Genomic DNA, 57671 nt, shown 5'->3' on the forward strand with positions numbered 1-57671 from the left:
ACCGTCACCCGCCTCATGGTCGACACCTGCTGCACCGCCCTGGAGAAGGCCGACCTCGTCTGACCAGCGGCTGCCGTCCGGCACCCACCGCTCCCGCACACCGAGGGCGCCCGTCACCACGACGGGCGCCCTCGGCGCGTACGGCCTCACCGCGCGCGCACGGCCTCGTAGAGGAAGCAGCCGTACTCCACGGCCCGTACGTGCACCAGCGCGACCCGCGGGTCGGCGAAGCGGGTGGCGAGCACGGCCTCGGCGGCGCCGGCCGCGGCCTCCTCCGCGCTGAGCAGCACCAGGCGGCCGCCCAGGATGCGGCCGTTGCCGTCGTACGAGCGCAGGACCCGGTGTTCGCCGTGGAGGCCGAGAGCCTGGGCGTGCCCGGTGCCCGCGGGCGGCCCGGGGCAGTCCGCGGCACGGGCGTGGACGAAGACCGGGCCGGTCTCGTCGTACGGGCCGGGCCGCGCGCCGGTCGCGGCCGCCCAGCGGCGCAACGGGGCGTACGCGACCAGGGCGACGCGTTCACCGGGAGCGCTGCGGCGCAGGCAGCAGCGCAGCGGGGCGCCGCCCTCGCCGTCCACCGCGGGCTCGGGCGTCAGCCCCGCGTCGTCGGTGCGGCGCAGCCGCTCCAGGACGGCCGGGTCGATGGCGCGAACGGAGAAGAAGGGGGAGCTGTACGTCGGGTGCACCGTGTATGCCGTGGTCATGCCCCCAGCCTCGCCGCGACGGGCCGCCCGGTCCGGCGGGATACGGACACCGTGTTCGGCCGTCCGCCCGCAACCCGATCCCACGCACCGTCAGATCGCTTGCGGGGAAAGGGGTTTCCCTGTCGCGCGGGGTTCGCCCGGAGCACGCGGGGGTGACCAACCGGGGGTTCACTCGTTCAACGGAACGTGACTTCTCAACAAGCGACCGCCTCCCGGACCCGGCGCGGCACTCCCGTGATCGTGGACGTCGAGGAGGCCGAGGCCGCGCTCGTCGAGAACTACCCGCACCTGGTCCGGCTGGCGTATCTGATCCTGCCCGCGGGGCTCGGCAGGCACCGCCGGGTCATGACCGCGCACTCCCTGGTGCAGCGCACCCTGCCGAGATCCGCGAGCGAGCCCGACCCCGCGTCCCTGAGCGTCCCGGGGCCGCGCGGCCCGGTGGACCGGTCCTACGCGCTGATGCGGCAGGAAGTGCTCTGCGCCGCGCTGGCCTTCGAGCAGGAGGAGGGTGCGCGCGGCTGGCTGCGGAAGACGGCGACGGGCGTCCTGCCGCCGCACGTCTGGGGCCTGCGGCTGCACCCGAAGGCCGGCGGGACGGACGAGGCGGCGCTGGACCGGGCGCTGGCCGGGCTCGACGCCCCGGCGCGGGCGGCGTACGCGCTCCTGGAGCTGGAGAACCTGCGCCGCTCCGACGGCCGCGAGGTGCGCAAGCTGCTCGCCGCCGCCGACGCGCCCGACCCCCGCGGCGCGCTCAAGTCCGCGGAGGCGGTCCCGTACGGACTGCTCGGCGCGGGCGGGTTCGACCCCTGCACGGTGCAGGCCCGGCCGACGGATCTGCTGCGCAGGCGCCAGCACGGCCGGGCCGCGCTGATCGCGGCCGCCGCGGTGGCCGTCACGGCGGCCCTGGTCGCCGTGCTGGGCGGCGGGCCCGAGCCGTACTCCGCGGGCGGCCCCCCGAACGCGTACGGCGCGAGTCTCCTGGACCCGGCGCGGCTGGTCCGGGTCGACGGCGCCGTGTGGAAGCGCGCCTCCCGGGTGGACTTCACCGTCTGGCCCGCCCGCGGCGGCCGGGTCAAGGACGCGAAGCTGCTGGGCCGGGCGCTCGAGGTGTGGGCGCACCCCGGCGAGCGGGTCGCGGTCTCGGCCACCAAGGGCACCACCGAGGGCCTGCCCGCGCAGCCCCCGCAACTGCTGTACGCGGGCGACGTGGACGCCGCGCGCGTGGTGCTGATGTACGACGGCCTGCGGCTCGTGCGCTACGCGGAGCCCCGCGACGGCAAGGGCCAGGCGGCCCTGGACTTCACGCGGGTGGACGGCGCCGACGTCTCGACGGCCGCCGTCGTGGTGGGCCGGATCGACGGCAACACGCGTTTCCTGGCCGCCCCTTGGGTGACCGGGACGGCGTCCCGCGACCTGCTCGGGCCGGACCGGCCCGCGCAGAAGCTGCGCCTGGCGGCGGACGGGGTGACCGACCCCGTGCGGATGCCGGGCGCGGAGAGCGACAGCGCCTCGGCCGGTGCGAAGGGGCCGTGCGGCACCGCGTGGCCGGCCCTGGAGTTCCGGGCGGCGGACGGCGTGGGCCCGGGCAAGCCGATCCTCCTCACCGACCTGGGCGACCTCGTACCGGTGCACCTGACGTACCAGCCGGCCGGCAGCGCCGTCCCGGGCGAGGCCGCCGGCAAGGACGCCCTGGCGAGCTGGGCGCGCACGGTCTGCCATCTCGGCGCGATGCGGGGGCTGGGCGTGCGCACGGTCAACGCCTGGCAGTACGCCGAGCAGCCGCTGCCCGAGAACAACGGCCGGGCCGCCTGGGTGTGCACCCGCGCCGACACCTGGACGGGCACGGACGGGCGGACCCTCGCGCTGTTCCTGCCGCCGGTCACCGAGCCGACCAGCCCGGGCGCGCCGGTGGGCCAGAGCACGAAGGACACCGGGGCGTGCGGCCGGTCGGTGCCGCAGGTGCTGGCCGGGGTGCTGTGGAAGTCCACGGCCGGGCACTGGTACCTGCTGGCGGCGGGCAGCCCCGACGTGGAGCGGATCACCGCCACCGGCGGCGTGACCGGTTCCGCCGACGGCCCCGCGATGGCGGTGCGTGCCGAGCAGGGCGCCCGGGCGGAGCTGTCCGCGGTGCTCGACTCGGGCACCAGGATCAGCACGCTGCGCTGAACCGTCCGGGCCGCCCGGCCGGTGGCCGTCCACGCCACCGGCCGGGCGGCCCGGCCCCGTCCCGGGTCCGCGGACAGGTCGGCGGACGGGTCGGCGACAATGGCGGCATGGACCCTCTCGGCTTCCGGCTCGCGGAGCACTCCGACGCCGCCCTGCTCGTACGTCTCAGGGACGGCGCCGCGCGCTGGATGCAGGAGCGGGGCATCGACCAGTGGAAGCCCGGCGAGATGGGCGAGGACCACTTCCGGGCCCGCATGGCCGAGGGCGAGGTGTGGCTCGCCGAGGACCGCGGCCGGGTCGTCGGCGGCTGGGAACTGTGGTGGGCGGACGAGCCCGCCTGGGGCGTGCGGCCGCCGGACGCCGGCTATGTGCACCGGCTGATGGTGGACCGCGGGACGGCCCCGCGCGGCGCCGGCGCGGCGATGCTGGCCGAGGCGGAACGCCGTATCGCCGCGGAGGGACGCCGCTGGGCCCGGCTGGACTGCGTGGCCGGCAACCCGCGGCTGCGCGGCTGGTACGAGGCGGCCGGCTACACCGTCGTCGGGGAGCAGCCCCGCAAGCAGGGCGGCAGGGGCAGCCCGTACGCGGTGACGCTGCTGGAGAAGGCGCTCTAGCACAGCGGAGCGGCCCGCCCCCGGAGGTCCGGGGGCGGGCCGCTCCACCGCTGGGCGTGACAGGGCTCGCGGATCAGGGCTGTGCGCGACGGGCCCGGTCGTACGCCGCGTCGGCCGCACGCCGGATCTCCTCGCGGTCCCGCAGGACCGCCTCCATCTCCTCGTCCACGCCGGGGCCCGGGCCGGACCCGCGCCGCGTCAGCCGGTCGTGGAGGTAGCGGCAGGCCGCGTCCTCGCTGTCGAAGCGCCGGTGCGGGTCGTAAACGCCGCGTTCCCAGTTGCCGACCACCCAGGCGTCGTCCTCCTGCCGGAGGTAGGAGAAGTCCGGGGGCCGCACGTCGAACTCGTGGAAGCCGGGGATCTCGTACAGGCCGCCGGGCACCCCCTCGGAGGCGAGCGCCTCGCACAGCTCACGCCGGTCCATGGGCGCGGTCCCGTCAGTTCAGCCGGACGAGATCGCCGTTGGCGATGTGGTTGGCCACGCTGTCGCCGTTGTCCAGCACGTACTGGAGCCCGTTGCCCGGCTGGCCGTAGAAGGGCGCGACGAGCCCCGCGCGGACCTCGAAGCGATGCACGACCTTGTACAGGTGGTAGTTGAAGGGGTAGCCCGCGTCGAAGGTGTTGAGGTTCGACGGCGCGATGGAGCGCTGCGCGTACGGCGAGCCGGCCGGCGCGAGGAACCTGCCGCCCTCGCCGCCGAAGCGGTCGATCTTCTGTCCGACGCTGAGGTTGAGGGTCGTGGTGGGGGCGTCCGGGAGGAAACCGTCGTCGACCGGGAACCGGTACCTGCCCGCCGCGGAGTCGTACCAGGTCGACAGGAATCCGTTGGCGTTCTGGCCGTCGAGGCGGCGGTAGCCGGTCAGCATCGCGCCGATCAGGCCCTTGCGGGGCAGGACGCGCGGGCCGAGCCGCGGATCGCCGCAGAAGAACGTCGGGACGGTGAAGGTGGCACCGACGCAGATGCGGGGGGTGTGCGGGCCTGCGGTGAAAGGCCGGCCGGGACCCACCAGAGGGGCCGCCGCCGGAGCCGCGGCAGGGCGCACGGAAGGCGCCGGACGGACGGAGGGGGCCGGGGCGTGCGAGCCCGGGCCCCGGTCGTCGGCCTGCGAGGGCGCGACCGTGCCGACAAGGGTGCTGACAACCAGGACGAGCAGAGCAGGAAGAGTGGTGAGCGATATTCGCTGGCGCCGCTTCAAGGGTCCTCCATGGGACGACGGGAACCGGGCATTCGGGAGCCTCGGTCACCCTGGGTCACCGAGGCCGCGCGAATACGTACCCCGCCCCGCCCCGCCCGCCGGACCGGCGCGCCGTGAATTCATCCGGATGGGCCCGCACTTCGCCCGTACGCAGCACCGCCCGGCCGGGGCACCCCCTCGGGGGAGCTCCGGCCGGGCGGTGACGGAGTGTCGCGTTACCGGTGGACGTACACCGCGACGGTCCGCGCCGGGACCGTGAAGGTGCCCGAGGCGCGGTCGTAGGCGGAGTGCCTGACCACCGGGTCGGAGCCCGCGGCCTGGACCGGGTGGAGGGCCCAGCCCGTGCCGGCGAGGGCGGTGACGCGCTGCTCCTGGGCCTGCGGGGTGGCGTTGAGGACCACGACCAGGTCGCCGAGCCTCATGGTGATGACGCCCGGGGTCTCGTCCTTGCCGGACAGCGGGAAGGAGAGCCGGTCCCGCACCTGCGCGGCCGTGCTGAGCCCGAAGTCGGGCTCGGTGGAGCGGATGCGCAGCAGGTCCTGGTACGCGGCCGAGGCCGAAGTGATCTGCTCGCAGCCGGCCTTGAGGGTGTCCGCGGCCAGCAGCGGCCTGGCGTAGGGCCACTTGGACTCGTTGTCGGCCTTCGGGGGCAGGCCGCGTCCGAAGCCGTTGCCGGCCCGGCAGTCCCAGTGGACGGCGTTGAACCAGTCACCGGAGTCGTAGGAGTTGCGGTCCAGGGACTTGGAGCGCAGCAGGTCGGAGCCGGCCTGGTAGAGGGCCGGGCCCTGGGAGAGGGCGGGGACGGCCTCGGCGAGCACCTGCATGCGGGCCCGGTCGGCGGGCGAGGTGTCCTTCGGCAGCTTGAAGGCGAGCGCGTCGAAGAGGGCCTCGTTGTCGTGGGCGTCCACGTAGGCGAGCGCGTCGCCGGGGGCGTCCGCGTAACCGGCGGGCGAGCCGTTGTAGTCGACCTCGGCGCCGGTGACCTCCTTGCCGCCGCTGTCGGTGAAGGAGAAGGACTTCAGGTTGCCGGTCAGGCCGACTTTGATGAGGTCCTGGTAGTGCAGCAGACGGGCCTTCTGCTCGGCCTGCGTGCCGTTGGCGGCGGAGCCGTTGGGGTCGGTGAACAGGCCCGAGGCGAAGCCCTGGACGCCGGGGTCGGCGTCGAAGGGGCCGCCGCCGCGGACCGCGTCGCGGGCCCGGTCGGAGAAGGTGGCGACGCCGGTGCCGGCCATGTTCTTCTGGGTGGCCTGCACAAAGCGGGCGTCGTCGGCGACCTCGCCGAAGTTCCAGCCCTCGCCGTAGAGGATGATCTTCCTTCCGTCGACGCCGTCCTTGGCGGGGGTCAGCGCGTCCAGCGCCTTGCGGACGGCGAGGATGTTGGCCTTGGGGTGGTGGCCCATGAGGTCGAAGCGGAAGCCGTCGACCTTGTACTCCCTGGCCCAGGTGACGATCGAGTCCACCACGAGCTTGCCCATCATCGCGTTCTCGGGCGCGGTGTTGGAGCAGCAGGTGGAGTTCGCGACGGTGCCGTCGTCCAGGAGACGCTGGTAGTAGCCGGGCACGATCCGGTCGAGGACGGACGTGTCGTCCTGGCCGCTCGCGGCGGTGTGGTTGTAGACCACGTCCATGACGACGCGCAGGCCGGAGGTGTTGAGGCTCTGCACCATCCTCCGGAACTCCACCGTGCGCCGGGTGCCGTCCGGGTCGGTGGCGTACGAGCCCTCGGGGACGGTGTAGTGGAAGGGGTCGTAGCCCCAGTTGTAGGCGTCCTCGGCGGCGACGGCCGCCACGCACTCCTGCTGCTTCTCGGAGTCGGCCGGGTAGGCGGCGAGGTCGCAGTCGACCGTGGACCGGTCGGCGTCCTTCTCGGCCACGGTGGCGAAGTCGAAGGCGGGCAGGAGGTGGACGTAGGAGACACCCGCCTTCGCCAGCGCCCGCAGGTGTGCCATGCCGGCGGAGCCGGTGTCGGTAAAGGCGGTGTACTTGCCCCGGTCCGCGGCGGGGACGGAGGTGTCCTCGGCGGAGAAGTCCCGGATGTGGAGCTCCTGGATCTGGGCGTTGTTCAGGCCGACCGCCTCGGGCTTGGCCAGGTGCGACCAGCCGCTGGGGGCGAGCGCCTTGTCGTCGAGGTCGACGACGAGGCTCTGCTCGGAGTCGGCGGTCAGGGCCACGGAGTAGGGGTCGGTGACGGTGTTGGTGACGACCTTCTGGACGCTGGGCGCCCAGACCTTCACGGCGTACCGGTACGGCTTGCCGGTCCAGTTCCGCTCACCGGTCACGCTCCACACGCCGGTGGAGGCGTCGCGCCGCATCGGGACGGTGCGCCCGTCCAGGTCCAGGGCGACGGACTGGGCGGTGGGGGCCCACACCGACAGCGTGGGCCTGCCGCGGTCGAAGACCGGGCCGAGCGCGGCCCTGGTCGCCTTCGCCGCGTACAGGTCGTCCAGGACGCCCTGGATCTGGACGCCGGTGGCGGACAGCAGCGCTCCATTGGCAAGGTGCTGGGTGGCGACGACCTGGCCGGTGAGGGCCGCGCGGACGCGGTCGCGGTCGCGCGGGTCGATCGTGAAGGCCGCGTAGTCCTTCAGGTGCGGGAAGCGGGCCTTCTGGGCGTCGGTCAGGCCGCCCGGGACGCGGTGGAGGCGCAGCCAGTGGCCCTCACCCGTCAGCACGCCGTCCTTGACGGCGAGGCCGCCGTCCGGGGCGTAGACCAGCTGCTGGCTGGCGGCGCCGTCGCCGGTCTTCCAGGCGACGGTGTCCGCGTCGATCCACTGCGCCTTGGCCGTGGAGAGGTCGAGGTCGGCGGAGGAACCGGACGTGGTCGGCAGCAGGTACTTCTCGGTGCCGTTCAGGAGCCACACCTCGTGTCCGTAGGTGGCGAGGTCGAGCGACTGGTCGGCGGGCAGGTCCTTGGTGTCGCCCTTGTGCAGGATGTAACTCAGCGACGTGGCGCCCGCGGCGAGCGGCACCTCGAAGACGGCGCCGAAGGCGTCGGTCCGCACCGGCTGCAACGGGGCGGTCCAGTCGGTGGGGTTGGCGGCGCCGGTCCAGGTGTGCAGGCCCCAGCCGCTGTAGTCTCCATCGGCCCGGTGGTAGTGGAGGACCGCTTTCGAACGGTCTTGTCCCGGCTCGGTGCCGGAGGGGGCCTGGGTGGCGACGGCCTCCTTGCCCTGCTCGACCCAGATCTCGCCGGTCCTGGTGACGTCGATGAAGCGGTCGGAGCCGACGTCCTTGGTGCCGTCCTTGTCGATGACGAGGTAACCGACGCTGGAGGCACCCGGCTTGAGCTTCACATAGGCGAAGGCGCCGTAGGCGTCGCGGCCGATGAAGTCGTGCCCCGCGGGCCACGTGGTGCCCTCGCCTTCGGCGATGTCGCCCCAGGCGTACAGCCGCCAGTCGGTGTAGTCGTTGTCGGTGCGCTTGTAGTGGACGATCGCGTAGTCGCGGCTGCTCGCCACCGGGGGCTGCGGCGGGACCGGGGTGCCGCTGGTGGACTCGGCGGTGGCGCTCGCGGTGCGGCCGGCGGAATCGATCACGACCGCCTTGTACCGCAGCGCGGTCCCGGGCGTCACGTCGTCACCGACCGTCTGGGTGACCTTGTACGGCGCGTGGTCCGCGGAGCCGAGCACCTTCCAGGGCCCGTTGCCGGTCTGCGCGGCGAAGACGACCCGGTTCAGCTGCCCGCCCTGGACGCCGGCCGACAGTTCGACGGTGCCGGTGGCGCCCGCCGCGGGGGCTTCGAGGGTGAGGGACGGCCTGGTGGCGGGGGCGCCGAGCGGCTTCGCCGCCTTCCAGACCACGGCGGACAGGGCCGGGACGGTGACGGCGATCCTGGTGTCTGCCCCGCTGCGCACCGAGCCCTCGGTACCGTAGAGCGCGGTGAAGGCGGTGTTCGCGGAGCCGGTGGGCACCTCCGCGGTCCGCTCCCCCGTCGCGTTGTTGACGGCGACGACGTACTCGGTGCGGGTCCTGGGGTCCGTGCGCGAGAAGGCGTAGATCCCGGCGCCGTCGGCGGCGTAGCGCTCGGTCTGGACGCCGTCGGCGAGGGCCGGATCGGTTCTGCGCAGCGCGGCGAGCCTCGCGATCGCCCGGTAGAGCGGGGCGCCGGTGTCGTAGGCGTCGCTCGCGTGGGTGCGGTCGGTGCCGAGTTCGTCGTCGTCGAGGTAGTCGGCGACCTTCGAGGCGAACATCGTCTGGCGGGCGTCCTTGTCGCCGCCGGCGCCGGTGAAGCCCTGTTCGTCACCGTAGTAGACGACGGGGTTGCCGCGCGTGAGGAACATCAGCTCGTTGGCGAGCCGGTCGCGGCGCAGGAGTTCGGCGTCGCCGGCCTGCGGGTTGTCCTGCTCCAGGAATGTGCCGATGCGGCCCATGTCGTGGTTGCCGAGGAAGGTGACCTGCTCGTACGCGTTGGCCTTGTCGGTCGTGTAGCGGTAGTCGTCGCCGAGGACCGAGGCGAGCCTGCCCGCGGAGCCGCCCTGGGAGGCGTACTGGCGGACGGCGTCCTGGAAGGGGAAGTCGAGCGTGGAGTCCAGGCGCCCCTGCGTGACGTACGGGGAGGTGATGGCGGTGTCGGCGGAGTAGACCTCGCCGAACATGAAGAAGTCCTTGCGGCCGTGCCGGGCGGCGTACGCGTCGAGGGCGGTGGCCCACTGGGTCCAGAACGGCAGGTCGACGTGCTTGACGGTGTCGATGCGGAAGCCGTCGACGGCGAAGTCGCGGACCCACTTCTCGTAGATCTCCTCCATGCCCTTCACGACCTCGGGGCGCTCGGTCCACAGGTCGTCCAGGCCGGAGAAGTCGCCCTGGTCGGCGCTCTCGCCGGCGAAGGTGGAGTCGCCCCGGTTGTGGTACATCGCCGGGTCGTTGAGCCAGGCCGGGACCTTGGCGTCCGAGGTGACGACGGGGGTCCGGGGGAAGGAGTCGCGGTCGACGGCGGGGAAGCCCTTGCCGCCCTTCGCGTAGTCGGCGTCGTCGAAGGGCACGCCGTCCTTCGTCAGGTAGGGGAACGCGCCCTTGGAGAGGTAGCCGTAGGACTTCTCGTCGTAGTCGACGACGTCGGCGGTGTGGTTGGTGATGACGTCGAAGAAGACCTTCATGCCCTTGGCGTGGGCCTTGGAGATCAGCGTCTTGAGGTCGGCGTTGGTGCCGAAGTGGGGGTCGACCTGGGTGAAGTCGGTGATCCAGTAGCCGTGGTAGCCGGCCGAGGCCTGGTCCCCCGTGCCCTGCACGGGCCGGTTCTTGAAGATCGGCGCCATCCATATCGCGGTGGTGCCGAGGCCCTTGATGTAGTCGAGGCGCCGGGTCAGGCCCTTGAGGTCGCCGCCCTGGTAGAAGCCCTTGTCGGTGGGGTCGTAGCCGGTGCTGAGCCGGGTGCCGGTCAGGCCGCCCCTGTCGTTGGAGGGGTCGCCATTGGCGAAACGATCCGGCAGGACGAAGTAGAACTGCTCGCGCGTCAGGTCGTGACGGGCGGGCTGTACGGCGAGCACGGCATCGGACGGCGGGGCGGGCGGGGCGGCCGCCGACGCGGCGGGGGCCGAGGCGGGAACGGCGAGGGCGGCGGCGAGGGCCGCCACCGCGACGGCTGCGGCTCCGCGTCTGCGCGCGCGGGGACGCGCGGCGGACGCGGGCAGCCCGGTGGGCTGGGCCACGGGGGTTCTCCTTGCGGAATCCGTGTGCGGACGGTTGTACCTCTGGGAGCCCACGCGCCATGAGCCGTGGCCCGGCGGCAGTGCCGGACCGTGAGCGGGACCGTACCTCTTGCGCGGGTCTTACAGCAAGATGTCGCAAGGATTTCCAACCGGGTCGCGCCCTGCCCCTGCGACCCGCCCGACCCCTTCTCGCCACACGAGTTCTGACGAACCGTCACCGAACACTATGAACGCAAACGCGATGTCCCTGGACCGCCGGCCCGCGGTCGCCGAGCATCGGTGCGCCGCGCGACGAGGCGCGGGAAGACCGAAGGGAGACGACGAGATGCTCGGGCTTTTCTCTCGCCGCACACGCTCCGCGGTGCCGCCGGCCGGGGGCCGGTCCGCGGGACGCCGCGTCGCCGCGGTGGCCGGCGGCCTCGCCGCGATCCTCGCCGCCGGCACGGCCGGACCCCTCCCGGCCGCCGCGACGGACGGCCCCGCCCCCGCGCAGTGCCCGGCGAACCTGGCGGCGGAGGCCACCTGCTACCGGGGCCAGGACGCGAGCGGCGCCTTCTACGCGATGGCCGTCCCGCACGACTGGAACGGCTCGCTGGTCGTGCACGCCCACGGCGGCCCCGACCTCGGCGACACCTCCGACCCCGAGCGCAGCACCGGGGACCTGGAGCGCTGGTCGGTGATGGTCAAGGAGGGCTACGCCTGGGCGGGTTCGTCGTACCGCCGCGGCGGCTACGGCACGCGGATGGCCGCCGCGGACACCGAGAACGTGCGCCGGCTGTTCGTGAAGCGCTTCGGCACCCCGCGCCGGACCTTCGTCCACGGCCAGTCCTGGGGCGGCGACGTGGCGGCCAAGGTCGCCGAGATCTACGGCACCGGCAGGCACGCGCCCTACGACGGCGTCCTGCTCACCAGCGGTGTCCTCGGCGGCGGTTCGCGCGGCTACGACTACCGGGTGGACCTGCGCGTGGTCTACCAGTACTACTGCCGGAACCACCCGCGTCCCACGGAGCCCCAGTACCCCCTGTGGACGGGGCTGCGCGCGGACTCGACGATGACGGCCACGGGTCTGCGCTCCAGGCTCCAGGAGTGCACCGGTTACGCGTCGCCGCCGCAGGAGCGCACGCCGCTCCAGCAGCGGAACCTGGACGACATCCTCGCGGTGACGCGCGTCCCCGAGCGGACGCTGGAGTCGCACCTGCGCTTCGCGACCTTCACCTTCCGCGACATCGTCGTCAACCGGCTGGGCGGCCGCAATCCGTTCGACAACACGACCGTGCGGTACCGCGGTTCGCACGACGACGCCGCCCTCAACGCGGGCGTGGAGCGCTTCGCCGCGGACCCGTCGGCCAAGCGGGACCTGTCCTTCGACAGCGACATCACCGGCGCCGTCTCCCTGCCCGTGCTCACGATGCACGCCATCGACGACCCCACGGCGTTCGTCGAGCACGAGGCGGCCTACCGGGCGTCGCTGGAGGGCGCGGCCCGCTCCCGCGGCGACCGGGGGCGGGTCCGTCTCGTGCAGACCTTCACCCGGGAGTCCGAGCACAGCGAACTGAGCTCCGCGGAGTACGCCGCCGCCCTCGACGCCCTCGCCGGCTGGGTGCGCACCGGCCGCACGCCCACACCGGCGTCGGTCGCGGCCTCCTGCCCGGCGTACGACGCCGGCTACGGCACCGGCTGCTTCTTCGCCCCGGACTGGTTCCCGCGCCCGTACGCCACCCGCGTCTACCCGCGGCCGGGCGGTACGCACTGGCCGGCGCTGTCCGCGGCACGGGAGCGGGTGCTCAGCCGGCTGCCGGGCGTGGGCATCGCGCCCTGAGCGGCGCGCCCCGGGCGGCGCCGCCCGCCTCCCACCTGCAGAATCTTGCAGAAAGTTTCTGCAGGGGCCTTCCGTCCCGCCGGGAAGCGCTGTTACGTTCCTCATCGTCCCGGTCCGGCCGGCCGGGGGTCCGCGCCTGACGGCGGCCCCACGCGCCCGGCCGGCCGGACCGGGGACGTACGGACAAAGGCCGTTCCTGACGCCGGGCCCGGCGTCAGGAGCGGCGGCCGCCGCCGGGCGCCTGGCCCGTGGAGCCGCGCACGACGAGCTCCGTCTGGAAGACGAACTCCGAACGCTGCACCGGATTGCCGCCGATCTCCTCCAGCAGCGCGTTCACGGCGGCCGCCCCCATCGCCTCGACCGGCTGCCGGACCGTGGTCAGCGGCGGGTCGGTGAAGGCGATCAGCGGCGAGTCGTCGTAGCCGACGACCGAGACGTCCCCGGGGACCGTCAGCCCCCGCTCCCGCGCCGCCCGCACGGCCCCCAGCGCCATCAGGTCGCTGCCGCACACGATGCCCGTGCAGCCCCGGTCCAGCAGCGCGCCGGCGGCCGCGTGACCGCCCTCGACGGAGAAGAGCGTGTGCTGCACGCAGCCCGCCGCCTCCTCCTTGTCCAGGCCCAGGAAGTCGCCCAGCGCCTCCACGAAGCCGTCGACCTTGCGGTGCACCGGCACATACCGGTTGGGCCCGACGGCCAGCCCGATCCGCTGGTGGCCGAGGTCCACCAGGTGCTGCACGGCGATCCGCGCCGAGGCGCGCTCGTCCGGCGAGATGTACGGGCCCGCGATGGCCGGGTTGTAACCGTTGACGAGCACATAGGGCACGCCCTGGCCGAGGAGCCGGGCATAGCGCTCGGGGTCGGCGGTGACATCGGCGTGCAGGCCGGACAGGAAGACGATGCCGCGCACCCCGCGCTCCACGAGCGCCTCCACCAGTTCGTCCTCGGTGGAGCCGCCGGGGTGCTGGGTGCACAGCACCGCGGTGTAGCCGTAGCCGGTCAGGTTCTGCTCGATGACCTGGGCGAAGGCGGGAAAGATCGGGTTGTTGAGCTCGGGGGTGATCAGGCCGATCTGACCGGCGCTGCGCCGGCGCAGCCGCACCGGGCGCTCGTAACCGAGCACGTCGAGTGCGGCCAGCACCTTCTGCCGGGTGGCGGGGGCGACCCCCGCCTTCCCGTTCAGCACGCGGCTGGCGGTGGCCTCGCTGACCCCCGCCTGTGCCGCGATGTCGGCGAGGCGGGCCGTGGTGTTCACGATCCCCGAGCCTATGCGACCGCGGCGCACGTCAAACGGCCCACCAGACGGTCGTGTCGGACGGGAGGACGGCCCCGTCCGCCGTGACCTCGACGGGGGCGCTGCTCAGCAGCACCGTGCCCGGCGCCGGCAGGGTCACCGGGGCGCCCGTGGTGTTGACGGTGCAGACGAAGCCGGGGCGGCGGAAGACCAGCACGCCCCGCGGGGCGTCCTGCCAGTGCACCGACTCCCCCGCGCCGAGGCCCGGCAGTTCGCGGCGCAGCCGCAGGGCCGCGCGGTACAGCTCCAGCGTGGACGCCGGGTCCCCGGTCTGCGCCGCCACGCTCAGGCCGGCCCAGGAGGCGGGCTGCGGCAGCCAGCTGCCGCCGCTGCCGAAGCCGTACGAGCTGCCCTCCGCCGTCCACGGGATCGGCACCCGGCAGCCGTCGCGGAAGCCGTCCTGGCCGGCGGCGCGGAAGAACGCCGGGTCCTGGCGGACCTCGTCCGGCAGGTCGGTGACCTCGGGCAGGCCCAGCTCCTCGCCCTGGTAGACGTACGCGGAGCCGGGCAGCGCCAGCATCAGCAGGGAGGCGGCACGGGCGCGGCCCACGTCGTACGTCCGCTGGTCGGCGGAGAGCCGGGTGGCGTGGCGGACCACGTCGTGGTTGGACAGCACCCAGGTGGTGGGCGCGGCGACCGGGCGCATGGCGTCCAGCGAGCGGTCGATGACCTCGCGCAGCTCGGCGGCGTCCCACCGGGTGCCCAGGTACTGGAAGTTGAAGGCCTGGTGCAGTTCGTCGTGGCGGACGTAGTTGGCCGTGCGCTCCACGGTGGGCGTCCAGGCCTCGGCGACGGCGATGCGCTGCCCCTGGTACTCGTCGAGGATGCGCCGCCACGAGCGGTAGACCTCGTGCACGCCGTCCTGGTCGAAGAAGGGCAGGACATCGTTGCCAAGCAGCTTGAGCTGCTCGTGGGCGCCGATGTCGGGCAGGCCGTCGGCCTTCACCAGGCCGTGCGCGACGTCGATGCGGAAGCCGTCGACGCCCATGTCCAGCCAGAAGCGCAGGATCGAGCGGAACTCGTCCTGGACGGCCGGGTGCTCCCAGTTGAAGTCGGGCTGCTCGGGCGCGAACAGGTGCAGGAACCACTCGCCGTCGGCCGCGCGGGTCCAGGCCGGGCCGCCGAAGACCGACTCCCAGTCGTTGGGCGGCAGTTCGCCGTTCCCGCCCTTGCCGGCACGGAAGTGGTAGCGCTGCCGCAGCGGGGAGCCGGGGCCCTCGCGCAGCGCCTGCTTGAACCACTCGTGCTGGTCGGAGGAGTGGTTGGGGACCAGGTCGACGATGATCCGCAGGCCCAGCCGGTGGGCGTCGCGGATCAGCCCGTCGGCGTCGTGCAGGGTGCCGAACATCGGGTCGATGGCCCGGTAGTCGGCGACGTCGTAGCCGCCGTCGGCCTGCGGGGAGGCGTAGAAGGGGCTCAGCCAGACCGCGTCGACACCCAGGTCGCGCAGGTACGGAAGGCGCTCGCGGACGCCGGGGATGTCGCCCATGCCGTCGCCGTTCCCGTCGGCGAAACTCCGGGGGTAGACCTGGTAGATGACCGCGTCTCTCCACCAGTCCGTGGCGGCCACGGGCTGGTCGGAGGGGTGGGGGTGACGGGTGGAGTCCGCCAGGTACTGGGTCATGGTGATCCCTTGGAGGAGTGGAGGCGCGGTACGGCGAGGAAGGCGGGGCCGGGGTGCCCGGCCGGTCGGGCCGGGCACCCCGGGGCGTGCGGTCAGGACTTGGCGGCGCCGGCGGTGAGGCCGGTGACCAGGTGCTTCTGCACGAGGTAGAAGACGAAGCTGACGGGGATGGCGATGAGCACCGCGGTGGCGGCCATGTAGTTCCACTGCGCGTCGTGCTCGCTGACGAAGCTGCTCAGGCCCACGGCGAGGGTGTACTTGCCGTCGTCGAGCATGAAGGTGGTGGCGAAGGCGACCTCGCCCCAAGCGGTGAGGCAGGTGTAGAAGGCGGCCACCGCCAGGCCGGGCCGGGCCAGCGGCAGCACCAGCCGCCAGAAGGTGCCGAACGGGCTGAGCCCGTCGACGCGGCCGGCCTCGTCGATCTCGAAGGGGATCGTGTCGAAGTAGCCCTTGAGCATCCACGCGCAGTACGGCACGGCGGTGCTGCAGTAGACGAGGATCAGGCCGCCGTAGGTGTCGATCAGCCCCAGGTCCGAGAGGATCACGTACATCGGGACCATGAGCACGGCGACCGGGAACATCTGGGTGATCAGCAGCGCCCACATGAACTTCTTGTAGCCCGGGAAGCGCATGCGGGAGACCGCGTAGCCGGTGGTGGCCGCGATCAGTACGCCGATGAGGCAGGTGGCCCCCGCGACGATCAGGGTGTTGCCGAACCAGGTGAGGAAGCCCGTGTGCTGCAGGACGAAGGAGTAGTTGGAGAAGCCGGCCTTGTCCAGGATCCGGCCGGGGTGCAGGTAGTCGTCCTTGTCCGGGCCGAGGGAGAGGAAGACCAGCCAGCCGATCGGGAAGAGCGCGATCAGGCTGGCGCCGGACAGTACACCGTGCGACAGCACCGAGGCGGTCCGGCTGCGGCGGCCGCGGCGGTACCCGCCCGGGCGCCGCTTCCCCGGCGCGGCGCCCTGCGGCTCGCCGGAGGAATCGGGGCCGGGCCCCGGGATCGTGGTCTGGGTCGTGGTGCTCATGCTGATCCCCTCAGGCGGCGAGCTGGTCATGGCGGGCCAGCCAGCGGCGGTAGAAGGTGGTGAAGACGACCAGGATCGACAGCAGGAGCACGCCGTAGGCGGCGGACTGCGCGTAGTCGCGCGGCTGCTGGCCGAACCCGAGTTGGTAGGCCCAGGTCACGAGGATCTGCGCGTCCGGCGCGCCGCTGCCGAAGAGCAGGTAGATGATGGCGAACTGGTTGAACGTCCAGATAATGCCGAGCAGCACGACGGTGCTGCTGACCGAGCGCAGGCCGGGCAGGGTCACATTGCGGAAGCGCTGCCAGGCGTTCGCGCCGTCCATCTCGGCGGCCTCGTACAGCTCCGACGGAATCGACTGGAGACCGCCGAGGAGCGAGACCATCATGAAGGGCACGCCCACCCAGGTGTTGACCAGGATCGCGGCGATCTGCTGGAAGGTGCTGTCCTCCAGCCACTGCGGCTGCGGCAGGTGCAGGCCCCCCAGGACGGAGTTCACCACCCCGGAGTCGCCGAGCATGATCCGCCAGGAGAAGACGGTGACGAACGTCGGCACCGCCCAGGGCAGGATCAGCATCATCCGGTAGAAGGTGCGCCCGCGCAGCTTCTGGTTGAGCAGCAGCGCCAGGCCGAGGCCGAGGCCGTAGTGGAGGGCGACGCAGACCGCGGTCCAGATCACCGTCCAGATGAAGTGCGACCAGAAGCGGTCGTAGGAGGTCGGGCCCCAGAGGATGTCGGCGTAGTTGTGCAGGCCGATGAACTGGTAGGTGGCGTCGATGTGGTTGACGCCGATGGTGCGGGCCGAGTTCAGGCTGTTGGCGTCGGTGAGCGTGAGGTACATGCCCTGGACGAGCGGGTAGCCCACCAGGACGCCGAGCACGACGACCACCGGGGCGATCATCGCGTACGCGTACCAGTGCTTCTGGTAGGAGCGCTTGAGGCGCTCGATCGGACCGGGGCGCGATCCGCGCGTTTCGCGGGACTCGCGCACCGTGCCCGGGGCGGCGGCTGTCATCGTTGGGGCCTTCTCCACGGGGTGTCGTGCGGGGCTTCGTGCGGGGCGTCTTCCGGCGGAGGACAGCCGGTGGCCGCCGGCCCGCCCGGTTCGGGGGCGGGGCCGGCGGCCGCGGGGATCACTTGCTGTAGTCGGGCAGCAGCTTGGCCATCGCGACGGCCGCGTTGTCCAGGCCCTTGTCCAGCGGCTCCTTGCCGCCGGCGACCTTGGTCAGCTCGTCGCCGAGCGGACCCCACAACGAGCTGTACTCGGGCAGCTCGGGGCGCGGCTGGGCGGAGGACAGCACCGACTGGAAGCCCGCGACACCCGGGTCCGCGGTCACCTGCGCGGTGTAGGCGTCCGAGCGGGTCGGCAGCGTGGAGTTCTTCAGGGCGATGGTGGTCTGGCTCTTCGCCGAGGTCATGAAGTTCACGAACTTCAGCGCGGCTTCCTGGTGGGCCTTGTCCGAGCCGGCGTAGACGGCGAGGTTGTGGCCGCCGGTGGGGGCGCCGGCCGAACCGGCGGAGCCGGCCGGGACCGGGGCGATACCGAGGTTCGCCTTGTCGGCGAACGCGGAGCCCTTGTAGAAGTTGGTGATCTCCCACGGGCCCTGGATGATCGCGGCGACCTTGCCGTTGACGAAGGCGTCCTGGATGTGGGCGTAGGCGTCCGCGGTGGTGTCGGCCTTGTGCAGCCCGGCGCCGGAGAACATGCTCTGCCAGGTGGTGAGGCCCTTGACTGCGGCGTCACCGTTGACGGTGATCTTCTTGGCGGAGGTGTCGACCATGTCGGTGCCCTCGCCGTACAGGAACGGCTGGGCGTAGTAGGAGGCGGTGTTCAGCCAGAAGCCGTCGGCACCGGTCTTCGCCTTGATGGTCTTGGCGGCGGCCTTCAGGTCGTCCCAGGTCTTGGGGGCCTCGGCGATGCCGGCCTGCTGGAAGAGCTTCTTGTTGTAGACCAGCGCCAGGGTGTCGGTGGTGAAGGGGACACCGTAGGTCTTGCCGTCGAACTGGGCCTGCTTGAGCAGGGACGCCTGGAACTTGTCCTGGTCGGCGAGGGCCTCGGTGCCGTCCAGCGGCAGGAAGTAGCTCTTCTTGGCGAACGCGGGCGTCCAGCCGACCTCGGAGCGGAGCACATCGGGGGCGCCCTTGCTGCCGGCGGCGGTGTCGAACTTGTTCTGCGCCGCGTCGAAGGGGACGTTGACGTACTTGACCTTGATCTTCGAGTTCGCCTTCTCGAAGTCCGCCACCAGGGCCTTGTAGGTCGGCGCCTCATTGGTGGCGTTCGAGGTGTCCCACCAGGTGATGGTGACGGGACCGTCGGCCTTGTCACTGCCGCTGTCGCCGCCGCAAGCCGTCGCCGCGAGCCCGAGCGCCGCAACCAGCGCGGTGGCCGCTATGCCACGCCGCATGTGATCTCCTCCAGGATGAAAGCCCGTGATACTGCGGGGCGCGTCGCCGCGTCCCCCCTGCCGACTGCACCGTTGCGGCCGCCGGGCTGTCGAGGAACGTAACAGGGATGAAAGCTTCCGGAAAGACCTTGCAGCAAAGACTTGCAAGATCTTCCGATCGTTACGTCGGTGTGTCCCGGCAGTTGCCGAGAGGAGACGTGCGGGAGGAAGCACGACGACGTGGAAGTCATTACGCCATCTTCCGCAAAATTCTGAAAGGCATTGCCGATCGGGCGGTGGATGGGAATCATCGGCAGGAACCGGCGCCGACTCACGAGGGACCGACATGACCCAAGAGCTCGCCCCCGTCGTCCACGGCGCGGCCCCCGCGGCCGCGGGCCGCCCCGAGGGCTCGGACCCCGACTGGTGGCGCAGTGCCGTCATCTACCAGGTGTACGTGCGCTCCTTCGCGGACGGCGACGGCGACGGCGTGGGCGACCTGCCCGGCGCCCGGGCGCGGCTGCCCTACCTGGCGGAGCTGGGGGCCGACGCCGTCTGGCTGACCCCCTTCTACGCCTCCCCGCAGGCCGACGGCGGCTACGACGTCGCCGACTACCGGACCGTGGACCCCCTCTTCGGCTCCCTCGCAGACGCCGACGACCTCGTCCGGACCGCGCACGAACTGGGCCTGAGGGTGATCGTGGACGTCGTCCCGAACCACACCTCCGACCGGCACGCGTGGTTCCGGGCCGCGCTCGCGGACCGGCACGGGGGTCCGGCCCGCGAGCGCTACCACTTCCGCACCGGCAAGGGCGGGAACGGCGAACTGCCGCCCAACGACTGGGAGTCGGTCTTCGGCGGCCCGGCCTGGACCCGCGTGCCCGACGGCGACTGGTACCTCCACCTGTTCGCGCCCGAGCAGCCCGACCTCAACTGGGAGCACCCCGAGGTGCGGGAGGAGTTCGAGCAGATCCTGCGCTTCTGGCTCGACCTCGGCGTCGACGGCTTCCGCGTCGACGTCGCCCACGGCATGGTCAAGGCCCCCGGCCTGCCCGACATCGGGCACAAGGAGCAGGTCAAGCTGATCGGCTCCCAGGTGCTGCCGTTCTTCGACCAGGACGGCGTGCACGAGATCCACCGCTCCTGGCGGCGGCTGCTCGACGGCTACCCGGGCCGGCGCATCGGCGTCGCCGAGGCCTGGGCGCCCACCCCCGAGCGCATGGCGCTCTATGTGCGCCCCGACGAACTGCACCAGGCCTTCAACTTCCACTTCCTGCGCTGCGACTGGGACGCCGCCGCCATGCGCGCCGTCATCGACGAGTCGCTGGCCGCCACCGTCTCCGTCGGCGCCCCCACCACCTGGGTGCTCTCCAACCACGACGTGGTCCGCCATGTCACCCGCTACGGCGGCGGCGCCACCGGGCTGCGCCGCGCGCGGGCCGCGGCGCTGCTGATGCTGGCGCTGCCCGGCTCGGTCTACGTCTACCAGGGCGAGGAACTGGGCCTGCCCGAGGTCACCGACCTGCCGGACGAGGTCCGCCAGGACCCCTCCTTCTTCCGCGACAACGGGCAGGACGGACTGCGCGACGGCTGCCGGGTGCCGATCCCGTGGACGGCGGGCGGCAGCTCGTACGGTTTCGGCAGCGGCGGCAGCTGGCTGCCGCAGCCCGCCTCCTGGGCCGGCCTGAGTGTCGAGGCCCAGACCGGGGACCCGGCGTCCACGCTGGAGCTGTACCGCAAGGCCCTGCGGCTGCGCCGCGAACTGCCCGGTCTCGGCGACGGCCCGATGCGGTGGCTGGACGCCCCCGAGGGTGTGCTGGCCCTCTCCCGGCCCGGCCTGGTCTGCACCCTGAACACCCGCTCCACGCCCGTCGAACTGCCCGTTCCCGGGCGGCCGGTGCTCTCCAGCGAGCCGTTGGGAACCACCGGCGGAAACATCCGTCTTCCGGCCCATTCGTGCATCTGGTGGGCGATCTGAGATGCGACCGGTACAGTCCAATCCTGTGACCGCAAGGCTTGCCGACATCGCAGCCCAGGCGGGGGTGAGCGAAGCGACGGTCAGCCGGGTTCTCAACGGCAAGCCCGGGGTCTCCGCGGCAACCCGCCAATCCGTGCTGACCGCACTCGATCTGCTCGGCTACGAACGGCCGGTCCGGCTGCGCCGGCGCAGCGCCGGGCTCGTCGGGCTCATCACGCCCGAGCTGGAGAACCCCATCTTCCCGGCCTTCGCCCAGGTCATCGGCCAGGCGCTGACCCGCCAGGGATACACCCCGGTGCTGGCCACCCAGACACCCGGCGGCTCCACCGAGGACGAACTGGTGGAGATGCTCGTCGAGCGCGGCGTCGCCGGGATCATCTTCGTCTCCGGCCTGCACGCCGACTCCACCGCCGACATGGAGCGCTACGACCGGCTGCACGGCCAGGGCGTGCCCTTCGTCCTCATCAACGGGTTCTCCGACCGGATCAAGGCGCCGTTCGTGTCCCCCGACGACCGGGGCGCGATGCGGCTGGCCGTCACTCATCTGGCATCGCTCGGCCACGAGCGGATCGGCCTGGCCGTCGGGCCCAAGCGCTTCGTCCCGGTGCAGCGCAAGATCGAGGGCTTCCTGCGCAGCATGGACCAGGTGCTCGGCATACCGGCGCGGCTCGCCGAGGACCGCATCCAGCACTCGCTGTTCACCTTGGAGGGCGGCCAGGCGGCCGCCTCGGGGCTGATCGGGGCCGGCTGCACCGCCGTGGTCTGCGCCTCGGACATGATGGCGCTCGGCGCCGTCCGGGCCGCCCGGCAGCACGGCCTGTCGGTGCCCGGTGACGTCTCGGTCGTCGGGTTCGACGACTCCCCGCTCATCGCGTTCACCGATCCGCCGCTCACCACGATCCGCCAGCCGGTCACGGCGATGGGCCAGGCCGCGGTGCGCGCGCTGCTGGAGGAGGTCGGGGGCACCCCGGCCCCGCACAGCGAGTTCGTCTTCCTGCCTGAACTGGTCGTACGCGGTTCGACGGCATCAGGTCCCGGGGCCGGGGCAGCCGTACCGGTACAGCAGTCGGCCTGGAGGCGTACGCAGGATGCACGGAATCCGACCGGGGGCTGATCGGACGGCCTACCCCCGCATGGCAGACTATCCCCCCATGGGGGAATCGACCGCGAAGATCCTGGCACGCCGAGCCGCAACGGCAGCCCCGCCGCGCTCCATCGATTCCCGTGACGCCGATGGAGCGACGACGGGCAACGGGCGGCTGGCACCACGCCGACCACGGCTGTGGTTCGAGATCCTGCTGATCGCCGTCAGCTACTGGATCTACTCACTCGTGCGCAACGCCGTGCCCGAACAGCAGGCCGCGGCCATGCGCAACGCGGACCGGGTGTGGGACCTGGAACAGTCCTTCGGCCTCGCCTTCGAGCACGCGATCAACCATGCCGTGAATTCGGTAACGTGGCTCATCGTCGGGATGAACTATTACTACGCCACGCTGCACTTCGTGGTAACTCTCGCGGTGCTCGTCTGGCTCTTCCGCCGGCACCCCGGGCGCTACGCCCCGACCCGGCTGGTGCTGTTCGTGACGACCGGCATCGCACTGCTGGGGTACTACTTCTTCCCGCTGGCGCCGCCGCGGCTGATGGGCAGCGGCTTCATCGACACCGTGCGGATCCACCACACCTGGGGCTCGATGGCCTCCGGCGACCTGGCGCACGTGTCCAACCAGTACGCGGCCATGCCCTCGATGCACATCGGGTGGTCGCTGTGGTGCGGCATCACGGTCGCGATGCTGGCGCGGCACACCTGGGTCCGGGTGCTCGGGGTGCTCTACCCCGTCACCACGCTGCTCGTGATCGTGTCCACCGCCAACCACTTCTGGCTGGACGCGGCCGGCGGCACCGCCTGCCTCACGGTCGGCTTCGCCGCGTCCTGGGCGGTCTACGGCGGGCTGGCGTACAAACTCCCCCGCCAGGTGCGGGTCGCCACCGCATAGCGCCGCGCGGGCGGTGCGGGACACGGTCGCGTCCCGTCCCGCCGGCGCTAGGCGTCGTAGAAGAGGCGCTCCACCACCGCACGTGCGCGGCGGGTCGTCCGGCGGTAGTCCTCCACCATGTCGCCGACGTGCCCGGGTTCGTACCCGAGGTGGCGGCCGACCGCGGCGAGTTCCCTGCCGTCCCCCGGGAAGGTGTCGCCGGGGCGGGCGCGGACGAGCATCACCGCGTTGCGGACGCGGCCGGCCAGCACCCAGGCGGCGTCGAGGACTTCGGCGTCCTCCGCGCCGAGCAGGCCCGCCTCCGTCGCCGCGGCGAGCGCGGGCCGGGTACGGGTGGTCCGCAGGCCCGCGATCCGCGCGCCGTGCTGCAGCTGGAAGAGCTGCACCGTCCACTCGACGTCGCTGAGCCCGCCCCGCCCCAGCTTGGCGTGCGTCGTCGGGTCGGCGCCGCGCGGCAGGCGCTCGGACTCCATGCGGGCCTTGAGACGGCGGATCTCCCGGACCGCCTCCTCCGTCAGTCCCCCGGCCGGGTAGCGCAGCGGGTCCGCGAGCTCCATGAAGCGCGCGCCCAGCTGCTCGTCGCCCGCGACGTGTTCGGCCCGCAGCAGCGCGTGGCTCTCCCACGCCAGCGACCAGCGCCGGTAGTAGGCGGCGTACGAGGCCAGCGTGCGCACCAGGGGGCCGCTCTTGCCCTCCGGTCGCAGGTCGGCGTCGATGAGGAGCGGCGGGTCGGTGGTCGGGATCTGCAGCAGGCGCCGCAGTTCGTTGGCGACCTTCACGGCCGTGCGGGAGGCGTGGTGCTCCTCCACTCCCTCGTACGGCTCGTGGACGAACAGGACGTCGGCGTCGGAGCCGTAGCCGAGTTCGTGACCGCCGAAGCGGCCCATGCCGATGACCGCGAAACGGGTCGGCAGCGGCTCACCGTCCGCCGCCTCGACGGCGTTGACGGCAGCCTGCAGCGCCCCCGCGACGGCGGTGGCATTGACGTCGGTGAGGGCCGCGCCCACCGCGTCGGGCGCCTCCCGGTGGACCCCGGTCACATCGGCCGCGGCGGTGCGGAACAGCTCGCGGCGCCGGACGCCGCGCACGGCGGCCACGGCCTGCTCGGCGGAGCCGGCGCGGTGGACGGCGGCCAGCACCTCCTGGTCGAGCGCGGCCCGGGAACGCGGTTGCAGGCCCTCGTCGTCGGCGAGGAGGGCGACCGCCTCGGGCGCGCGCATCAGCAGGTCGGGGGCGAGCCGACCCGAGGACAGCACCCGGGCGAGGTTCTCGGCGGCGGCGCCCTCGTCGCGCAGCAGCCGCAGGTACCAGGGGGTGCGGCCCAGCGCGTCGCTGACCTTGCGGAAGTTCAGCAGGCCCGCGTCCGGATCGGCGGAGTCGGCGAACCAGCCGAGCAGCACCGGCAGCAGCGTGCGCTGGATGGCGGCCTTGCGGCTCACCCCGGAGGCCAGCGCCTCCAGGTGGCGCAGGGCGGCGGCGGGATCGGCGTAGCCGAGCGCCTCCAGGCGCTGCTTGGCCGCGTCCGGGCTGAGGCCGACCTCGCCGGGCGCGAGCTGCGCCACGGCGTCCAGCAGCGGCCGGTAGAAGAGCTTCTCGTGCAGGCGGCGCACCTCACGGGCGTGCCGCTTCCACTCCCGGTGCAGCTCGGTGACGGGGTCGGCGCGGAACCCCAGGGAGCGGCCGAGGCGGCGCAGGTCCGTCTCGTCCTCGGGCACGAGATGGGTACGGCGCAGCTTCTGCAGCTGGATACGGTGCTCCATCGTCCGCAGGAAGCGGTACGAGGCGTCGAGCGCCGCTGCGTCCGCCCGCCCCACGTAGCCGCCGGCGGCGAGCTGGGCGAGCGCGGTCAAGGTGGTGCCGCTGCGCAGCGCGGGGTCGGTGCGGCCGTGCACGAGCTGGAGGAGCTGCACGGCGAACTCCACGTCCCGCAGTCCGCCGGGGCCCAGCTTGAGCTCCCGGTCCACGTGCGCGACGGGGATGTTCTCCACGACGCGGCGCCGCATCTCCTGCACGTCCGGCACGAAGTGGTCGCGTTCGGCGGCCTGCCACACCATCGGCGAGAGGGCCTCGACGTACGCCTGGCCGAGCGCCGGGTCGCCGGCGACCGGGCGGGCCTTGAGCAGCGCCTGGAACTCCCAGGTCTTCGCCCACCTCTTGTAGTACGCGACGTGGCTGGAGAGCGTCCGGACCAGGGGGCCGCGCCGGCCCTCGGGCCGCAGGTTGGCGTCGACCTGCCAGATGGTGCCCTCGGCGGTGGTGTCGGAGCAGATCCGCATCATGCGCGAGGCCAGCCGGCCGGCCGCCTGGACCGCCTTGGCCTCGTCCTCCAGGCCCTCGGTCTCGGCCCGGGCCTCGGCGACGAAGATGACGTCCACGTCGGAGATGTAGTTGAGTTCGTGGCCGCCGCACTTGCCCATGGCGATCACCGCGAGCCGGCACTGCGCGGCGTCGGCGGGGGCCTCCGCCTCGGCCATCGACAGCGCGACGCGCAGGGTCGCGGTCGCCAAATCGGCCAGTTCGGCGGCGGTCTGCACGAGGTCGCTGGTGCCGCACACGTCGCGGGCGGCGATGCCCAGCAGGCAGCGCCGGTAGGCGGCCCGCAGCGCGTCGGGGTCGGCGGCGGCGCGCAGGCCGCGTTCGAACTCCGCTGTCCCCGGGTGGAGATCGGCGTGCTCGTAGGTCACCAGGGCGTGCCAGTCGCGCGGGTGCCGGGTCAGGTGGTCGCCCAGCGCCTCGGAGGCTCCCAGCACGCCGAGCAGCCGGTCGCGCAGCGGTTTGGCGGCGGTGATCGTGTCGAGCAGGGTGCGGCGCTCGCCCTCGTCCAGGGCCTCCACCAGCCGGACGAGACCGGTCAGCGCCTGGTCCGGGTCCGCGGTGGCGCCCAGGGCGTCCAGGAGCACCGGGTCACTGCCGACGGACCCCAGTTCCTCGCCGCCCAGGAGCCGCTCGGCGGCGACGGCGTCGGCGAAGCCCCGTTTGAGCAGCCGCCCGAACCTGGTGTCCCGTCGCCCTTCCAGCACTCCGACCACCTTCCGCCGTCTCCCGGCGTCACGGCGTCCGGCCCTCGGCCGCGCCGATCCGCATGTCAGAGAGTATCCGGCCTGTTCCGGCTCCGATATGCCACGTTATGGGTGCTTTCGCGCGAACCCCGACCGCGACGCGAGGGGCCAAAGGGCCATCTGATAGAAAGCGTTGGTCATTTGAACCTACAACCAGCCGGCCGATCGGTCATCAGGGGCGGGGCAACGGAATGCCAAAGGGATCCAGGAGATCCGCAGGGTCGAGAAGACTGCCGGGACTGCCGCCGCTGCGCGGTCGGGCCTGGCTCGCGGTGGGAGCGGTCGTGCTCGGCGGCGTGGGAGCGGTCACGGCCGTGACCGTCGCGCAGAGCCCGGAGGGCACCACCACCGCCGCGTCGGAGGCCGGCAAGCCGGTGCCCACCGTCGTCCGCTCGGTGGAGCTGAAGGGGCAGGGCGGCGAGCGCACCGTGCCGCAGCGCGCCACCGACACCTTCGGGCTGGTCGGCGTGACGTGGGACGACCCGCGCAGCGTCCTGGACGGCACCGTGCAGGTACGGACCCGGTCGGTGGCCACCGGCCAGTGGTCCGACTGGAACACGGTCGACCCGCACAACGACGACGCGCCGGACCCGGACGCCGAGCAGGGCACCCGCGGCGGCTCCGCGCCGCTGTACGTGGGGCCGTCCAACGGCGTGCAGCTGAAGGTCGTCTCCGCGCACGGCGTGTCCGGGAAGCTGCCCGAGGGCATGCGCCTCGCACTCGTCGGCGACGCGGCACACGGCGACTCCGGCACCTCCGGCTCCGGCCTGGCGATGGCCCCCGCGGCCTTCGAGGCGGACGCCGCCGGCGGCGAGGACTCCCCCACCGCCACCGCCGGCGAGTCCACGCCGACGGACACCGCGACCGGCAGCACCACGCCGGACCCGTCGGCGACCGCCACGGCCACCGACACCGCGACCGCGTCCGCCCCGGCCTCGCAGACCACCACGCCGACGACCGGCACCTCGCCGTCCGTGAGCGCGACGCCGACGAAGACCGCCACCCCGACGGCCACGGCGACCAAGAGCGCCACCCCGACCCCGACCTCGACCCGGCCGGTCGCGCCCTCCTCGACCGTGGCGAAGCCGGCCATCGTCACCCGGGCCGGCTGGGGTGCCGACGAGAAGATCCGCGAGGCCGGCGACCCGGACTACGCGGACAAGGTGAACGCGGTCTTCGTGCACCACACCGACACCGCGGTCAGCTACGACTGCTCCCAGTCGGCGAGCATCGTGCGCTCGGTCTACGCGTACCACGTGCAGGCCGAGGGCTGGCGCGACATCGGCTACAACGCCCTGGTCGACAAGTGCGGCAAGATCTTCGAGGGCCGCTTCGGCGGCATCGACCTGCCCGTCATCGGCGCGCACACCTACGGCTTCAACACCCGCAGCTTCGGCATCGCGGTACTGGGCACCTACCAGGTCATCGACGGCAAGTCCGCCACGCCCATCACCTCGCAGATGCTGGGTTCGGTGGCGGCGCTCGCCGCGTGGAAGCTCGGCCAGTACGGGATCAACCCCAACCCGGGCAGCAAGACGCAGACGCTGACCGAGGGCGCGAGCGACAGCAAGCCGTTCGTCCTGGGCAAGACGTACTCGTTCAACGCGATCTCCGGGCACCGTGACGGCTTCGCCACCGCCTGCCCCGGCCAGGACCTGTACGACAAGCTGCCCACGATCCGCGCCTACGCGGCGGGCCCCGTCGCGGCGCCCACGCTCGGCACGCCGACCGGCGCCACGAAGTCCGGCACCACGTACTACACCAAGGGCGCCATGACGGTGACCTGGAAGACCACGACGCCGGCCGTGCTGGTCAAGCGCTTCGAGGTGCTGGTCGACGGCGCCGTGAAGGCCACCGCGACCGCGACGGCCACCTCGGCCGCGATCACGGTGCCGACGGGCAAGCACACGGTGGCGGTGCGCGCGGTGCACATCAACAACAAGACCTCCGTCTCGGCGTCGCTCGCCGTGACCGGCGACACCACCGCGCCCACGTTCACCACCGCGCCGGCCGTGAAGATCCGCAACGCCACGGTGTCCAACACCTCGGTGCCGGTCACGGTGACCTGGAAGGCCGCCGACAACACGGTGCTCAAGGGCTCCTCGGGCACTGCCCCGAGCGTCGCCTCCTTCGGTCCCACGACGACGAGTTGGAGCACCGCGGGCAAGGCCGGCAGCGCCGTCACCTACGGGCTCAGGGCCACCGACATGGCCGGCAACTACGGCAGCGCCTCGGTGAGCCGCACGGCGGCGATCATCCAGGAGACCTCCGCGGTCAAGACCGGAACCTGGTCGGCGAAGAGCTCCACCAGCTACCTGGGCGGCAAGTCGCTCACCTCCAGCTCCAAGAACGCGTCGCTCACCTGGACGTTCACCGGACGCTCGGTGGGCTGGGTGGTCTCGCGGGCCTCGACCTCGGGACAGGCGTACATCTACGTGGACGGCAAGAAGACCGCCACCGTGGAGCTGAAGTCCGCCGGCACGCTGTACCGGCAGACCATCTGGTCCACCTCCTGGAGCACCAGCGCCAAGCACACCCTGAAGATCGTCGTGGTCGGCACCTCGGGCCGCCCGGCCATCACCACGGACGGCATCACCTACATCAAATGACCTGAGGTGACGCTCTGACAGCAAGGGCCCGGGAGACGCGAGTTGCGCGCCTCCCGGGCCCTTTGCCTGCCCTTGACCTCCCGGAACCCGGTCCTACGGAGCGTTCGACGTACCTTCATCTGCGGAGCGCTTCCGGCTTCCGCGGCCCCCTCCTAACCTGGCGCGGCGCCACTCCCTGTCCCCCGCCCCGGAGGTCCGTCGTGTCCGGCTGGTCCCTGTCCAGTCCCCGCCGCACTGTCACCGCACTCGCATCCGCCTGCGGCCTCGCCGCCGCCTCGCTCGGCCTGTGGGCCGCGCTCGGCGGCTCCGAGACCGCCCACGCCGCGGGCAGCGTTCCCAACCCCGACCACGTGGTCGTGGTGATGATGGAGAACCACGCGTACAACCAGGTCATCGGCAGCTCCAGCGCCCCGTACATCAACAACACGCTGAAGGCCGGCGGCGCCAGCCTCACCCAGTCGTACGGCGTCACGCACCCGAGCCAGCCCAACTACATGCAGATCTTCTCGGGCGGCAACCAGGGCGTCACCGACGACGGCTGCTACACCCCCGGCTTCAGCAAGGCCGCCAACCTCGCCTCCGAGCTGATCGCCGCGGGCAAGAGCTGGGCCAGCTACAACGAGACGCTGCCGAGCCAGGGCTCCACCACCTGCAGCAGCGGCGACTACGCGCGCAAGCACAACCCCTGGTTCGCCTTCAGCAACGTCCCGACGTCGACGGCGAAGACCTTCACGCAGTTCCCGACGGACTTCACGACGCTGCCGAAGATCTCCTTCGTCACGCCGAACCTGTGCAGCGACATGCACGACTGCTCCGTCTCCACCGGCGACACCTGGGTGAAGAACAAGCTGGGCGCCTACGCCACCTGGGCCAAGACCCACAACAGCGTCCTCGTCGTCACCTTCGACGAGGACAACCGCCTGGCGGGCAACCGCATCCCGACGGTCCTGTACGGGCAGCTGGTCACGCCCGGTTCGACCTCGGCCACGACCTACAACCACTACAACATGCTCCGCACGCTGGAGGACCTCGCCGGTCTCACCACGCACGCGGGCAACGCCGCCTCCGCCTCCGACATCACCGGCATCTGGGCGAGCTGAGCGTGTACGTCGCGGACAGCCGCGGCGCCGCCGGCAGCGAGGCCCGGGACGCGACGCGTCCCGGGCCTCGGGTCGCGGCCGCCGTCGCCCCCACGGTCCTCGTCCTCGGCACGGTCAGCCTCATCACCGACGTCTCGTCGGAGATGGTCACGGCCGTACTGCCGCTCTACCTCGTCGCCGGGCTCGGCCTGTCACCGCTCGGCTTCGGCCTGCTCGACGGCGTCTACAACGGCTTCAGCGCGCTGGTGCGCCTGGTCGGCGGCCACCTCGCCGACCGCGGCGGCGGCCGCCACAAGGCCGTCGCCGCCTTCGGCTACGGCCTGTCGGCGGTGTGCAAGCCGGCCCTGCTGCTGGTCCACAGCCTGCCGCTGATCGGCGCGGTCCTCGCCGTCGACCGCACCGGCAAGGGCCTGCGCACGGCGCCGCGCGACGCCATGATCTCGCTCTCCTCCACGCCCGAGGCGCGCGGGCGGGCCTTCGGCGTGCACCGCGCGATGGACACCGCCGGGGCGCTGCTCGGCCCGCTGGTCGCCTTCCTCATCCTGCGCCAGGCGGCCGAGGGCTACGACGCGGTCTTCACGGTCAGCTTCTGCGTGGCCGCGGTCGGCGTGGTCGTGCTGCTGCTCTTCGTCCCCGGTGGCCGGGCGCGGCCCGCCGAGGACCCGGCGGTCCCCGCGGCCCCCGCCGCGCAGCCCTCACTGCGCGCGTCGGTGGCGCTGCTGCGCCGGCCCGACGTACGGCGGCTGACGATCTGCGCCACCCTGCTCGGGCTGTCGACGGTCAGCGACTCCTTCGTCTACCTGCTGCTCCAGCACCGCCTCGGGGTGCCCGACCGCTGGTTCGCACTGATGCCGCTGGGCACCGCGGCGGGCTTCCTGCTGCTCGCGATCCCGCTGGGGCGGCTCGCCGACCGGCTGGGGCGCTGGCGGATGTTCCTCGCCGGGCACGTGGCGCTGCTCGGCGCGTACGCCCTGCTGCTCGCGCACGGGCCCGCCGTCCTCGTGCTGCTGCTGCACGGCACCTTCTACGCCGCCACGGACGGCGTCCTGATGGCCGCCGCCTCCACCGCCGTGCCCGCCGAGCAACGCGGTGCCGGGCTCGCCCTCATCCAGACCGGCCAGGCCGCGGCCCGCTTCGCCGCGTCCCTGGCCTTCGGCGCCGCCTGGACCGCCTGGGGCGACCGTACGGCCCTGACCACCGCCACCGTGGCCCTGGCCGCGTGCGCGGTCTGCGCGGTGTGGCTGCGCCCGACAGCCCCGCCGGCCCCGGCCGCCTGACCTCCACAGAAAGGCTGCGCATGGACAGCGCCCACAGCGCCCCCCTCGGCACCCGGAACCGCCTGCTCGTGCTGCTGGCGGCGGTCGCGGTGCTGGCCGCCGTCGCCGCGGCGGCCGTGCTGCACGCCGCGGACCGGGCCGCCGAGAAGGACCGCCCCCAGGCGGGCGGTCCCGCCGTCACCGAGGGCACCGTCTCGCTCGCGCCGGACGCGCCCCGCATGGTCTTCCGGAACATGGCCTGGGGCCCGCACCGCGACGAGCTCGCCACGGTCCCCGCCGACGACCCCACCGGGGCCCGTACCGCCTCCGGCACCAAGTGCCTGCGCTTCTACGCGGCCGCCGGCACCGGCATCTGCCTCCAGGCCGTGCACGGCGCCGTCCAGGACTCCTACCGGGCGGTCGTGCTCGACGCGCACCTGAAGGAGCTGCGCTCCTACCCGCTGGCCGGCATCCCCACCCGGGCCCGGGTCTCCCCCAGCGGCCGCATGGTCGCCTGGACGGTCTTCGTCGGCGGCGACTCCTACGCCGGCACCAACTTCTCCACCCGCACCTCCGTCCTCGACACGCGCACCTGGGACCTGCGCGCGAACCTGGAGGACTTCTCGATCACCAAGGACGGCAAGCCCTACCACGCGGCCGACGCCAACTTCTGGGGCGTGACCTTCGCCGACGACGGGCACTTCTACGCCACCCTGGGCACCGCGGGCCACACCTACCTGGTGCACGGCGACGTCGCGGCCCGGACCGTCCGCACCCTGCGCAGCAACGTGGAATGCCCCTCGCTGTCCCCCGACGGCACCCGCCTGGTCTTCAAGAAGCGCGTGGCGGGCCTGTCCCCCGACGCCCCGTGGCGGCTGTACGTGCTGGACCTCGCCACGATGCGCGAGCGCCCGCTCGCGGAGGAGCGCAGCGTGGACGACCAGGTCGTCTGGCGGGACGACCGCACGCTCGTCTACGCCCTCGCGGGCGACTTCGGCGCCGACCTGTGGACCGTGCCCGCCGACGGGACCGGGACTGCGCGGCGCATGGCCACCGCCGCGCTGGCGCCGGCGTACCTCGGCTAGCCGCGGCGGCGGGGACCCGGGCGGTGGGGCCGGGTCAGGCAGCGACCACCCGCACGGGGAGCTCCGCCCAGCGGGTGACGCCCTCGCAGTCGGTGCGCATGCCGTAGCGGGCGGACAGTGCCTTGACGATGCCGAGCCCCCGGCCGTGCTCGTCCGGGTCGATGCCGCCGGGCGGCCCGCAGGGGTTGGCCGGCCCGGAGTCGGTCACCTCGATGTGCAGGGCGCTCAGACCGTCCAGCGCGGTCCACGACACCCGCAGGGTCGCGGGCCCCAGGGCGTGCACGATCGCGTTGGTGGTCAGCTCGGAGATCACCAGGAGCACGTCCTCCGCCAGCTCGGGGCAGAGGTTCCAGTCGGCCAGTACCGCGCGCACCCGCCGGCGCACGACGGACAGGGCGCCGGGGATGTGCGAGAGCGGGGCCACGTGCACGTCTTCACGCTGCGGCATCGTGTTCGGCTCCGCCGCCATGTGTCCTCCCTCCGAGGGGCCCGGCCGGGCGTGGGCACCCGGGCGTCGTGGGAACGGTATTGACAGACCCGGCGAAGGGCAATGAAACCGGGTCGGCATTACCGAACGCCGCAATCCGCCCGCCCCGGGGCCCCCGGGAGCGCGTCCGCTGCCGACCCGTAACAGCCGGGCTACGATCGATACATGGCCGGCCCGCTCCAGTCCATCGAACGGGCGGCGGCGATCCTGCGTCTGCTGGCCGGCGGCTCCCGCCGACTGGGACTCGGCGAGGTGGCGGCCTCGCTGGGGCTGGCGAAGGGCACCGCCCACGGAATTCTGCGCACCCTCCAGCACGTCGACTTCGTCGAGCAGGACCCCGCCACCGGGAAGTACCAGCTCGGCGCCGCCCTGCTGCACCTGGGCAGCAGCTACCTGGACGTCAACGACCTGCGCTCGCGCTCCATCAACTGGGCGGACGCCCTGGCCGCGCGCAGCGGCGAGGCGGTACGGCTGGGCACCCCCCTGGAGGGCCAGGTGCTCATCGTCCACCACGTCTTCCGCCCCGACGACAGCCTGCAGACCCTCGACATGGGGGTGCTGCTGCCGCTGCACGCCTCCGCCCTCGGCAAGGTGCTGATGGCGTTCGGGTCCAGCCCCGTGGAAGCGGCGATCGCCGCCGGACTGGAGGCGTACACCCGGCACACCCTGACCGACCCCGACGACCTCCAGCGCGCCCTCGCGGAGGTCCGCGAGCAGGGCTGGGGCGGCGAGGTGCAGGAGATGTCGATGGGCGAGGCGGGCATCGCGGCACCCATCCGCGGGCACGGCGGGCTGGTGGTGGGCGCGATCGGGGTCTCCGGCCCCGTCGAGCGGATCTGCGACTCCAAGGGCCGGCCGCAACCGGCCATGGTCACCCTGCTCCGGGAGGCGGCACGGGCGATCTCCAGAGACCTGGGCGCGGCCCGCTGGTAGCAGGTCACCCAGCTGGCCCCGAACGCATCGGAAGGCAGGCCCCCGACATGGTTGAACGGTATGTGTTGTCCATCGACCAGGGCACCACCTCCACCCGATGCATCCTGTTCGACCATCGCGGCCGCCTGGTGGCGGTCGCCCAGCGCGAGCACCAGCAGCACTTCCCCAAGCCCGGGTGGGTGGAGCACGACGCCCTGGAGATATGGCGCAACCTCCAGCGCGTCGTGCCGCAGGCGCTGTCCGAGGCCGGCATCACCCCCGAGGAGGTCGCCGCCATCGGGATCGCGAACCAGCGGGAGACCGCCGTCGTGTGGGACCGCGCCACCGGCACCCCGCTGGGACGGGCCATCGTCTGGCAGGACACCCGCACCGGCCCCCTCGTCGACGAGCTGCTGCGGGACCCCGGGGCGGAGTTCTTCATGGAACGGTGCTGCCTGCCGCCCTCCACCTACTTCTCCGCGCCCCGGCTGCGCTGGCTCTTCGAGCACTCCCCCGGCCTGCGGGAGCGCGCCGCGGACGGCGAGGTGCTCTTCGGGACGATGGAGACCTGGCTGCTGTGGAACCTCACCGGCGGCCCGGACGGCGGCCTGCACATCACCGACGTCACCAACGCCAGCCGCACCATGCTGATGAGCTTCCGCTCGCTGGCCTGGGACGACGAGCTGCTGGACTTCTTCGGCGTGCCCCGCGCCATGCTCCCGGAGATCCGCGCCTCGGCCGAGGTCTACGGCGAGGCCAAGGCCGTGCTCCCCGGGGTGCGCCTGGCCGCCGCCCTCGGCGACCAGCAGGCCGCGCTGTTCGGGCAGACCTGCTTCTCGCCCGGCGAGGCGAAGTGCACGTACGGCACCGGCAGCTTCCTGCTGCTCAACACCGGCGACCGGCTCGTACTCTCGAACCACGGGCTGATCACCACCATCGCCTACAAGATCGACGGACAGCCCGCGGTCTACGCGCTGGAGGGCCCGATCGCCGTCACCGGCTCGCTCGTCCAGTGGTTCCGGGACCGGCTCGGCCTGATCAACAGCGCGCCGGAGATCGAGACCCTGGCCCGCACGGTCGAGGACAACGGCGGCTGCTACATCGTCCCCGCCTTCTCCGGGCTCTTCGCCCCGCACTGGCGCAGCGACGCCCGCGGCGTCATCGTCGGCCTCACCTCGTACATCACCAAGGGCCACCTGGCCCGCGCCGTCCTGGAGGCCACGGGCTGGCAGACCCGCGAGGTCGTCGACGCGATGAACGCCGACTCCTCGATCGCCCTGAAGGAACTCAAGGTCGACGGCGGCATGACCGCCGACAACCTCCTCATGCAGTTCCTCGCCGACGTCCTCGACGTCCCCGTGGTGCGCCCCATGGTCGCCGAGACCGTCTCCCTCGGCGCCGCCTACGCCGCCGGCCTCGCCGCCGGCTACTGGCCCGATCTGAAGGTCCTGCGCCGCAACTGGCACCGCGCGGGGCAATGGCTGCCCGCGATGGAACCCGCGGAACGCGAGGCCGAGTACGACTGCTGGAAGCGCGCCGTCGAGCGCTCCATCGGCTGGATCCGGCCCCCCAAGGCCCCCTGACCCGGCCCCGCGGCGCGGGGGCGCAGCCGGGCCGGCCGGCGACGCCCCGGTTATTCGAGGAGCCGGAAGCCCGGCCGGGCTGTCCACGCGCGCAGGAACTCCGCTGTGGCGAACGCGGTCGGCCACGCATCGTCCGTCATCGCCGGCACACCCGGAAGGCCTGCCACGACGGCCATCCGGCCGTCCCACAGCTCGACACCGGCCACGCCGCCCATCACGTCCATGATGGAAGCCGTCAGCAAGGCCGTGGCGATGTGATCGATCCGGTCGTTGCACCCGGCGATGACGTCCACGGCATGCGTGGGGCGGAATCCGACGAGTGCCTCCAGATCAGGCCCGTCTTCGTGCTCGCCTTCGAAGATCTCCTCGTCCCCGATGCCGGGCCCCACCACGGACACCAGGAAAGGCCGGCGCGTGTCGACATTCCCTGGGCCCACAACGCCCAGACGGTCCGCGAAGACGTTGATGTCGTAGAAGCCGGGACGCCGCTCCTCGAACCAGGACGAAGCACCTACCAGCAGGTCGCGGAGTCGCTGGATCACCGCGGCGGAGGGAGCCGCGGGCAACTCGATCACCAACACCGGGTCGGCCACAGCGCGAGCCCAGCCCGCCCGCCACGGCGGTCCGGCGCATGTGATCATCCAGCGTATGAGCGATGAGCCGGACCACTTGTTCACCGTGCACCTGGCTGTTGAGATGGACGAGCGCGAGGAACTGACGCGCCTTCTCGATGCCGGCGCCGATCCTGACGAAGTCGACGAGTTCAACGGCTGGACCCCGCTGCTCCGCGCGATCGAAGGCGAGTCGGACGGGTCGGTGCAGACGGGAAAGCCGCTGGAGGCGGCAACGACCGCGATTCTCCTGGCGTACGGTGCTGACCCCGAGCGGCCCTCACGGGACGGACTCACCCCGATGCATCTCGCGTTCCAGGCACGGCACGAGATGGCGGTGCGCCTCCTGGAAGCGCACATTGCTCGCCGTCGCGCCCAGGGGTAGCCGCCTCAGGCGTTCTCGTGGCGTATCCGGCGCGCAGGCGTCAGGGCCGCAGGTCCTCGCCTTGCGGGTCGCCACTTCACAGGTCGGTCCGGGACACGTCGGCCTCGCGGCAGAGGACGACGTGCGCCGGCCGGAACGGAAGCGCGCGCAAGCCCGGTTCCAGCACGGCAAAGAGGGCATCGGCATCCGGGCCGTACGCGTAGAGCACGGCTTCACCCCCGCCGAACTCGTTCCCGCCCAGCTCACCGACCCCCGCCGCCTCGACGGCCGCCGACAGCGCACGTTGCGCCGCGTAGAAGCGTGCGCGCTCGTCAGGCTCGCCGAAGCCCTCGCCGCCGAGGCGGTAGCGAGCGGTCACGGACTGTTCGGAACTGTTGGTCGCCGGCATACGAAACACGGTTCCAGCAGGGTCCGACACACGCGGCACCGAACGGGTTGAGCCACAGCAGGTTCAACGGCCGTACGGGGCAGGCGCGTTCGTTCGTCCTTCACCTGGCCGTCGTCGTGGGTTGCGGCCGGGCGCGCAGTCTTACGCGATGCGAACAAGGCGCAGGGGGCCCTTGATCGCACCGCGGGCACGGAATCCGTGCTCCGCGACACGGGGGGATCGATGGTTCATGGGAACGGTCGGCAATCGACGGCACCGGCCGGTACCGGCCCGGCGCCGGAACGCCGAGCACGCGTGAGCAGGCGAGCCCGCCTCAGGTCCGCAACCGCCGCCCCGGGCACTGAGCAACCGCTCCACCGACGGCACGCACTCACCCACAGCAACCAGGAGTCCTTCACCATGCCCGGCTCACTTCCGGCATTTCTCGCACGCCTGAGAGTCGTCACCGCTCTCACCCTTCTGGCCGGCGTCCTGTTCGGCGCCGGCCCGGCAACCGCCGCGACGTACACGCCGATCTCGGGCGCCGGGTCGACCTGGAGCCAGAACGCGCTCGACCAGTGGCGGGCCAGCGTCAAGCAGTACAACATGATCATCAACTACAGCGGCACGGGCTCGTCGGACGGCCGCAACCAGTTCCGCAACGGCACGGTGGACTACGCCGTCTCCGAGATCCCCTACGGCATGGCGGACTCCGGCGTCGTCGACGTGCCACCGGTGCGCCGTTACAGCTACCTACCGATCACGGCCGGTGGCACGTCCTTCATGTACAACCTCACCATCGACGGGAAGCGGGTCACCGACCTGCGGCTGTCCGGCGAGGTCATCGCCAAGATCTTCACCGGCCGGATCACGAACTGGAACGACCCCGCCATCAAGGCCGACAACCCGGCCATCGCTTCCAAGCTGCCCGACCGCCCGGTCGTCCCGGTGGTGCGTTCCGACACCTCCGGCACCACGGCGCAGCTCAGCACCTGGATGAGCAAGCAGTACCCCTCCCTGTGGGACGACTACTGCGCCCGGGCCGGGCGCAGCGCCCCCTGCGGGACGACCTCGAACTACCCGCTGGTGCAGGGCAGCGGCTTCGTCGCCCAGGCGGGCTCGAACGGGGTCTCCGGCTACGTGGCGCAGAGCGGCAGCATGGGCACCATCACGTACGTCGAGTACTCGTACGCGAAGTACACCACCGGCTTTCCGGTCGCCAAGGTGCTCAACAAGGCCGGCTACTACGTCGAGCCCACCGCGTCGAACGTCGCGGTGGCACTGCTGGAGGCGCGGATCAACCAGGACGCGACGCAGAACCTCGACGGCGTCTACAACAGCACCGACCCGCGTGCCTACCCGCTCTCCAGCTACAGCTACATGATCATTCCGACCGCCTTGGAGTCGCACTTCAACGCCCAGAAGGGCGAGACCCTGGGCGCCTTCGCCTACTTCGCGCTCTGCCAGGGCCAGCAGAGCGTGGACGACCTGGGTTACGCGCCGCTGCCCGTCAACCTCGTGCAGGCGGGTCTGGAACAGGTCCGCAAGGTCCCCGGCGTCAACGTCGCCGGCATCGACATCACGAACTGCCACAACCCCACCTTCTCCTCCGACGGCACCAACACCCTCGTCAAGACGGCCCCTTACCCGTCCGTCTGCGACCGCTTGGGCAGCGGTCCCTCGTGCGACGGCACCCCCGACGACGCGTCGGAGTTCATCACGACGACCCTCGAACCCGGGACGCTCGTGATGTCCGTCGCGGGCGACCCTCACGTGGAGCTGCCGACCCCGCTGCTCGGTGAGTCGGGCGAGTACCTGCACACCTCGGGTCAGCTGACCCCGGTCACCGTCACCGACACCCGCCCCGGCAACTTCGGCTGGACCGCCACGGCCCAGGCAGGCGACTTCACCGACCCGGCCGGCAACACCATCGACGCGACCCACCTGACCTGGACCCCCAGCGTCGCCGACCGCGGCAACGTCCACACGGTCACCGCAGGCGACCCCATCCCCCTCGGCGACGGCACCGGCCTCGCGGACGCCCGGACCCTGGCCACCGGCACCGGCCCCGGCACCGCGGACCTCGGCGCCGAGCTCAACCTGGACGCCCCCACCACCACCGTGCCCGGCACGTACACCGCGGTCCTCACGCTGACCGTCATCTGAGCGACCCGGCCCCGGCCACCGCGGGCCCGCCCCGGAACGAGAGCGTGAGCGCGGCCGCCCCGCGCTCACGCTCCTCGTACGGCCCCCGCACCGGCGCGACCCACGATCGCTGTGCGGCGTCGACGATGTCAGACGGCAGTGTCACTCCGGACTTCCCCGGCTGTCGGCGGGCGACGCGAACGGAAGGCCCGCCACACCAGACGGAGTTCGCTGAGAACCCCGAGCGCGGGCACGAGGGCCCACCAGACCGAGCCACCCTGCCGGTACTGGGAGACTCCCACGCTCAGGATCACGAGGGCCACCACGAGCCCGGCGCAGGAACTGACCCGGTCCACCAGCGGACGACCGGGACCCGGTCGGCCGCGAGCGGGGAAACCCGCGGGCGGCACAGGCCGAACAAGACGACGCCGGGCCGGCAGCGTCGTGCTGCCGGCCCGGAGCGCGTCGTAACGGCGGGACCTCCGCCGGAGGCGCGGCTACAGGTTCGGGAGGTTCTTGCGGAGCTCGAACGCCGTGACCTCGGAGCGGTACTCCTCCCACTCCTGCTTCTTGTTGCGGAGGAAGAAGTCGAAGACGTGCTCGCCCAGCGTCTCGGCGACCAGTTCGCTGCGCTCCATGAGGTGGATGGCCTCGCCGAGGTTCTGCGGCAGCGGCTCGATGCCGAGGGCGCGGCGCTCGGCGTCGGACAGGGCCCAGACGTCGTCGTCGGCGCCCGGCGGGAGCTCGATGCCCTGCTCGATGCCCTTGAGGCCGGCCGCGAGGAGCACGGCGTAGGCGAGGTAGGGGTTGGCGCCGGAGTCGAGGGAGCGGACCTCGACGCGGGTGGAGCCGGTCTTGCCGGGCTTGTACATGGGCACGCGGATCAGCGCGGAGCGGTTGTTGTGGCCCCAGCAGATGTACGAGGGGGCCTCGCCGCCGGCGCCCGCGGTGCGGTTGGCGCCGCCCCAGATGCGCTTGTACGAGTTGACCCACTGGTTGGTGACCGCGGAGATCTCGCCGGCGTACTTCAGCAGGCCGGCGATGAAGGAGCGGCCGACTTTGGAGAGCTGGTACTCGGCACCGGACTCGTGGAAGGCGTTGCGGTCGCCCTCGAAGAGGGACAGGTGGGTGTGCATGCCGGAGCCGGGGTGCTCGCTGAAGGGCTTCGGCATGAAGGTGGCGTTCACGCCCTGCTCCAGCGCGACCTGCTTCATGACCAGCCGGAAGGTCATGATGTTGTCGGCGGTGGAGAGCGCGTCCGCGTAGCGCAGGTCGATCTCCTGCTGGCCCGGGGCGCCCTCGTGGTGGGAGAACTCCACGGAGATGCCCATCGACTCCAGCATCGTGATCGCCTGGCGGCGGAAGTCCTGGCCCACGTTCTGCGGCGTGTGGTCGAAGTAGCCGGAGTTGTCCGCCGGGACCGGCACGGTGCCGTCCAGCGGAAGGTTCTTCAGCAGGAAGAACTCGATCTCGGGGTGCGTGTAGAACGTGAACCCCAGGTCCGAGGCCTTGGCCAGGGATCGCTTGAGGACGAAGCGCGGGTCCGCGTACGACGGCGAGCCGTCGGGCATGAGGATGTCGCAGAACATCCGGGCGGCGCCGGGCGCCTCGGCGCGCCACGGGAGGATCTGGAAGCTGCCGGGGTCCGGTTTGGCGATCATGTCGGACTCGTAGACCCGGGCGAAGCCCTCGATCGCGGAGCCGTCGAAGCCGATGCCCTCGTCGAAGGCCTGCTCCAGTTCCGCCGGCGCGACGGCCACGGACTTCAGATAGCCCAGCACGTCCGTGAACCAAAGCCGCACAAAGCGGATGTCCCGCTCCTCAAGGGTGCGGAGAACGAACTCCTGCTGCTTGTCCATAGCTACATCCTTGCAGGTCATACGGCCTGTGCACCACAGCCAAGGGCATGGCGGGAGCACGTCAGTATCACCCGCCGCGGTTTCCACAAGATTACGCATCCGTCGCGCCGCTACGACAGTCGGGAAAGCACGGACGTGGCTTGCGCCACACAGCGCGCACTCCTACATCGCGTCGGTTTGACGATTACACTGGGCGCCGTGCCTCAACTACGCCTCGCTCTGAATCAGATCGACTCCACGGTGGGCGACCTCGCCGGCAACGCGGAGTCGGTGGTGCGCTGGACCCGGCACGCGGCCGAACAGGGAGCCCACCTCGTGGCGTTCCCCGAGATGGCGCTGACCGGGTACCCCGTCGAGGACCTCGTGCTGCGCTCCTCCTTCGTCGAAGCCAGCCGGACCGCCCTGGAGCGGCTCGCGGCCCGCCTGGCCGCCGAGGGCCTCGGGGACCTGCCGGTGATCGTCGGCTACCTCGACCGCAGTGAGAAGGCCCAGCCGCGGTACGGCCAGCCGGCCGGCTCGCCCCGCAACGCCGCCGCCGTGCTGCACGGCGGCAAGGTCGTGCTGAAGTTCGCCAAGCACCACCTGCCCAACTACGGCGTCTTCGACGAGTTCCGCTACTTCGTGCCCGGCGACACCCTCCCGGTCGTCCGCGTGCACGGGGTCGACGTCGCCCTCGCCATCTGCGAGGACCTGTGGCAGGACGGCGGCCGCGTGCCCGCCGCCCGCACCGCGGGAGCCGGGCTGCTGGTCGCGATCAACGCCTCCCCGTACGAGGTCGCCAAGGACGACACCCGGCTGGAGCTGGTGCGCAAGCGGGCCCAGGAGGCCGGCTGCACCCTCGCCTACGGTGCGATGATCGGCGGCCAGGACGAGCTGGTCTTCGACGGCGACTCCATCGTCGTCTCCGCCTCCGGCGACGTGATCGGGCGCGCCCCGCAGTTCGAGGAGGGCTGCGTCCTGCTCGACCTCGACCTGCCGGCCGCCGACCCCGCCAAGGTGCCGAGCGGCATCGTGGACGACGGGCTGGAGATCGAGCACGTCACGCTCTCCGCCGAACCGCTCCCGGCGTACGAGCCGGAAGTCCGCGGCGAGGAGGCGGCCCGGCTCGGCGACGACGAGGAGATCTACACCGCGCTCGTGGTGGGCCTGCGCGCCTACGTCGCCAAGAACGGCTTCCGCTCCGTCCTCATCGGGCTCTCCGGCGGCATCGACTCGGCCCTCGTCGCGGCCATCGCGTGCGACGCGGTCGGGGCGGCCAACGTGTACGGCGTCTCCATGCCGTCCCGGTACTCCTCGGACCACTCCAAGGACGACGCGGCCGAACTCGCCCGGCGCACCGGGCTCAACTTCCGCACCGTCCCCATCGCCCCGATGTTCGACGCGTACATGGGCGCCCTCGGGCTCACCGGCCTCGCCGAGGAGAACCTCCAGTCCCGGCTGCGCGGCACGATGCTGATGGCCATCTCCAACCAGGAGGGGCACATCGTCCTCGCCCCGGGCAACAAGAGCGAGCTCGCGGTCGGCTACTCCACCCTGTACGGCGACTCCGTCGGCGCGTACGGGCCCATCAAGGACGTCTACAAGACCACGGTCTTCCGCCTCGCGCAGTGGCGGAACCGCGCCGCGGCGGAGCGGGGCCAGACCCCGCCCATCCCCGAGAACTCCATCGCCAAGCCCCCCAGCGCGGAACTGCGGCCGGGGCAGGTCGACACGGACTCCCTGCCGGACTACGACGTCCTGGACCGGATGCTGGCGATGTACGTCGACCAGGACCAGGGACGCGACGCGATCGTCGCCGCCGGGTTCGACGCGGAACTCGTCGCCAAGGTGCTGCGGATGGTGGACACGGCGGAGTACAAGCGGCGGCAGTATCCGCCGGGGACGAAGATCTCGGCAAAGGGGTTCGGCAAGGACCGGCGGCTTCCGATCACGAACCGCTGGCGCGAACACGCCTGACGCTTCGCGTCCGGACCGGTCAGGTTCCTTTCCTGCCCTCCCGCCCGTGTGCCCTGTGAAGTCACGCGCCCCGACGCAAGTCGTCGGGGCGCCGGGTTCGGGGCCTCCGGGGCTGCACGTCCTGGACTGGATATTTACGTGCCTTTCCAGCGCTTTCCACTGTTCGCCCCGGATACCGCACACAAATATGCCGAACGTCCAGAACATCCACCCCTACGACCCCGCCCCCTCCGTGAGCTCTCGCGCCTGATCCCCGGTGGGGGGTATGAAGCAGCACCGTGCTCAGGCCACCTGTCGGCGCGGCGCAGTCGGGTGCAGGGGAACGGCCACCAGCCTTCGGCCGGGGGTGCCGCAGGTGGGCATTCGCGCCCGATCCCCGGCGGGGGGTAGGAAGGCGGCCAGGTCACCCGTCGGTGCGGCACGGTCGGCTGCGGTCGATGACCAGCCGACAGCGCTGGGCAGCCCCGCGATCCTCTCGCGACACTTCCCGGTGCATTGGCGATCCGGCGCGGTCCGAGTGCCTACAGGTGACGGCCGCGCTGCGCCAACGACGGCTTGGGCACGGTGCCGTCTCTACCCACCCACCGGGGATCAGGCGCGATACGAGACGGAGGGGGCGGGGTCGTAGGGGTGGCGTTCTGGACACTGGAGCATATTTGGGTGCATGACCCGGAGTGATCAAGCCGGGTACCTGAGGCACCTAAATGTGCTGTCCAGAATGGCAGCCCCGGAGGCCCCGAACCCGACCCCCAACAACGCGCGTCGGGGCGCGTGACTTCACAGGGCACACGGGAGGGAGGGCGGGGGAAAAACCCCGGCGGCCAGGCGCTAGCCGACCCGCTCGGGCGCCGCCCCCCGCACCACCCCCGCCGCCACGACCCGCGACCCGGACACCCCGCCACGCCGCTCCAGCAGCGCAGCCGCCCCCGCTATCGCGACGCCGAACACGGCGAGCCCCGCCCCCGCCACCGCGGGCGCGACGTAGCCCAGGCCGCGGGCGATGACGAACCCGCCGAGCCACGCGCCGCCCGCGTTGGCGAGGTTGAACGCCGCCTGGTTCGCGGCGGAGGCGAGGCCGGGGGCCTGCCGGGCCTTGTCCATGACGAGCATCATCAGGGGGGAGCCCGCGGCGAACGCCGCGATCCCGAGGAGGACGACGGTGAGCGCGGCGCTCCACTGCGCGTGCGCGGTCACCGTGAACAGGAGCAGGACCACCGCGAGCGCGCCGAGGCTGCCGAGCAGGGCGGGCCGCAGGGCCCGGTCGGCGAGGCGGCCGCCGAGCAGGTTGCCTATGGTGGCGCCGACGCCGAAGAGCGCGAGCACGATCGTGACGCTGCTCTCGCCGAAGCCGGCGACCTTGGTGAGCAGCGGCGTGACGTAGCTGTAGACCGTGAAGACCGCGGCGAAGCCGAAGATCGTGGTGGCGAGTGCCAGCCAGACCTGTCCGTTGCGGAAGACCGAGAGTTCGTGCCGCAGTCCGCCGCCCGGCGTCATGGGCAGGCGGGGGACGAGGAGCGCGATGCTGGCCATGGCGATGAGGCCGATCACGCCGACGGTGAGGAAGGTGGCCCGCCATCCCAGGTGCTGGCCCATGAGCGTGGCCGCGGGGACGCCCACGATGTTGGCGACGGTGAGCCCGGCGATCATGAGGGAGACCGCGCGGGCCCTGCGCGCCGGGTCGACCATGCCCGCGGCCACGACCGCGCCGGCGCCGAAGAAGGCGCCGTGCGGGAGCCCGGCGACGATGCGTCCGGCGAGCAGCCAGCCGAAGCCGGGGGCGAGCGCGGAGAGGGTGTTGCCGACCGTGAACAGGCCCATGAGCATGATGAGCAGGGTCTTGCGCGGCATGCGCGTGGTGAGGGCGGCCAGCGCGGGCGCGCCGATGACGACGCCGAGGGCGTAGCCGGAGACGAGGTAGCCGGCGGTCGGGATGGAGGTGTGCAGGTCGTCCGCGACGTTGGGCAGCAGGCCCATCATCACGAACTCCGTCGTGCCGATGCCGAATGCGCTGATCGCCAGTGCGAGCAGGGCGAGAGGCATGAGTGACCCTTCCGGGGAGGTGGGACGCGGGGAGCGTTATTAGTTTATCTTCGGAACAAACTCTCCCCGACCATTCTTCCCGTGGTGTCACCCACAGACGAACGGCACGTTAAACCCGCTTGCTACGAAAGGGCCACTTTCGCGGCCACCGGCCGGTGGTCGCTGTCGGTCGCCGGCAGCACCCAGGAGTCGGTGGGTTCCGCGCCCCTGACGAGGATCTGGTCGATCCGGGCCATCGGGAAGTCGGCGGGCCAGCTGAAGCCGAACCCGTGGCCGGCGGCGCCCTGCGTGGAGCGCATCTGCGAGGTGATGTTGGCGAGCGCGCGGTCGTTCATGGTCCCGTTGAGGTCGCCCATGAGGATCACGTCGGGCATCTTCTCCTCGGCGATGGCCTCGCCGAGGTCGTCGGCGCTGTGGTCCCGCTCCCCGGCCGTGAAGCCCGCGTTGAACTTGACCCGCACCGAGGGCAGGTGGGCGACGTAGACCGCGGCCTTCCCGTCCGGTGTGGTGATCGCGGCCCGCATGGCGCGGACCCAGCCGAGCCCGATGTCGACCGGGTGCACGCCGGTGAGGGGGTACTTGCTCCACAGCCCGACCGTGCCCTGCACCGAGTGGTAGGGGTAGGCGGCCTTGAGGCCGTGCTCGTACGAGGGCGCCTGGCCGACCGCGATCTCCTCCAGGGCGATCACGTCGGCGCCGGAGGCGATGAGGTCGCGGGCGGTGCCGGCCGGGTCGGGGTTGTCGGCGTTGACGTTGTGGGTGAGCACGGTCAGGTCGCCGCCGCCGGTGTGCTTGTCCGAGAGCAGGCCGCCGAAGAAGTTGACCCAGACCAGCACCGGCACCAGGAGCGCGATCAGCGCGGTCGCCGAGCGCCGCAGCAGGGCGACCAGGAGCAGGACCGGGATCGCCAGGCCGACCCACGGCAGGAAGGTCTCGGTCAGGCTGCCCACGTTGCCGATCCGGTTGGGCAGGGCACCGTGAAAGCCCATCACCAGGGCAATGAGGACGGCCAGTACGGCGGTGATGATGCCGCGCCGCCACATGCCGTCCCTGAACTTCCCGGCCCAGCGCCTGAGTCGCCCCGCCGCGCCGGACCCGCGTCGCGGCTCTCCGCCGCCGTCGGTGGTCACGTTCGCGTCGTACGCCTGCGCCATGGGGGAAGTCCTCACTGTCTTGCGAAGTGCTCAGTCGACCATAGGGGATCGACACAAGGAGGACGGGGCGCGCCGGACGGCGGGTTCCCGCGAAGGGTGGCGGGAGGCCGCCTGTGACACAACGGGCACATTCCGCCCGTTACCGCCCGCTCAGGGCGCGCCACGCACGGCACGCACGCCGCTCAGCACCGAGTCCACGATCTGCTCGGACAGTCCGTCCGGGAGCGAGGCCTCCGGGCGGAGCATCACGCGGGAGAGCATCGGCCCGACGAAGAGGTCGCTGAGCAGTTCCAGGTCCACGTCGTCGCGCAGCTCGCCCTCGCGGATACCGCGGGCGAGCACGTCGGCGACCTGCCGGCGGCGGGTGACGATGACGGTGTCGTGGTACGCGGCCCACAGCTCGGGCACGTTCTGGAACTGGGCGAGGACGTTGCGCATGAGCGCGGACGACCGCTTCACCAGGGCGCGGCGCCGTATGAACTCCACGCAGGTCACCAGGTCGTCGCGGACCGAGACGCCGGCGAGTTCGGGCGCCTCCTCGTCGACGGAGCGCAGGACGTCCAGCATGAGGGCGTCCTTGCCGGGCCAGCGCCGGTAGACGGTGGCCTTGCCGACGCCCGCGGCGCGGGCGATGCCCTCCATCGACAGCCCGCCGATCGTGGCGCCCTCCTCGATGAGCCGCAGGACGGCCTCGACGATCGCCGAGTCGGCCTCCGCGCTGCGCGGACGCCCGCGCGGGCACCGGGGCCGGCCGGCCTCGGAGTCCTCCCGCGCGGGCGTCGCCGGCAACGTCATCGGCCGACCTCCACCGGACGGGCCTCACGCTCCTCGCCGCCCGCGGGCCGCGCCGCGGCGCCCTTGCGCGGCAGGAAGATCAGCACGACGACCATCCCGAGCAGGGCGACGGCGGTCGAGGCCAGCGCGGTGACGTGGATGGCGTGGATGAAGGCGTCGGTGGCGGGGGCGATCAGCGCCTTGCCCGCGGGCCCCATGTGCTCGGCGACGGCCCGGGTGGCCTCGATGGACTCGCCGGCCTGGTGCTGCACGCCGGCGGGGAGGCCGGTCAGATGGTCCTTGATGCCGTCACGGTAGACCGTGGACATCACGGAGCCGAGGACTGCCACGCCGAGGGCGCCGCCGACCTGCCGGAAGGTGTTGTTGACGGCCGAGCCCGAGCCGGCCTTCTCGCGCGGCAGGGAGGACATGATGGCGACGGTCGCCGGCGGCATGACGTGCGCCATGGCCGTGCCCATCAGGAAGAACAGCAGCTCGAGGATCCAGATCGGGCTGTCGGAGTCCAGCAGCTGGAAGCCGAGGAAGGACAGCGCGATCAGCCCGAGGCCGGCGCCGCAGGTCGCCCGGGCGCCGATGCGGTCGACCACGAGCCGGGCCCGCGGCGCGAAGATCAGCTGGGCGACGGCGAGCGGGAGCAGGAGCAGACCGGACTCCAGGGCGCTGTAGCCGCGCACGCTCTGCATGTAGAAGACCATGAAGAACGTCACGCCCATGAGCGCGAAGAAGACCAGGCCGATCGCGGAGACCGAGGCCGAGAAGGTCAGGTTGCGGAAGTACGCCACGTCGAAGGCGGGGTGGCTGCTGCGCGCCTCGAACCAGACGAAGGCGCCCAGGATCACCAGGCCGCCGACGATGGTCGTCCAGGCGGCGGGGGCGCCGAAGTCGGCCAGCTGGCCGCCCTTGATGATGCCGTACACCAGCAGCACGAGGCCGACGATGGACAGCGACACACCGATCGGGTCGAGCCGGCCCGGCTTCGGGTCCCGGGAGTCGGGGACGAGCAGCACCATCGCCACCAGCGCGACCAGGATGATCGGCACGTTCACCAGGAAGACCGAGCCCCACCAGAAGTGCTGGAGCAGCAGGCCGCCGGTGACCGGGCCGATGGCGATGCCCAGGCCCACGGCGCCGGTCCAGATGCCGATCGCCTTGGGCTGCTCCTCGCGCTCGAAGACGTTGATGATGATGGCGAGGGTGGCGGGCATGACGAACGCGCCGCCGAATCCCATGACGGCGCGGAAGGCGATCAGTTCCCCGGAGGAGCCGGCGAAGGCCGACAGCACCGATCCGATGCCGAAGGCGACCATGCCGAAGAGCAGCACCTTCTTGCGGCCGATCCGGTCGCCGAGCAGGCCGGCGGTGAAGAGCAGACCGGCGAAGACCAGCGTGTAGGAGTTGATGGCCCACTCCAGCTGGCTCTGGGTGGCGCCCAGTCCGGTCGGGGCGGGCTCGGCGATGGTCTTCATCGCCACGTTGAGGATCGAGTTGTCCAGCACCACCACGAGGAGGCTGAGCAACAGGACGCTGAGTATCGCCCAGCGGCGGCGGTGAACCGCCTCCGGGACGCTGAGGGGCCGGATCTGCGGCACGTCGGCGGACATGGTCCCACGCTAGACCCGAGTTTCGATACGAGACCGTCTCGTATTGTAAAACCTCGGCAAAGCGACGGGACCGGAGTCCCCCTTTGCGCGGGCGGCAGGTCGTGTCAGCATGGAAACGGTCCGGGGACGCCGTCAGGGCGCCTCGAGATGAACACAAGGAGCGTTGCGATGACGCACGCCGTTTCGGCTGCCCAGCCGCCTGCCCCGTCCGCACCCGACAGCAGCAAGGCGCTGTACGGGGGCAAGGGGACCCGGCGCATCACGGTCCGGGACATCGCCGCCGCCAAGGAGCGCGGCGAGAAGTGGCCCATGCTCACCGCCTACGACGCGATGACCGCTTCCGTCTTCGACGAGGCCGGCATCCCCGTCCTGCTGGTCGGCGACTCCATGGGCAACTGCCACCTCGGCTACGACAGCACCGTCCCCGTCACCCTGGACGAGATGACGATGCTCGCCGCCGCCGTCGTGCGCGGCACCAAGCGCGCGATGGTGATCGGCGACCTGCCCTTCGGCTCGTACCAGGAGGGCCCGACGCAGGCACTGCGCAGCGCCACCCGCCTGCTGAAGGAGGCCGGCGTCGGCGCCGTGAAGCTGGAGGGCGGCGAGCGCTCCGCCCACCAGATCGAGCTGCTGGTCCAGGCCGGCATCCCCGTGATGGCCCACATCGGCCTCACCCCGCAGTCCGTCAACGCCTTCGGCGGCTACACCGTGCAGGGCCGCGGCGAGGAGGCGGCGCAGCAGCTGCTGCGCGACGCCAAGGCCGTGCAGGACGCGGGCGCCTTCGCCGTCGTCCTGGAGCTGGTCCCGGCCGAGCTGGCCGCGGAGGTCACCCGCAGCCTGCACATCCCGACCGTCGGCATCGGCGCGGGCGCGGAGTGCGACGCCCAGGTACTGGTGTGGACCGACATGGCGGGGATGACGGGCGGCCGCGTGCCGCGCTTCGTCAAGCAGTACGCCGCCCTGCGCGAGACGCTCGGCGGCGCCGCGAAGGCCTTCGCGGAGGACGTGGCCGGCGGGGCCTACCCCGCCGCGGAACACAGCTTCCACTGAGGTCTTCCGCCGGGGCCTTCCTGCGAGGTCCGGCCCCCCGAAGACCCTCCTGAGCGGCGGTGCGCCCTGCCGCCTGCTTCCGCCCCGGGAATCCCCCTCCCCGGGGCGGAAGTTTTTTCCGGGACGGTTGAGTACGCCCGGGCCCCCGCGCGTATGAGTGGGCAGCCGCCCACCAGGGGGCGGCGGAGCACCGACCAGGAATGCCGGGGGCACAGGCATGAGCCTTGACAAGCTGCACCGATCAGTGATCGCGGGGGCCTTCGCCGCCACGATGCTGATCGCTGCCACCGCCTGCAACGCGAGCGGCGGCAGCGGTCCCCCGGTGGACGCGGTCCTTCCCCTGCCCTCCGCCACACAGCAGGCGGTGGGACTGCGGACCGTGGACAACGCCCAGCTGGGCACGCTCGTCACCGACAACCAGGGGTGGGTCCTCTACCGCTTCGACCAGGACAGGAACGTCCCGCCGACGGCGACCTGCGCCGGCCCGTGCGCGACCCGGTGGCTGCCGGCCGCCGCGGTCTCCGACACCCAGGTGCAGGGCGTCGACCAGAACCTGGTCGGCAGCGTCAAGCGTCCCGACGGATCCCTCCAGCTCACGCTCAACGGCTGGCCGCTCTACCGCTTCACGGGCGACAAGAACCCGGGCGACACCAAGGGCCAGGGCGTGGACCGGGTCTGGTTCGCGGCCGACATCCAAGGCGAGAAGGCCGTGCCCGGTGCACGGCCGAAGAGCGCCACCACCCAGAACGGGTCAGACGGATACTGATGGGACAGCAGGCATTGCGAGGACTCGACCCGCAGCGATCAGTAGGGCAGGATGCGCTCGTGGCCGACCATCGCTCAGGTGGGGTCCCCGAAGAGGACCTCATGCGGGCGCTCTACCGCGAACACGCGGGCGCTCTCTTCGCATACGTCCTTCGGCTGGTCGGCGGTGACCGCTACCTCGCCGAGGACGTCGTGCAGGAAACCCTCCTGCGCGCATGGAAGAGCGCTTCGCGGCTCGACCCGGGCGCCCGGTCATTGCGGCCCTGGTTGGTGACGGTCGCCCGACGGATCGTGATAGACGGCCACCGCAGCCGTCAGGCACGGCCCCCGGAGGCCTCCCCGGCCGCCCTCGACCAGCTCCCGGCCGAGGACGAACTCGAACGCTCCCTGAGGCTGATGACGATCTCCGACGCACTGGAAGATCTCACCGAGGCCCACCGCCAGGTGCTGATCGAAACGTACTTCAAGGGCCGGACGGTCAACGAGGCCGCGGCGGCGCTGGGGGTACCGCCCGGCACCGTGCGCTCGCGGGTCTTCTATGCCCTCCGCTCACTGAAAATCGCTCTTGAGGAAAGGGGTGTGACCACCTCGTGACGGTCTACGGTTACGGTTCCGGGGCAGGTACGCCTCACGACCCGCACGTCGACGTCGGGGCCTACGTCCTCGGCGTCCTCGACGACGCCGACATGGCGCGCTTCGAGGAGCACCTGGCCATCTGCCACCAGTGCGGACAGCAGCTCGACGAGCTGAGCGGGCTGGTGCCCGTGCTCGCCGAACTCGCCCCCGCCGGCGCCGGCGCACCGCTGCCGCCCAGCGGCGACGCGGTCCTCGGCAAGCTGCTCGGCAAGGTCTCCGACGAGCGCAGGACCCGCGCCCGGCGCAGGATGTTCGCGCTCGCCGCGTCCGTCGCCCTCATCATCGGCGGCCCGACGGTCGCGGTGCTGGCCTCCGGCGGCTCGGACTCCCCGGCGGCCCACACCTACGCCCAGGAGTTCAAGAGCTCCGACACCGCCACGGGCGTCAAGGCCACGGTCGGCGTCAACGAGAAGAAGTGGGGCAGCGAGGTCGGCCTCAACCTCTCCGGCGTCCAGGGCCCGCTCACCTGCCGCCTCGTCGCCATCGGCAAGGACGGCTCGCAGCAGACCGTCTCCACCTGGAGCGTCCCGACGGCGGGTTACGGCACCTCCGCCCAGCCGCAGCCGCTGACGCTCGACGGGTCGGCGGGGATGCAGCCGGACGACATCGCGCGCTTCGACGTCATCACGGCGCAGGGGCAGCGGCTGGTGTCGGTGAACGTCTGAGCCCTGCGGGGCCCGGAAGAGCCGAGGGGGGACGCGCGTCGCGCGTCCCCCCTCGGCTCTTCCGGCCTGCGGCGCCCTGTCGGCGGCGTATCGGCGCCTCTGTCAGCGATATGTCGGCGCCGTGTCGGTGGCCGGGGTGAAGCTGAGGGCATGACACAGCGAGACGTGAAGAGCGCGGACGCCGCCGTGAGGGTGCGGGGGCTCGTGAAGCGCTACGGGGAGACGAAAGCCCTCGACGGAGTGGACCTGGACGTGCGGCAGGGGACCGTGCTCGGGGTGCTGGGACCGAACGGGGCCGGGAAGACGACGCTGGTGCGCATCCTGTCCACGCTGATCCGGCCCGACGCCGGCACGGCGATGGTGGCGGGGTACGACGTGCTGGCGCAGCCGCGGCAGCTGCGCCGGGTGATCGGCCTGACCGGGCAGTACGCCTCGGTCGACGAGTCGCTGTCCGGCCGCGAGAACCTGTACATGATCGGCCGCCTGCTCGACCTGTCGCGCCGCGATGCCTGGTCGCGCACGGACGAGCTGCTGGAGCGGTTCTCGCTCACGGAGGCGGCCCGCAAGCCCGCGAAGGAGTACTCCGGCGGTATGCGCCGGCGCCTGGACCTGGCGGCGTCGATGATCGGCCGTCCGGCCGTGCTCTACCTGGACGAGCCGACGACCGGTCTGGACCCCCGCACCCGCAACGAGGTGTGGGACGAGGTGCAGAACATGGTCGCGGAGGGGTCGACCGTGCTGCTGACCACGCAGTACATGGAGGAGGCCGAGAAGCTCGCCCACGAGCTGACGGTCATCGACCGCGGCCGGGTCATCGCCGGCGGCCGGGTCGAGGAGCTCAAGGCCAAGGTCGGCGGCCGCACCCTTCAGGTGCGCCCGGTCGACCCGGCCCTGCTGAACGCCATGGCGGCGGCCCTCGGCACGGGGGCGCAGGCCGTCCCGGACCACGAGCGCGGCGTGCTCAACGTACCGATCATCAGCGACGAGCAGCTGACGCAGATCGTGGCCGCGCTCGGCGCGCACGGCTTCGCAATCGCCGGTATCGACACCCATCTGCCCAGCCTGGACGAGGTGTTCCTGGCCGTCACGCACGGCGGCGGGACCACCGAGGACCGAGAGGAACTCGCCGCATGACCGCCATCACCGCCCCCGCCGCGCCCACCGCCGCGGCCGTGGACGCCGATCCGCGGATCGGGCTGCGCGCCAACCTCCGGCACGTCGGCGCCCTGGTGCGGCGCAACGTCCTGCAGATCCGGCAGGACCCGGAGTCGATGTTCGACGCGCTGCTGATGCCGATCGTCTTCACGCTGCTGTTCGTGTACGTCTTCGGCGGCGCGCTGGAGGGCAGCCAGGAGAAGTACGTCAACTACATGGTGCCCGGCCTGATGGCCATGATGGGCATGAACATCGCGATGGCCGTCGGCACGGGCGTCAACTCCGACTTCAAGACCGGGGTCATGGACCGCTTCCGGACCATGCCGATCGCCCGCTCCTCCGTGCTGATAGCGAAGATCGTCGTCGAGATCGGCCGGGCGCTGGTCGCCACGGTCATCCTGCTCGCGATGGGCTTCATCCTGGGCCTGCACGTGGACAACGGCGTCTTCGGCCTGGTGTGCGCGGTGGTGCTCTCCCTGACCTTCGGGGCCTCGCTGATGTGGGTCTTCATCCTTCTGGGTCTGGTCGCCCGGACCCCCCAGTCCGTCCAGGGGCTGTCCATGATCGTCGTCCTGCCGCTGCAGTTCGGAAGCTCGATCTTCGCCAAGCCCTCGACCATGCCGGGCTGGCTGGAGGCCTTCACCCGGTACAACCCGCTGTCCAACCTCGCGGACGCCTCCCGCAACCTGATCAACGGGGGCGCGGTGGCGCACTCGGTGATGATGACCCTCATGTGGGCCGTGGGCATCACGGTGATCAGCGCGCCGCTGGCGGTGGCGAGGTTCCGCAACAAGACCTGATCCTGGAGGCATGGACCCCGTCGAGGCGCTGGACCGGATCGCGTTCCTGCTGGAGCGGGACGGCGCCCCGACGTACCGGGTACGGGCCTTCCGGGGCGCCGCCGCCGCGGTCACCGCGCTGCCGCCGGAGGAGCTCCGGCGGCGCGCGGCCGTTTCCGGTTCCCTGGAGGAGATCAAGGGCCTGGGCCCGAAGACCGCCGCCGTCGTCCGGGAGGCGCTGGACGGCGGCCGCCCCGCCTACCTCACCCGGCTGGAGGAGGGCGGCGGAACGGATGCCGTGCCCCGGCCCGAGGGCGACGCGGGGCAGCGGATGCGGGCGGCGCTGCGCGGCGACTGCCATCTGCACTCCGACTGGTCCGACGGGGGCAGCCCGATCGAGACCATGGCCCGCACCGCGGCGGCGCTCGGCCACGAGTGGGCGGTGCTCACCGACCACTCCCCCCGGCTGACCGTCGCCCGCGGCCTGACCGCCGACCGCCTCCGCGCCCAGCTGGCGGTCGTCGCGGAACTGAACGAGCGGCTGCCCGCGCCCTTCCGGCTGCTGACCGGCATCGAGTGCGACATCCTCGCGGACGGCTCCCTCGACCAGAACGCCGAACTGCTGGACCAGTTGGACGTGGTGGTCGCCTCCGCCCACTCCAAGCTGCGGATGGATCGGGGCGAGATGACCCGGCGCCTGGTCTCCGCCGTCAGCAACCCGCTGGTGGACGTGCTCGGCCACTGCACGGGGCGCCTGGTGCGCGGCAAGTCCCGCCCGGAGTCGGAGTTCGACGCGGACCTGGTGTTCGCCGCCTGCGAGCGCTTCGGCGTCGCGCTGGAGATCAACAGCCGCCCCGACCGCCTCGACCCGCCCCGCCGGCTCCTGCGCACGGCCGTCGACGCGGGCGTCCTCTTCTCCATCGACAGCGACGCCCACGCCCCCGGCCAGCTCGACTGGCTGATCTTCGGCTGCGCCCGCGCCGAGGAGTGCGGCGTCCCGCCGGAACGGGTCGTCAACACATGGCCCGCGGACGCCCTCCTGCGCTGGACCCGCACCCGGCAGGTGCCGCCGGGGACCGCTCAGGCCTGAGCGCCGGTGCGGTCCGCCGGAAGGCCGAGCAGCCCGCGCAGTTCCGAGCTGTCCGGCTCGGCGCCGTCCTGCGGGGCCATCGCGGCGTCGACCGCCCGGTCCAGCGCGGCGTGCACACCCTCGTCGAACTCCAGGTGCTTCGCGCGTTCCCAGTCCAGCTCCCAGCGGGCCCGGCCGCCCTCGACCAGGGCCGCCAGCGCCAGGGAGTACAACTGGTCCGCGGCAGCAGCCTCGTTGCGGGCCCGCAGGGAGTCGTCGAGGAGCATGTGGCCCACGTCGCCGGTGCGGGGCATGCAGTCGACGACCTCCGGCCACCGTCCGTCGTCGACGGCGTCCAGCAGCGCGCCGAGGTCCGCGGGCCGGCGCAGGACCGCGCGGCCCGCCCGGAGCACCGGCACCGTCTCGGCGCCGAGCTCCGCCGTACCGGCCGCGGCGGCCAGCTCCCGCCAGGACAGCTGCCGCAGCCCGGCCGTCCCGGGCAGTGCCAGAACGGTGCGGGAACCGGTTCCCGCGGGGTCGTGGAGCAGTCCGGCCGCGGCCGGTGACGGCTCGTCGGGGAACGTCCCCGCGGCATCCGCGGGCAGCGCCTCGATCGCCGCGACCCGCTCGCGCATCGGGGGGTGCGAGTCGTAGGGCGAGGTCTTCTCGCGCGGCGGGTCGGCGATGAGCCGCCGCTCCTCCTCGCGCCAGGTGTCGCTGTCCAGGAACGCGGCGAAGCCGGAGTGCACCTCCGCGGCCGGCGGGAGCAGACCGAGCCCGACGCCGATTCCGGCGTACTCGTGCAGATAGCGGGTGTGCGCGGCGTCGACGAGAAGGATGCGGCGCAGGGCGGCGGAGGTCGCGTCGCGTCCGGCGATCCGTGCGGCGGCGCGGTCCGCGGCGAGTTCCCCGAGACGTGCTTCGGCCTGCGTCACCCGCAGGCAGAAGCGGGCGTAGCCGGCGAACAGGGAGCCCATCGTGTGGCCGATGCCGCTGCCGTCCTCGGCGTACCGGTCGAGGACCCGCGTCAGACCCGTGCGGTTGCGGGCGGCCAGTGCCGAAAGGAAGGTGTCGCGCCGGGCGAAGTGCCCGATCTCATGGGCGATGACCGCATCGAGCTGATGTTCCGTCAGGCCGGTGAGGTACGGGATGCCGAGCACCATCCGCCGGCGCCCGGGGACCAGCCCGAGCAGCCAGGAGCTCTGCCAGACCGCCGCTTGCGGCTCCGCCACGAGCCAGAGCTCTGCGGGGGCGGGGGTGTCCATCGCCGTGGCCACCCGAAGGACGCGCGCCCACAGCTCCGGCTGCTCGTCCGCGCTCACCCGCAGTCCGTCCGGCCGGTGGCGGTTCATCCCGTGGACGGAGGCGAGCAGTCCCGACACCAGCGGCGAGGCGAACGCGACGCTGACGCCCACGAACAGGAAGGTCACGTAGCCCCCCTTGAGTGCCGCGTCGAACAGGACGACGTTCGCGGCCACGATCGCCGCGAGCAGGCCGAGGGCCATGACGTAGAAGCCGAGCAGGAGCCCGAGGAGGCGGACGGCATGGAACAGCGCGCGCATGGCGGAAGGGGTCTCCTGAGGAGCGGGGATCACGAACGACGGCCGAATGGCGACGCGTCATCGTATGCGGGCACCCGACGCCGCTCAACGGCCTTTCCACGCGGGGGGTCTCGCGCCTCGCCCCGCAGGTCAGGACGGCCGCAGGCGCAGCACCGTGGTGAGGGCGTGGCGGCCGACGCCCTGGAGGATCTCGACGGGGAGGGGCCCGGGCAGCGGACGGTAGGGAGTGCCGTCGTCGAGGGCCGCGGTGGCGGGGGCCGCGGGGGTGAGGAGGGCGGCGAGTTCGGTGCGGAGGGGCGCGTCGAGGGGCGCGGAGGCCAGCGGGCCGTCACCGAGGTCGAGGACGAGGGCACGCGGGGCGCGGGGGGTGCCGGTGAAGCCGATGGCGACGGCGTCCTGCGGGACGGAGTGCCGGAGTTTCAGCCAGTCGCGGCGGCCGGGCCGGTAGCGCTGGGCGCGGCCCTTGACGACCAGGCCCTCGATGCCGGTGGCGGCCAGGGAGGCGTACCAGTGCAGCGCCTCGTCGCGGTCGGTGGTCATGGGGACGGGCTGCAACGGCGGGCCGAGCGGGGCGAGGAGGGCGGTCAGGGCGGCGCGGCGCTCGTCGTAGGGGCGGCCGCGCAGGTCGGTGCCGCCGGCCGCGAGGAGGTCGAAGGCCGCGTAGTTGGCGGGCGGCCCGGGCGGGCGTCTGCGGGTGCCGCCCAGGGCGCGCCGCTGGAGCGCGCCGAAGTCGATGCGGCCGTCGCGCCAGATGACGACCTCGCCGTCCACGACGGTGCCGGGCGGCAGGGCCCGTGCGGCCTCGGCGAGTTCGGGGAAGGTGTCGGTGACGATCCTCCCGGAGCGGGTCTGGAGCCGTACGGGGCCGGTGAGGACGACCATCCGGTGGCCGTCGAACTTGGGCTCGTACGCGCAGCCGCCGGGCAGCGCGCCCGCCTCGGGGACGGTCTCCACGCGCCGGGCGAGCATCACCACGACGGGCGGCGGGACGGGATCGGTCACGGCAGCCGGCCCCGGGCGGCGCCGTCGTCGAGCCCGGCCAGCAGGTCGCCGTGGCGGGCGACCCGGTCGAGCACGTCCTCGGGTCCGAAGACCAGGTCGCCCGGCGCGCGGCAGGCCGCGACCTCGTCCCAGGTGACGGGGGTGGCGACGCCGGGGCGGTCGCGCAGCCGCAGGGTGTAGGGGCAGGCGGTGGTCTTCGCGGAGGCGTTCTGCGACCAGTCGATGAAGATCTTGCCGGGGCGCAGGCTGCGGGTCATGGAGACCAGGACGAGGCCGGGGTGCTCGTCGCGCATCCGCCCGGCCAGCGCCTTGGCGTAGCCGCTGACGGCCTTCCCGGTCGCGGGCTCCAGCGGCGCGTACAGGTGCAGGCCCTTGCTGCCGGAGGTGACGGGGAAGGCGGTGAGCCCGTCGTCGTCCATCATCTGGCGGAGCCGTTCGGCGACCCGGCAGCACAGGACGAGGTCGGCGCCCTCGCCGGGGTCGAGGTCGAGGACGAGCCGGTCGTGGCCGTCGGGCCCGGCATCGGCGGTCCACTGCGGGACGTGCACCTCCCAGCCGCCGAGGTTGGCCATGGTGACCAGGGTGGCCGTGGAGTCGAGGACGACGTGCGGCTCCCCGGGGCCGCCGGTCGTGGTCACCCAGGAGGGCGTGCCGGCGGGCGGCCGTTTGGCGAACCACGCCTGCCCGTGCGGCCCCTCCGGGGCCCGGACGAAGGAGGCGGGGCGGCCGGTCGCGTGGGGCACCATCACCGCCGCGACCTGGGCGTAGTACCGCAGCAACTGCGCCTTGGTGTGGCCGGTCGCGGGGAAGACGACCTTGTCCAGGTGGGTGAGGACCACCTGTCGGCCGTCCACCTCGGCCGGCTGCCGGTCGGGCGAGGCTGACGGGGCGGGCATAGTGTGGAAAGTCCCCGGAAAGGGACGAAAGTATGCGATCCATGTGGAAAGGTGCGATCGGCTTCGGGCTGGTCTCCATTCCCGTCAAGCTCTATGCGGCCACCGAGGAGCACGGCGTCTCCCTGCACCAGGTGCACGCCGAGGACGGCGGCCGCATCCGCATGAAGCGGTTCTGCGAGAAGGAGGGCAAGGAGGTCCCCTACTCGGAGATCGCCAAGGGGTACGAGGACGAGAGCGGCCGCACGGTGGTGCTCAGCGACGAGGACCTGGCGCAACTGCCGCTGCCCAGCCGCAAGCTGATCGACGTCCTCGCCTTCGTCGACACCGACGAGATCGACCCCCTGTCGCTGTCCCGCGCCTACTACGTGGGCGCCGATGCCGCCGCGTCCAAGCCGTACGTCCTGCTGCGCGAGGCGCTGGCCACCAGCGGCAAGGCCGCCGTGACGAAGATCGCCCTCCGTACGCGCGAATCGCTGGCGCTGCTGCGCGTCCACGAGGAACTGCTGGTCCTGCACACCATGTACTGGCCGGACGAGGTCCGCGACGCCGGGGGGCTGGCGCCGCCGGAGAACGTCGCCGTGCGGCCGCAGGAGCTGAAGATGGCGCAGAGCCTGATGGAGACCCTTTCCGAGGACTTCGACCTGGAGTCCC

The 57671-nt window shown here is 72.3% G+C and carries 44 protein-coding genes (1 of these 44 running past the window's edge); 23 read left to right on the forward strand and 21 right to left on the reverse strand.

Features of this window, described 5'->3' with window-relative positions:
• Positions 1–146 precede the first annotated feature (146 nt).
• Positions 147–701, reverse strand: a complete 555-nt coding sequence (locus tag ACIP64_RS30470) for a DUF1203 domain-containing protein (protein WP_401592902.1) — start codon at positions 699–701, stop codon at positions 147–149.
• 186 nt (positions 702–887) lie between these two features.
• Here ACIP64_RS30470 and ACIP64_RS30475 point away from each other — a divergent pair, with 186 nt between their 5' ends.
• Both ACIP64_RS30475 and ACIP64_RS30480 read left to right on the forward strand, forming a co-directional pair.
• The gene (locus tag ACIP64_RS30475) at positions 888–2867 is read left to right on the forward strand and encodes a hypothetical protein (protein ID WP_401592904.1); all 1980 of its coding nucleotides are present in this window, start codon (positions 888–890) and stop codon (positions 2865–2867) included.
• A gap of 107 nt (positions 2868–2974) precedes the next feature.
• Positions 2975–3481 (forward strand): GNAT family N-acetyltransferase, encoded by a 507-nt coding sequence (locus ACIP64_RS30480; RefSeq protein ID WP_401592906.1) that lies wholly within the window; start codon positions 2975–2977, stop codon positions 3479–3481.
• 73 nt (positions 3482–3554) lie between these two features.
• On the opposite strand, the gene ACIP64_RS30485 is transcribed toward ACIP64_RS30480, so the two are convergent.
• The 3 genes from ACIP64_RS30485 to pulA all read right to left on the reverse strand — a co-directional run bounded on the left by ACIP64_RS30485 (position 3555) and on the right by pulA (position 10325).
• On the reverse strand, positions 3555–3905 hold the full coding sequence (locus ACIP64_RS30485; protein WP_401592908.1) for a hypothetical protein: 351 nt from the start codon (positions 3903–3905) through the stop codon (positions 3555–3557).
• A 13-nt stretch (positions 3906–3918) separates the two neighbouring features.
• On the reverse strand, positions 3919–4677 hold the full coding sequence (locus tag ACIP64_RS30490; RefSeq protein WP_401592910.1) for a TNT domain-containing protein: 759 nt from the start codon (positions 4675–4677) through the stop codon (positions 3919–3921).
• A 215-nt stretch (positions 4678–4892) separates the two neighbouring features.
• Entirely contained in the window at positions 4893–10325 is a 5433-nt protein-coding gene (pulA, locus tag ACIP64_RS30495) for a pullulanase-type alpha-1,6-glucosidase (protein ID WP_401592912.1), read from the reverse strand.
• A 325-nt stretch (positions 10326–10650) separates the two neighbouring features.
• On the opposite strand from pulA, the gene ACIP64_RS30500 reads away from it, so the two are divergent.
• On the forward strand, positions 10651–12144 hold the full coding sequence (locus ACIP64_RS30500; RefSeq protein ID WP_401592914.1) for a hypothetical protein: 1494 nt from the start codon (positions 10651–10653) through the stop codon (positions 12142–12144).
• Between the two features lie 214 nt (positions 12145–12358).
• Here ACIP64_RS30500 and ACIP64_RS30505 read toward each other — a convergent pair whose 3' ends face one another.
• The 5 genes from ACIP64_RS30505 to ACIP64_RS30525 form a co-directional block, all read right to left on the reverse strand.
• Positions 12359–13396, reverse strand: a complete 1038-nt coding sequence (locus ACIP64_RS30505) for a LacI family DNA-binding transcriptional regulator (protein ID WP_401592916.1) — start codon at positions 13394–13396, stop codon at positions 12359–12361.
• Between the two features lie 31 nt (positions 13397–13427).
• Positions 13428–15059: a glycoside hydrolase family 13 protein gene (locus tag ACIP64_RS30510; protein WP_401592918.1), complete on the reverse strand. Its 1632-nt coding sequence runs from the start codon at positions 15057–15059 to the stop codon at positions 13428–13430.
• 92 nt (positions 15060–15151) lie between these two features.
• Positions 15152–16084, reverse strand: coding sequence for a sugar ABC transporter permease (locus ACIP64_RS30515; RefSeq protein WP_401592920.1), 933 nt, complete (start codon positions 16082–16084; stop codon positions 15152–15154).
• Between the two features lie 10 nt (positions 16085–16094).
• Entirely contained in the window at positions 16095–17096 is a 1002-nt protein-coding gene (locus ACIP64_RS30520; RefSeq protein WP_401592922.1) for a carbohydrate ABC transporter permease, read from the reverse strand.
• Positions 17097–17214: 118 nt separating this feature from the next.
• The gene (locus tag ACIP64_RS30525; RefSeq protein WP_401592924.1) at positions 17215–18486 is read right to left on the reverse strand and encodes an extracellular solute-binding protein; all 1272 of its coding nucleotides are present in this window, start codon (positions 18484–18486) and stop codon (positions 17215–17217) included.
• Positions 18487–18811: 325 nt separating this feature from the next.
• Here ACIP64_RS30525 and ACIP64_RS30530 point away from each other — a divergent pair, with 325 nt between their 5' ends.
• From ACIP64_RS30530 to ACIP64_RS30540, 3 genes are read left to right on the forward strand one after another with little or no spacing between them, the layout of a single operon-like run.
• Positions 18812–20443: a glycoside hydrolase family 13 protein gene (locus ACIP64_RS30530; RefSeq protein ID WP_401592926.1), complete on the forward strand. Its 1632-nt coding sequence runs from the start codon at positions 18812–18814 to the stop codon at positions 20441–20443.
• A gap of 25 nt (positions 20444–20468) precedes the next feature.
• On the forward strand, positions 20469–21557 hold the full coding sequence (locus ACIP64_RS30535) for a LacI family DNA-binding transcriptional regulator (protein WP_401592928.1): 1089 nt from the start codon (positions 20469–20471) through the stop codon (positions 21555–21557).
• 37 nt (positions 21558–21594) lie between these two features.
• Positions 21595–22437 (forward strand): phosphatase PAP2 family protein, encoded by an 843-nt coding sequence (locus ACIP64_RS30540; protein WP_360911568.1) that lies wholly within the window; start codon positions 21595–21597, stop codon positions 22435–22437.
• Positions 22438–22484: 47 nt separating this feature from the next.
• On the opposite strand, the gene ACIP64_RS30545 is transcribed toward ACIP64_RS30540, so the two are convergent.
• A complete protein-coding gene (locus tag ACIP64_RS30545) occupies positions 22485–25457 on the reverse strand; it encodes a bifunctional [glutamine synthetase] adenylyltransferase/[glutamine synthetase]-adenylyl-L-tyrosine phosphorylase (RefSeq protein ID WP_401592931.1) in 2973 nt (990 codons plus the stop codon).
• Between the two features lie 353 nt (positions 25458–25810).
• On the opposite strand from ACIP64_RS30545, the gene ACIP64_RS30550 reads away from it, so the two are divergent.
• From ACIP64_RS30550 to ACIP64_RS30565, 4 genes are all read left to right on the forward strand, one after another.
• The gene (locus ACIP64_RS30550) at positions 25811–28105 is read left to right on the forward strand and encodes a peptidoglycan recognition protein (RefSeq protein WP_401592933.1); all 2295 of its coding nucleotides are present in this window, start codon (positions 25811–25813) and stop codon (positions 28103–28105) included.
• Between the two features lie 200 nt (positions 28106–28305).
• Positions 28306–29205: an alkaline phosphatase family protein gene (locus ACIP64_RS30555; RefSeq protein ID WP_401592935.1), complete on the forward strand. Its 900-nt coding sequence runs from the start codon at positions 28306–28308 to the stop codon at positions 29203–29205.
• Positions 29206–29207: 2 nt separating this feature from the next.
• The gene (locus ACIP64_RS30560) at positions 29208–30482 is read left to right on the forward strand and encodes an MFS transporter (protein ID WP_401592937.1); all 1275 of its coding nucleotides are present in this window, start codon (positions 29208–29210) and stop codon (positions 30480–30482) included.
• A 20-nt stretch (positions 30483–30502) separates the two neighbouring features.
• Positions 30503–31546, forward strand: a complete 1044-nt coding sequence (locus ACIP64_RS30565) for a TolB family protein (RefSeq protein WP_401592939.1) — start codon at positions 30503–30505, stop codon at positions 31544–31546.
• Positions 31547–31580: 34 nt separating this feature from the next.
• Here the strand turns inward: ACIP64_RS30565 and ACIP64_RS30570 are convergent, their stop codons facing one another.
• On the reverse strand, positions 31581–32015 hold the full coding sequence (locus ACIP64_RS30570; protein ID WP_401592941.1) for an ATP-binding protein: 435 nt from the start codon (positions 32013–32015) through the stop codon (positions 31581–31583).
• 183 nt (positions 32016–32198) lie between these two features.
• On the opposite strand from ACIP64_RS30570, the gene ACIP64_RS30575 reads away from it, so the two are divergent.
• Together ACIP64_RS30575 and glpK are read left to right on the forward strand one after the other, a co-directional pair.
• Positions 32199–32966: an IclR family transcriptional regulator gene (locus ACIP64_RS30575; RefSeq protein ID WP_401592943.1), complete on the forward strand. Its 768-nt coding sequence runs from the start codon at positions 32199–32201 to the stop codon at positions 32964–32966.
• A 47-nt stretch (positions 32967–33013) separates the two neighbouring features.
• Positions 33014–34528: a glycerol kinase GlpK gene (gene glpK, locus ACIP64_RS30580; RefSeq protein WP_401592945.1), complete on the forward strand. Its 1515-nt coding sequence runs from the start codon at positions 33014–33016 to the stop codon at positions 34526–34528.
• Positions 34529–34578: 50 nt separating this feature from the next.
• Here the strand turns inward: glpK and ACIP64_RS30585 are convergent, their stop codons facing one another.
• Positions 34579–35121, reverse strand: coding sequence for a DUF6368 family protein (locus ACIP64_RS30585; RefSeq protein WP_401592947.1), 543 nt, complete (start codon positions 35119–35121; stop codon positions 34579–34581).
• A 55-nt stretch (positions 35122–35176) separates the two neighbouring features.
• On the opposite strand from ACIP64_RS30585, the gene ACIP64_RS30590 reads away from it, so the two are divergent.
• Positions 35177–35524, forward strand: coding sequence for an ankyrin repeat domain-containing protein (locus ACIP64_RS30590; protein WP_401592949.1), 348 nt, complete (start codon positions 35177–35179; stop codon positions 35522–35524).
• 76 nt (positions 35525–35600) lie between these two features.
• Here ACIP64_RS30590 and ACIP64_RS30595 read toward each other — a convergent pair whose 3' ends face one another.
• Positions 35601–35912: a hypothetical protein gene (locus ACIP64_RS30595; RefSeq protein ID WP_401592951.1), complete on the reverse strand. Its 312-nt coding sequence runs from the start codon at positions 35910–35912 to the stop codon at positions 35601–35603.
• 399 nt (positions 35913–36311) lie between these two features.
• Here ACIP64_RS30595 and pstS point away from each other — a divergent pair, with 399 nt between their 5' ends.
• Positions 36312–38057 (forward strand): phosphate ABC transporter substrate-binding protein PstS, encoded by a 1746-nt coding sequence (gene pstS / locus ACIP64_RS30600; protein ID WP_401592953.1) that lies wholly within the window; start codon positions 36312–36314, stop codon positions 38055–38057.
• A gap of 476 nt (positions 38058–38533) precedes the next feature.
• Here the strand turns inward: pstS and ACIP64_RS30605 are convergent, their stop codons facing one another.
• On the reverse strand, positions 38534–39895 hold the full coding sequence (locus ACIP64_RS30605; RefSeq protein ID WP_401592955.1) for a glutamine synthetase family protein: 1362 nt from the start codon (positions 39893–39895) through the stop codon (positions 38534–38536).
• Positions 39896–40093: 198 nt separating this feature from the next.
• Here ACIP64_RS30605 and ACIP64_RS30610 point away from each other — a divergent pair, with 198 nt between their 5' ends.
• Positions 40094–41851, forward strand: coding sequence for an NAD+ synthase (locus ACIP64_RS30610; RefSeq protein ID WP_401592957.1), 1758 nt, complete (start codon positions 40094–40096; stop codon positions 41849–41851).
• An 828-nt stretch (positions 41852–42679) separates the two neighbouring features.
• On the opposite strand, the gene ACIP64_RS30615 is transcribed toward ACIP64_RS30610, so the two are convergent.
• The 4 genes from ACIP64_RS30615 to ACIP64_RS30630 form a co-directional block, all read right to left on the reverse strand.
• Positions 42680–43891: an MFS transporter gene (locus ACIP64_RS30615; protein WP_401592959.1), complete on the reverse strand. Its 1212-nt coding sequence runs from the start codon at positions 43889–43891 to the stop codon at positions 42680–42682.
• A 122-nt stretch (positions 43892–44013) separates the two neighbouring features.
• The gene (locus ACIP64_RS30620; RefSeq protein WP_401593122.1) at positions 44014–44934 is read right to left on the reverse strand and encodes an endonuclease/exonuclease/phosphatase family protein; all 921 of its coding nucleotides are present in this window, start codon (positions 44932–44934) and stop codon (positions 44014–44016) included.
• Between the two features lie 261 nt (positions 44935–45195).
• Positions 45196–45840 carry a TetR/AcrR family transcriptional regulator gene (locus ACIP64_RS30625; RefSeq protein ID WP_401592961.1) on the reverse strand — a complete coding sequence of 215 codons (645 nt, stop codon included), beginning with the start codon at positions 45838–45840 and terminating at the stop codon, positions 45196–45198.
• A complete protein-coding gene (locus ACIP64_RS30630) occupies positions 45837–47441 on the reverse strand; it encodes an MFS transporter (protein ID WP_401592963.1) in 1605 nt (534 codons plus the stop codon). Before ACIP64_RS30630 ends, ACIP64_RS30625 begins: the two co-directional genes overlap by 4 nt.
• 168 nt (positions 47442–47609) lie before the next feature.
• Between ACIP64_RS30630 and panB the strand changes: the two genes are divergently transcribed.
• The 7 genes from panB (at position 47610) to ACIP64_RS30665 (ending at position 53581) form a co-directional block, all read left to right on the forward strand.
• On the forward strand, positions 47610–48491 hold the full coding sequence (gene panB / locus ACIP64_RS30635; protein ID WP_401592965.1) for a 3-methyl-2-oxobutanoate hydroxymethyltransferase: 882 nt from the start codon (positions 47610–47612) through the stop codon (positions 48489–48491).
• A gap of 217 nt (positions 48492–48708) precedes the next feature.
• On the forward strand, positions 48709–49257 hold the full coding sequence (locus ACIP64_RS30640) for a hypothetical protein (protein WP_401592967.1): 549 nt from the start codon (positions 48709–48711) through the stop codon (positions 49255–49257).
• Complete coding sequence (locus tag ACIP64_RS30645) at positions 49257–49850, forward strand: sigma-70 family RNA polymerase sigma factor (protein WP_319662217.1); 594 nt, start codon at positions 49257–49259, stop codon at positions 49848–49850. The genes ACIP64_RS30640 and ACIP64_RS30645 overlap by 1 nt, the downstream gene beginning before the upstream one ends.
• Entirely contained in the window at positions 49847–50557 is a 711-nt protein-coding gene (locus tag ACIP64_RS30650) for an anti-sigma factor family protein (protein ID WP_401592970.1), read from the forward strand. The genes ACIP64_RS30645 and ACIP64_RS30650 overlap by 4 nt, the downstream gene beginning before the upstream one ends.
• A gap of 150 nt (positions 50558–50707) precedes the next feature.
• Positions 50708–51691, forward strand: a complete 984-nt coding sequence (locus ACIP64_RS30655) for an ATP-binding cassette domain-containing protein (RefSeq protein WP_401592972.1) — start codon at positions 50708–50710, stop codon at positions 51689–51691.
• Complete coding sequence (locus tag ACIP64_RS30660; protein WP_360913599.1) at positions 51688–52512, forward strand: ABC transporter permease; 825 nt, start codon at positions 51688–51690, stop codon at positions 52510–52512. The genes ACIP64_RS30655 and ACIP64_RS30660 overlap by 4 nt, the downstream gene beginning before the upstream one ends.
• A 10-nt stretch (positions 52513–52522) precedes the next feature.
• On the forward strand, positions 52523–53581 hold the full coding sequence (locus ACIP64_RS30665) for a PHP domain-containing protein (protein ID WP_401592974.1): 1059 nt from the start codon (positions 52523–52525) through the stop codon (positions 53579–53581).
• Here ACIP64_RS30665 and ACIP64_RS30670 read toward each other — a convergent pair.
• The 3 genes from ACIP64_RS30670 to ligD form a co-directional block, all read right to left on the reverse strand.
• Positions 53572–55122 (reverse strand): M48 family metalloprotease, encoded by a 1551-nt coding sequence (locus ACIP64_RS30670; RefSeq protein ID WP_401592976.1) that lies wholly within the window; start codon positions 55120–55122, stop codon positions 53572–53574. The genes ACIP64_RS30665 and ACIP64_RS30670 overlap by 10 nt on opposite strands.
• Before the next feature lie 129 nt (positions 55123–55251).
• Positions 55252–56124 (reverse strand): ATP-dependent DNA ligase, encoded by an 873-nt coding sequence (locus ACIP64_RS30675; RefSeq protein ID WP_401592978.1) that lies wholly within the window; start codon positions 56122–56124, stop codon positions 55252–55254.
• Entirely contained in the window at positions 56121–57020 is a 900-nt protein-coding gene (gene ligD / locus ACIP64_RS30680; protein ID WP_401592980.1) for a non-homologous end-joining DNA ligase, read from the reverse strand. The genes ACIP64_RS30675 and ligD overlap by 4 nt, the downstream gene beginning before the upstream one ends.
• Before the next feature lie 32 nt (positions 57021–57052).
• Between ligD and ACIP64_RS30685 the strand changes: the two genes are divergently transcribed.
• Positions 57053–57671 carry the 5' portion of a Ku protein gene (locus tag ACIP64_RS30685; protein WP_401592982.1) on the forward strand. 281 nt of this gene lie beyond the right edge of the window, so the window shows 619 of its 900 coding nt (coding positions 1–619); it begins with the start codon at positions 57053–57055; the stop codon falls past the right edge of the window.

It is taken from the genome of Streptomyces sp. NPDC088733, assembly GCF_044751185.1.
In the GTDB taxonomy this organism is placed as follows: domain Bacteria; phylum Actinomycetota; class Actinomycetes; order Streptomycetales; family Streptomycetaceae; genus Actinacidiphila.

What these genes read in the sequence shown, in the direction of transcription:
- ACIP64_RS30470 (WP_401592902.1), bottom strand. Translation starts at nt 701, where the DNA reads ATGACCACGGCATACACGGTGCACCCGACGTACAGCTCCCCCTTCTTC.
- ACIP64_RS30480 (WP_401592906.1), top strand. Translation starts at nt 2,975, where the DNA reads ATGGACCCTCTCGGCTTCCGGCTCGCGGAGCACTCCGACGCCGCCCTG.
- ACIP64_RS30485 (WP_401592908.1), bottom strand. Translation starts at nt 3,905, where the DNA reads ATGGACCGGCGTGAGCTGTGCGAGGCGCTCGCCTCCGAGGGGGTGCCC.
- ACIP64_RS30500 (WP_401592914.1), top strand. Translation starts at nt 10,651, where the DNA reads ATGCTCGGGCTTTTCTCTCGCCGCACACGCTCCGCGGTGCCGCCGGCC.
- ACIP64_RS30510 (WP_401592918.1), bottom strand. Translation starts at nt 15,059, where the DNA reads ATGACCCAGTACCTGGCGGACTCCACCCGTCACCCCCACCCCTCCGAC.
- ACIP64_RS30515 (WP_401592920.1), bottom strand. Translation starts at nt 16,084, where the DNA reads ATGAGCACCACGACCCAGACCACGATCCCGGGGCCCGGCCCCGATTCC.
- ACIP64_RS30520 (WP_401592922.1), bottom strand. Translation starts at nt 17,096, where the DNA reads ATGACAGCCGCCGCCCCGGGCACGGTGCGCGAGTCCCGCGAAACGCGC.
- ACIP64_RS30525 (WP_401592924.1), bottom strand. Translation starts at nt 18,486, where the DNA reads ATGCGGCGTGGCATAGCGGCCACCGCGCTGGTTGCGGCGCTCGGGCTC.
- ACIP64_RS30530 (WP_401592926.1), top strand. Translation starts at nt 18,812, where the DNA reads ATGACCCAAGAGCTCGCCCCCGTCGTCCACGGCGCGGCCCCCGCGGCC.
- ACIP64_RS30540 (WP_360911568.1), top strand. Translation starts at nt 21,595, where the DNA reads ATGGGGGAATCGACCGCGAAGATCCTGGCACGCCGAGCCGCAACGGCA.
- ACIP64_RS30565 (WP_401592939.1), top strand. Translation starts at nt 30,503, where the DNA reads ATGGACAGCGCCCACAGCGCCCCCCTCGGCACCCGGAACCGCCTGCTC.
- ACIP64_RS30570 (WP_401592941.1), bottom strand. Translation starts at nt 32,015, where the DNA reads ATGGCGGCGGAGCCGAACACGATGCCGCAGCGTGAAGACGTGCACGTG.
- ACIP64_RS30575 (WP_401592943.1), top strand. Translation starts at nt 32,199, where the DNA reads ATGGCCGGCCCGCTCCAGTCCATCGAACGGGCGGCGGCGATCCTGCGT.
- glpK (WP_401592945.1), top strand. Translation starts at nt 33,014, where the DNA reads ATGGTTGAACGGTATGTGTTGTCCATCGACCAGGGCACCACCTCCACC.
- ACIP64_RS30590 (WP_401592949.1), top strand. Translation starts at nt 35,177, where the DNA reads ATGAGCGATGAGCCGGACCACTTGTTCACCGTGCACCTGGCTGTTGAG.
- ACIP64_RS30595 (WP_401592951.1), bottom strand. Translation starts at nt 35,912, where the DNA reads ATGCCGGCGACCAACAGTTCCGAACAGTCCGTGACCGCTCGCTACCGC.
- pstS (WP_401592953.1), top strand. Translation starts at nt 36,312, where the DNA reads ATGCCCGGCTCACTTCCGGCATTTCTCGCACGCCTGAGAGTCGTCACC.
- ACIP64_RS30605 (WP_401592955.1), bottom strand. Translation starts at nt 39,895, where the DNA reads ATGGACAAGCAGCAGGAGTTCGTTCTCCGCACCCTTGAGGAGCGGGAC.
- ACIP64_RS30615 (WP_401592959.1), bottom strand. Translation starts at nt 43,891, where the DNA reads ATGCCTCTCGCCCTGCTCGCACTGGCGATCAGCGCATTCGGCATCGGC.
- ACIP64_RS30620 (WP_401593122.1), bottom strand. Translation starts at nt 44,934, where the DNA reads ATGTGGCGGCGCGGCATCATCACCGCCGTACTGGCCGTCCTCATTGCC.
- ACIP64_RS30625 (WP_401592961.1), bottom strand. Translation starts at nt 45,840, where the DNA reads ATGACGTTGCCGGCGACGCCCGCGCGGGAGGACTCCGAGGCCGGCCGG.
- ACIP64_RS30630 (WP_401592963.1), bottom strand. Translation starts at nt 47,441, where the DNA reads ATGTCCGCCGACGTGCCGCAGATCCGGCCCCTCAGCGTCCCGGAGGCG.
- panB (WP_401592965.1), top strand. Translation starts at nt 47,610, where the DNA reads ATGACGCACGCCGTTTCGGCTGCCCAGCCGCCTGCCCCGTCCGCACCC.
- ACIP64_RS30640 (WP_401592967.1), top strand. Translation starts at nt 48,709, where the DNA reads ATGAGCCTTGACAAGCTGCACCGATCAGTGATCGCGGGGGCCTTCGCC.
- ACIP64_RS30645 (WP_319662217.1), top strand. Translation starts at nt 49,257, where the DNA reads ATGGGACAGCAGGCATTGCGAGGACTCGACCCGCAGCGATCAGTAGGG.
- ACIP64_RS30655 (WP_401592972.1), top strand. Translation starts at nt 50,708, where the DNA reads ATGACACAGCGAGACGTGAAGAGCGCGGACGCCGCCGTGAGGGTGCGG.
- ACIP64_RS30660 (WP_360913599.1), top strand. Translation starts at nt 51,688, where the DNA reads ATGACCGCCATCACCGCCCCCGCCGCGCCCACCGCCGCGGCCGTGGAC.
- ACIP64_RS30665 (WP_401592974.1), top strand. Translation starts at nt 52,523, where the DNA reads ATGGACCCCGTCGAGGCGCTGGACCGGATCGCGTTCCTGCTGGAGCGG.
- ACIP64_RS30670 (WP_401592976.1), bottom strand. Translation starts at nt 55,122, where the DNA reads ATGCGCGCGCTGTTCCATGCCGTCCGCCTCCTCGGGCTCCTGCTCGGC.
- ligD (WP_401592980.1), bottom strand. Translation starts at nt 57,020, where the DNA reads ATGCCCGCCCCGTCAGCCTCGCCCGACCGGCAGCCGGCCGAGGTGGAC.